Origin of the sequence: Spirosoma endophyticum (assembly GCF_900112365.1) — a bacterium.
GTDB classification, from domain to species: domain Bacteria; phylum Bacteroidota; class Bacteroidia; order Cytophagales; family Spirosomataceae; genus Spirosoma; species Spirosoma endophyticum.
Genome location: NZ_FOLQ01000004.1, coordinates 1 through 57,671 on the forward strand (window position 1 = coordinate 1; position 57,671 = coordinate 57,671).

General features: G+C 48.8%; 56 protein-coding genes and 3 pseudogenes (1 of these 59 running past the window's edge). 32 read left to right on the top strand and 27 right to left on the bottom strand.

Annotated features, from left to right (window positions below):
• Window positions 1–291 (bottom strand): helix-turn-helix domain-containing protein (locus tag BM202_RS12020; protein WP_143100681.1); only part of this gene is annotated, 291 nt, incomplete at its 3' end.
• 569 nt (window positions 292–860) lie between these two features.
• Here BM202_RS12020 and BM202_RS12025 point away from each other — a divergent pair.
• Together BM202_RS12025 and BM202_RS12030 are read left to right on the top strand one after the other, a co-directional pair.
• Entirely contained in the window at window positions 861–1,430 is a 570-nt protein-coding gene (locus BM202_RS12025; protein ID WP_093826317.1) for a Crp/Fnr family transcriptional regulator, read from the top strand.
• 69 nt (window positions 1,431–1,499) lie between these two features.
• A complete protein-coding gene (locus BM202_RS12030; RefSeq protein WP_093826319.1) occupies window positions 1,500–2,537 on the top strand; it encodes an alpha/beta hydrolase family protein in 1,038 nt (345 codons plus the stop codon).
• A 128-nt stretch (window positions 2,538–2,665) separates the two neighbouring features.
• Here the strand turns inward: BM202_RS12030 and BM202_RS12035 are convergent, their stop codons facing one another.
• Together BM202_RS12035 and BM202_RS39060 are read right to left on the bottom strand one after the other, a co-directional pair.
• Window positions 2,666–3,514: a hypothetical protein gene (locus tag BM202_RS12035; protein WP_093826321.1), complete on the bottom strand. Its 849-nt coding sequence runs from the start codon at window positions 3,512–3,514 to the stop codon at window positions 2,666–2,668.
• Between the two features lie 718 nt (window positions 3,515–4,232).
• On the bottom strand, window positions 4,233–4,592 hold the full coding sequence (locus BM202_RS39060; RefSeq protein WP_093826323.1) for a glycoside hydrolase family protein: 360 nt from the start codon (window positions 4,590–4,592) through the stop codon (window positions 4,233–4,235).
• A 259-nt stretch (window positions 4,593–4,851) separates the two neighbouring features.
• On the opposite strand from BM202_RS39060, the gene BM202_RS12045 reads away from it, so the two are divergent.
• From BM202_RS12045 to BM202_RS12055, 3 genes are all read left to right on the top strand, one after another.
• Window positions 4,852–5,514: a methyltransferase domain-containing protein gene (locus BM202_RS12045; protein WP_093826325.1), complete on the top strand. Its 663-nt coding sequence runs from the start codon at window positions 4,852–4,854 to the stop codon at window positions 5,512–5,514.
• An 893-nt stretch (window positions 5,515–6,407) separates the two neighbouring features.
• Window positions 6,408–6,833, top strand: coding sequence for a response regulator (locus BM202_RS12050; RefSeq protein WP_093826327.1), 426 nt, complete (start codon window positions 6,408–6,410; stop codon window positions 6,831–6,833).
• 302 nt (window positions 6,834–7,135) lie between these two features.
• Window positions 7,136–7,369: a hypothetical protein gene (locus BM202_RS12055; RefSeq protein WP_093826330.1), complete on the top strand. Its 234-nt coding sequence runs from the start codon at window positions 7,136–7,138 to the stop codon at window positions 7,367–7,369.
• A gap of 99 nt (window positions 7,370–7,468) precedes the next feature.
• Here the strand turns inward: BM202_RS12055 and BM202_RS12060 are convergent, their stop codons facing one another.
• Complete coding sequence (locus BM202_RS12060) at window positions 7,469–7,666, bottom strand: hypothetical protein (protein WP_093826332.1); 198 nt, start codon at window positions 7,664–7,666, stop codon at window positions 7,469–7,471.
• A 167-nt stretch (window positions 7,667–7,833) separates the two neighbouring features.
• On the opposite strand from BM202_RS12060, the gene BM202_RS12065 reads away from it, so the two are divergent.
• From BM202_RS12065 to BM202_RS12075, 4 genes are all read left to right on the top strand, one after another.
• Complete coding sequence (locus tag BM202_RS12065) at window positions 7,834–8,679, top strand: sugar phosphate isomerase/epimerase family protein (protein ID WP_093826335.1); 846 nt, start codon at window positions 7,834–7,836, stop codon at window positions 8,677–8,679.
• Between the two features lie 32 nt (window positions 8,680–8,711).
• On the top strand, window positions 8,712–9,125 hold the full coding sequence (locus tag BM202_RS38210) for an alpha/beta fold hydrolase (protein ID WP_245776645.1): 414 nt from the start codon (window positions 8,712–8,714) through the stop codon (window positions 9,123–9,125).
• Window positions 9,126–9,313: 188 nt separating this feature from the next.
• The gene (locus tag BM202_RS38215) at window positions 9,314–9,538 is read left to right on the top strand and encodes a hypothetical protein (RefSeq protein ID WP_245776646.1); all 225 of its coding nucleotides are present in this window, start codon (window positions 9,314–9,316) and stop codon (window positions 9,536–9,538) included.
• Between the two features lie 28 nt (window positions 9,539–9,566).
• Window positions 9,567–10,034 carry a hypothetical protein gene (locus BM202_RS12075; RefSeq protein ID WP_093826337.1) on the top strand — a complete coding sequence of 156 codons (468 nt, stop codon included), beginning with the start codon at window positions 9,567–9,569 and terminating at the stop codon, window positions 10,032–10,034.
• A gap of 639 nt (window positions 10,035–10,673) precedes the next feature.
• On the opposite strand, the gene BM202_RS12080 is transcribed toward BM202_RS12075, so the two are convergent.
• Window positions 10,674–12,038, bottom strand: coding sequence for an oligosaccharide flippase family protein (locus BM202_RS12080; RefSeq protein WP_093826339.1), 1,365 nt, complete (start codon window positions 12,036–12,038; stop codon window positions 10,674–10,676).
• 1,057 nt (window positions 12,039–13,095) lie between these two features.
• Here BM202_RS12080 and BM202_RS12085 point away from each other — a divergent pair.
• The 6 genes from BM202_RS12085 to BM202_RS12105 all read left to right on the top strand — a co-directional run bounded on the left by BM202_RS12085 (window position 13,096) and on the right by BM202_RS12105 (window position 18,739).
• Window positions 13,096–14,346: a glycosyltransferase family 4 protein gene (locus BM202_RS12085; protein ID WP_093826341.1), complete on the top strand. Its 1,251-nt coding sequence runs from the start codon at window positions 13,096–13,098 to the stop codon at window positions 14,344–14,346.
• 224 nt (window positions 14,347–14,570) lie between these two features.
• The gene (locus BM202_RS38730; protein ID WP_317039692.1) at window positions 14,571–14,750 is read left to right on the top strand and encodes a hypothetical protein; all 180 of its coding nucleotides are present in this window, start codon (window positions 14,571–14,573) and stop codon (window positions 14,748–14,750) included.
• Window positions 14,751–14,812: 62 nt separating this feature from the next.
• Window positions 14,813–15,226 (top strand): SDR family NAD(P)-dependent oxidoreductase, encoded by a 414-nt coding sequence (locus BM202_RS38735; protein WP_262507676.1) that lies wholly within the window; start codon window positions 14,813–14,815, stop codon window positions 15,224–15,226.
• A 348-nt stretch (window positions 15,227–15,574) separates the two neighbouring features.
• Complete coding sequence (locus tag BM202_RS12095; RefSeq protein WP_143100682.1) at window positions 15,575–16,024, top strand: hypothetical protein; 450 nt, start codon at window positions 15,575–15,577, stop codon at window positions 16,022–16,024.
• Window positions 16,025–16,208: 184 nt separating this feature from the next.
• The gene (locus BM202_RS12100) at window positions 16,209–17,717 is read left to right on the top strand and encodes a glycosyltransferase family 39 protein (RefSeq protein WP_093826343.1); all 1,509 of its coding nucleotides are present in this window, start codon (window positions 16,209–16,211) and stop codon (window positions 17,715–17,717) included.
• Window positions 17,718–17,830: 113 nt separating this feature from the next.
• Entirely contained in the window at window positions 17,831–18,739 is a 909-nt protein-coding gene (locus BM202_RS12105) for a phosphotransferase family protein (protein WP_093826344.1), read from the top strand.
• Between the two features lie 273 nt (window positions 18,740–19,012).
• Here BM202_RS12105 and BM202_RS12110 read toward each other — a convergent pair whose 3' ends face one another.
• The 3 genes from BM202_RS12110 to BM202_RS37220 all read right to left on the bottom strand — a co-directional run bounded on the left by BM202_RS12110 (window position 19,013) and on the right by BM202_RS37220 (window position 19,675).
• Window positions 19,013–19,306, bottom strand: a complete 294-nt coding sequence (locus tag BM202_RS12110; protein WP_177236569.1) for an IS110 family transposase — start codon at window positions 19,304–19,306, stop codon at window positions 19,013–19,015.
• A complete protein-coding gene (locus BM202_RS37215; protein WP_177236570.1) occupies window positions 19,296–19,463 on the bottom strand; it encodes a hypothetical protein in 168 nt (55 codons plus the stop codon). Before BM202_RS37215 ends, BM202_RS12110 begins: the two co-directional genes overlap by 11 nt.
• A 68-nt stretch (window positions 19,464–19,531) precedes the next feature.
• Complete coding sequence (locus BM202_RS37220) at window positions 19,532–19,675, bottom strand: hypothetical protein (protein ID WP_177236571.1); 144 nt, start codon at window positions 19,673–19,675, stop codon at window positions 19,532–19,534.
• Window positions 19,676–19,900: 225 nt separating this feature from the next.
• Between BM202_RS37220 and BM202_RS12115 the strand changes: the two genes are divergently transcribed.
• Window positions 19,901–20,347, top strand: a complete 447-nt coding sequence (locus tag BM202_RS12115) for a hypothetical protein (protein WP_093826348.1) — start codon at window positions 19,901–19,903, stop codon at window positions 20,345–20,347.
• Window positions 20,348–20,350: 3 nt separating this feature from the next.
• Window positions 20,351–21,307, top strand: a complete 957-nt coding sequence (locus BM202_RS12120) for a relaxase/mobilization nuclease domain-containing protein (RefSeq protein ID WP_093826349.1) — start codon at window positions 20,351–20,353, stop codon at window positions 21,305–21,307.
• Between the two features lie 198 nt (window positions 21,308–21,505).
• On the opposite strand, the gene BM202_RS12125 is transcribed toward BM202_RS12120, so the two are convergent.
• On the bottom strand, window positions 21,506–22,339 hold the full coding sequence (locus BM202_RS12125) for an SdiA-regulated domain-containing protein (protein WP_093826350.1): 834 nt from the start codon (window positions 22,337–22,339) through the stop codon (window positions 21,506–21,508).
• Between the two features lie 150 nt (window positions 22,340–22,489).
• Here BM202_RS12125 and BM202_RS12130 point away from each other — a divergent pair, with 150 nt between their 5' ends.
• The 4 genes from BM202_RS12130 to BM202_RS12145 all read left to right on the top strand — a co-directional run bounded on the left by BM202_RS12130 (window position 22,490) and on the right by BM202_RS12145 (window position 26,440).
• Window positions 22,490–23,374: an ROK family protein gene (locus BM202_RS12130; protein WP_093827226.1), complete on the top strand. Its 885-nt coding sequence runs from the start codon at window positions 22,490–22,492 to the stop codon at window positions 23,372–23,374.
• A 13-nt stretch (window positions 23,375–23,387) separates the two neighbouring features.
• On the top strand, window positions 23,388–24,203 hold the full coding sequence (locus BM202_RS12135) for a sugar isomerase domain-containing protein (protein WP_093826353.1): 816 nt from the start codon (window positions 23,388–23,390) through the stop codon (window positions 24,201–24,203).
• 213 nt (window positions 24,204–24,416) lie between these two features.
• Window positions 24,417–25,595 carry a sensor histidine kinase gene (locus BM202_RS12140; protein ID WP_093826355.1) on the top strand — a complete coding sequence of 393 codons (1,179 nt, stop codon included), beginning with the start codon at window positions 24,417–24,419 and terminating at the stop codon, window positions 25,593–25,595.
• Between the two features lie 38 nt (window positions 25,596–25,633).
• Window positions 25,634–26,440 (top strand): LytR/AlgR family response regulator transcription factor, encoded by an 807-nt coding sequence (locus tag BM202_RS12145; RefSeq protein ID WP_093826357.1) that lies wholly within the window; start codon window positions 25,634–25,636, stop codon window positions 26,438–26,440.
• Window positions 26,441–26,548: 108 nt separating this feature from the next.
• Here the strand turns inward: BM202_RS12145 and BM202_RS12150 are convergent.
• Window positions 26,549–26,728, bottom strand: a pseudogene (locus BM202_RS12150) (DUF433 domain-containing protein); the annotation flags it as partial.
• A 77-nt stretch (window positions 26,729–26,805) separates the two neighbouring features.
• On the opposite strand from BM202_RS12150, the gene BM202_RS12155 reads away from it, so the two are divergent.
• Both BM202_RS12155 and BM202_RS12160 read left to right on the top strand, forming a co-directional pair.
• Complete coding sequence (locus BM202_RS12155; protein WP_093826359.1) at window positions 26,806–27,021, top strand: hypothetical protein; 216 nt, start codon at window positions 26,806–26,808, stop codon at window positions 27,019–27,021.
• Window positions 27,021–27,941: an RluA family pseudouridine synthase gene (locus tag BM202_RS12160; RefSeq protein ID WP_093826362.1), complete on the top strand. Its 921-nt coding sequence runs from the start codon at window positions 27,021–27,023 to the stop codon at window positions 27,939–27,941. Before BM202_RS12155 ends, BM202_RS12160 begins: the two co-directional genes overlap by 1 nt.
• Window positions 27,942–28,040: 99 nt before the next feature.
• On the opposite strand, the gene BM202_RS12165 is transcribed toward BM202_RS12160, so the two are convergent.
• Both BM202_RS12165 and BM202_RS12170 read right to left on the bottom strand, forming a co-directional pair.
• Window positions 28,041–28,724 carry a glycosyltransferase family 2 protein gene (locus tag BM202_RS12165; protein ID WP_093827228.1) on the bottom strand — a complete coding sequence of 228 codons (684 nt, stop codon included), beginning with the start codon at window positions 28,722–28,724 and terminating at the stop codon, window positions 28,041–28,043.
• Between the two features lie 41 nt (window positions 28,725–28,765).
• Window positions 28,766–30,226, bottom strand: a complete 1,461-nt coding sequence (locus BM202_RS12170) for an ArnT family glycosyltransferase (RefSeq protein ID WP_093826365.1) — start codon at window positions 30,224–30,226, stop codon at window positions 28,766–28,768.
• 273 nt (window positions 30,227–30,499) lie between these two features.
• Between BM202_RS12170 and BM202_RS12175 the strand changes: the two genes are divergently transcribed.
• The 3 genes from BM202_RS12175 to BM202_RS12185 all read left to right on the top strand — a co-directional run bounded on the left by BM202_RS12175 (window position 30,500) and on the right by BM202_RS12185 (window position 35,074).
• Window positions 30,500–33,307: a TonB-dependent receptor gene (locus tag BM202_RS12175; RefSeq protein ID WP_093826366.1), complete on the top strand. Its 2,808-nt coding sequence runs from the start codon at window positions 30,500–30,502 to the stop codon at window positions 33,305–33,307.
• 266 nt (window positions 33,308–33,573) lie between these two features.
• A complete protein-coding gene (locus BM202_RS12180; protein WP_093826368.1) occupies window positions 33,574–34,290 on the top strand; it encodes a DUF4405 domain-containing protein in 717 nt (238 codons plus the stop codon).
• A 178-nt stretch (window positions 34,291–34,468) separates the two neighbouring features.
• Entirely contained in the window at window positions 34,469–35,074 is a 606-nt protein-coding gene (locus BM202_RS12185; RefSeq protein ID WP_093826370.1) for a DJ-1/PfpI family protein, read from the top strand.
• An 86-nt stretch (window positions 35,075–35,160) separates the two neighbouring features.
• On the opposite strand, the gene BM202_RS12190 is transcribed toward BM202_RS12185, so the two are convergent.
• On the bottom strand, window positions 35,161–35,913 hold the full coding sequence (locus tag BM202_RS12190; protein ID WP_093826372.1) for a LytR/AlgR family response regulator transcription factor: 753 nt from the start codon (window positions 35,911–35,913) through the stop codon (window positions 35,161–35,163).
• 161 nt (window positions 35,914–36,074) lie between these two features.
• Here BM202_RS12190 and BM202_RS12195 point away from each other — a divergent pair, with 161 nt between their 5' ends.
• Entirely contained in the window at window positions 36,075–36,725 is a 651-nt protein-coding gene (locus BM202_RS12195) for a hypothetical protein (RefSeq protein ID WP_093826374.1), read from the top strand.
• A gap of 111 nt (window positions 36,726–36,836) precedes the next feature.
• Window positions 36,837–38,531, top strand: a complete 1,695-nt coding sequence (gene ggt, locus BM202_RS12200; RefSeq protein WP_093826376.1) for a gamma-glutamyltransferase — start codon at window positions 36,837–36,839, stop codon at window positions 38,529–38,531.
• Between the two features lie 82 nt (window positions 38,532–38,613).
• Here the strand turns inward: ggt and BM202_RS12205 are convergent, their stop codons facing one another.
• Window positions 38,614–38,991 (bottom strand): YybH family protein, encoded by a 378-nt coding sequence (locus BM202_RS12205; RefSeq protein WP_093826378.1) that lies wholly within the window; start codon window positions 38,989–38,991, stop codon window positions 38,614–38,616.
• A gap of 303 nt (window positions 38,992–39,294) precedes the next feature.
• Here BM202_RS12205 and BM202_RS39310 point away from each other — a divergent pair.
• The 4 genes and pseudogenes from BM202_RS39310 to BM202_RS12225 all read left to right on the top strand — a co-directional run.
• A pseudogene (locus BM202_RS39310) lies at window positions 39,295–39,504 on the top strand (hypothetical protein); the annotation flags it as partial.
• Window positions 39,505–39,940: 436 nt separating this feature from the next.
• Complete coding sequence (locus BM202_RS12215) at window positions 39,941–40,492, top strand: RNA polymerase sigma factor (protein WP_093826380.1); 552 nt, start codon at window positions 39,941–39,943, stop codon at window positions 40,490–40,492.
• A 178-nt stretch (window positions 40,493–40,670) separates the two neighbouring features.
• Entirely contained in the window at window positions 40,671–41,222 is a 552-nt protein-coding gene (locus BM202_RS12220; protein WP_093826382.1) for a carboxymuconolactone decarboxylase family protein, read from the top strand.
• Window positions 41,215–42,018, top strand: coding sequence for a mycofactocin-coupled SDR family oxidoreductase (locus BM202_RS12225; protein WP_093826384.1), 804 nt, complete (start codon window positions 41,215–41,217; stop codon window positions 42,016–42,018). The genes BM202_RS12220 and BM202_RS12225 overlap by 8 nt, the downstream gene beginning before the upstream one ends.
• Window positions 42,019–42,118: 100 nt before the next feature.
• On the opposite strand, the gene BM202_RS12230 is transcribed toward BM202_RS12225, so the two are convergent.
• The 13 genes and pseudogenes from BM202_RS12230 to BM202_RS12290 all read right to left on the bottom strand — a co-directional run.
• Complete coding sequence (locus BM202_RS12230; RefSeq protein WP_093826386.1) at window positions 42,119–43,252, bottom strand: formylglycine-generating enzyme family protein; 1,134 nt, start codon at window positions 43,250–43,252, stop codon at window positions 42,119–42,121.
• 53 nt (window positions 43,253–43,305) lie between these two features.
• Window positions 43,306–44,547 carry a TlpA disulfide reductase family protein gene (locus BM202_RS12235; protein ID WP_093826387.1) on the bottom strand — a complete coding sequence of 414 codons (1,242 nt, stop codon included), beginning with the start codon at window positions 44,545–44,547 and terminating at the stop codon, window positions 43,306–43,308.
• A gap of 120 nt (window positions 44,548–44,667) precedes the next feature.
• Window positions 44,668–45,276: pseudogene (ribB, locus tag BM202_RS12240) on the bottom strand (3,4-dihydroxy-2-butanone-4-phosphate synthase); the annotation flags it as partial.
• Window positions 45,277–45,373: 97 nt separating this feature from the next.
• Window positions 45,374–46,885, bottom strand: coding sequence for a DUF1593 domain-containing protein (locus tag BM202_RS12245; RefSeq protein WP_093826391.1), 1,512 nt, complete (start codon window positions 46,883–46,885; stop codon window positions 45,374–45,376).
• Between the two features lie 120 nt (window positions 46,886–47,005).
• Window positions 47,006–48,508 (bottom strand): FGGY family carbohydrate kinase, encoded by a 1,503-nt coding sequence (locus BM202_RS12250; RefSeq protein WP_093826392.1) that lies wholly within the window; start codon window positions 48,506–48,508, stop codon window positions 47,006–47,008.
• A gap of 162 nt (window positions 48,509–48,670) precedes the next feature.
• A complete protein-coding gene (locus BM202_RS12255; protein WP_093826394.1) occupies window positions 48,671–49,651 on the bottom strand; it encodes an ABC transporter permease in 981 nt (326 codons plus the stop codon).
• Between the two features lie 112 nt (window positions 49,652–49,763).
• Window positions 49,764–51,269, bottom strand: coding sequence for a sugar ABC transporter ATP-binding protein (locus BM202_RS12260; RefSeq protein ID WP_093826396.1), 1,506 nt, complete (start codon window positions 51,267–51,269; stop codon window positions 49,764–49,766).
• The gene (locus BM202_RS12265; RefSeq protein ID WP_093826398.1) at window positions 51,263–51,988 is read right to left on the bottom strand and encodes a DUF2291 domain-containing protein; all 726 of its coding nucleotides are present in this window, start codon (window positions 51,986–51,988) and stop codon (window positions 51,263–51,265) included. Before BM202_RS12265 ends, BM202_RS12260 begins: the two co-directional genes overlap by 7 nt.
• 6 nt (window positions 51,989–51,994) lie before the next feature.
• A complete protein-coding gene (locus tag BM202_RS12270; protein ID WP_093826400.1) occupies window positions 51,995–52,948 on the bottom strand; it encodes a D-ribose ABC transporter substrate-binding protein in 954 nt (317 codons plus the stop codon).
• Between the two features lie 88 nt (window positions 52,949–53,036).
• A complete protein-coding gene (locus BM202_RS12275) occupies window positions 53,037–54,449 on the bottom strand; it encodes a DUF1593 domain-containing protein (RefSeq protein ID WP_093826402.1) in 1,413 nt (470 codons plus the stop codon).
• A 110-nt stretch (window positions 54,450–54,559) separates the two neighbouring features.
• Window positions 54,560–55,540 carry a transketolase family protein gene (locus BM202_RS12280; RefSeq protein WP_093826404.1) on the bottom strand — a complete coding sequence of 327 codons (981 nt, stop codon included), beginning with the start codon at window positions 55,538–55,540 and terminating at the stop codon, window positions 54,560–54,562.
• Window positions 55,541–55,558: 18 nt separating this feature from the next.
• Window positions 55,559–56,386, bottom strand: a complete 828-nt coding sequence (locus BM202_RS12285; protein ID WP_093826405.1) for a transketolase — start codon at window positions 56,384–56,386, stop codon at window positions 55,559–55,561.
• A gap of 122 nt (window positions 56,387–56,508) precedes the next feature.
• Window positions 56,509–57,671: the 3' portion of an L-fucose/L-arabinose isomerase family protein gene (locus BM202_RS12290; RefSeq protein ID WP_093826408.1), read on the bottom strand. It continues 256 nt past the right edge of the window; the window shows 1,163 of its 1,419 coding nt (coding positions 257–1,419); its start codon lies off the right edge, out of view; its stop codon occupies window positions 56,509–56,511.

A 57,671-nucleotide genomic window follows, 5' to 3' on the forward strand; every position in this document is an offset into this window, starting at 1 on the left:
GGCTAGCACCGCATCTTTGTCGGCTACTTTATCCAGCAAGGGTTTACGTCCCCGTCCTGGTTTGGTTTGTAGTCCTGCGAGTCCATCGGTTTTAAAGCGTTTCAGCCAGCTATTAACACTCACATGGCACATGCCCACAATCTGGGCAACATCTTTCGATTTACGGCCAGCCGCTTTGAGTAGGATGGCTTGGCAACGCATCCGAAAGCTATGGCTATCATTGGTTTTTAATTCACGTTCTAAATCGGCACGTTGGATATCGGTTAGAACCGGAGTATTTACTCGTCCCATGAGGGCAAGTTAGAAAATAATGCAAACTATTTCTCACGGACTACTTACTTAGTCTTGTTTTAATATAAATTCGTGTGACCATAAATAATGTAGAATCGGTGAACGTAGGCGACTGATTAAGTCAGACAGCTATTAAAAAATCAGTGTCTTAAAAAAACCCTCCTATTTGAGACGATAAAATCTTCATACATCTGCTTCAAGAAATGGGCGTTTCACGAGAAAGTAAATCAGCCAGAATGCGGCGAAAAAGTATCTAGTAAAATGCGAATCTTTAGCCCATCAGCAGCGAAGGGTGTAGCAGTGGTTCAATAAAAGACAACACAGATTCTCTCCAGTAAAATAAGACGTACCAATTTGTAGGACTGCTTCTGGCTTATCTCAAAAAAACGGGCGATTATGGAAACAGTGAATTACCCAAACTAAGTCTGTAAAAGTGTCGAGTTAAGTTGATACTAGCCTGGTTGAATAAAATTAATGCGTTACATTTCGCCACGATATAGTTTCTAGAATGTTAATTGCTAAATAACATTCTGGCGCCTGAACACTAGCTTGTCATCTACCATCTTACGATGCATCCTGCCCTACAAACTTATCTGGCCGGTAAGATTACCCTATCAGCTGAGGAGGCTTCAGTCGTTAGTAGCTACTTCAAAGTCAAATACACGAAGCGTAACGAAATCCTCGTCGCTAAAGGGAGTGTAGCTCGCTATGTTTATTTCGTCGTTAAAGGATGTCTGCGCGTATTTTTGACTGATGACCAGGGAAACGAGTCAACCCGTTTTTTGGTCTTAGAAGGCCGTTTTGGAACGACTTTCCCCAGCTTTATTCTTCGGCAGCCTTCGATCGCTTCCCTTCAAAGTCCCGAGTCATCGGAACTGCTTATGATCAGTTATGAGGATCGACAGGCTCTTTATACGCGTATACCAGGTTGGGAAACCATGGATCGAATTGGCCTCGAACTCGATTATATTGAGTCCATTCGACGCATTGAAAGCTTTATTTCGTTGGATGCCAGAGCTCGGTACGATACGCTCCAACAAACCAATCCGGAGATTATCCAACGATTACCCGCTAAAATCATCGCCGATTATCTGGGTATTTCCCAGGAAACATTGAGCCGCTTAAAGACAAAAAGATAGTTTATTGATTTTTGTCAATCTTTTTTCAGTACGCTGCTGCTTGCTTTGTACCAACAAGTCAAGACAATCATGCACAGATTAGGGATCATTGTTCTTTATTGCCTGCTGGTGCCACCAATTAGCTTTGCCCAGCATCCACCGAATACGCAGATCGGTCAACAAACCTTTTCGTTCATGGACGAAAGCCGTCATCGTCCGGTAGTGACGGAAGTATGGTATCCAACCGACGACACCTTGAAAGCGAATGATAAAGTATTCTCGCCCTTCACCCGTCAGTATACAGTGCGGAATGGGCAGTTGCCTATTCACAAAATGCCGCTGATTATGCTATCACACGGTACGGGAGGAGGGCGGCTGACTATGGAGTGGCTAGCGCAGGGACTGGCTCAAAACGGATTTATTGTGGCTGCTGTTGACCATTGGGGCAATACCTACGATAACAAAGTAGCCCTCGAATTTCTTAAACCTTGGGAGCGCCCGCTAGACATTAGTTTTGCCTTGACGGCTCTGCTAACGAATACCGCTTTTAGTACGGTGATTGATTCGCAACGCATTGGAGGAGCGGGTTTCTCGTTTGGAGGCTATACTGTCATTGCGCTGGCGGGTGCCGTGCTGGATTATAATACCTTGCTTACCTATTATAAAACGACGGGTCGTCGGGAGATCGATATTCCTGAACTGCCCGGTGTAGCCCAATACCTAAACGACCCCTCCCTTAAAGCTGCCATCAAGAAATTACCATCGCTAAAGGAGCATCGCCTTAGCGCATTTCTGGCTATATCACCTGCGCTTGGCCAGGGATTTCAACGGAAAGATCAAGTGAAAGCTATTCAAAGCCCGCTGTATATTATGGGCGCTCAAAGTGATAGCATAGCACCGGTAAAAACTAACGCCCGTCACTTCCATCGGCTCATATCGGGGTCTGACTACTATGAATTTGGGGGCAAAACTGGGCACTACGTTATGCTGAACGAAGCGATTAACGAAGTCAAAAAATCGGACCCGATTTACTTTAGTGATGTGGTTACTGTGAATCGCCACCAAGTTCACATGGAAGTTATTCGTTTAGCCACGCAGTTTTTCAGAAATAGGCTATCTGGCTATTGATCATGGAAGGAGTGCTAGTCACTACTTCATCTGATCAATAGCCCTCCTTTAATTGATTTTGAAGTCATCAATTGTTTATTCTCAAAAAAGGCTCCTACTTGAGACAAAAGCACGTCCCTAGTTGTACTTTAGCTAGACCTGTTCGGAATGGAGTTGGCTAGATTTAACAAATTAAGCGCCATCAGATAGGGCATGATGAAGGGAAAAGCAGGGATGGACACTAAATAAGTGGCAATTACCAGTGGTTCAAAAGAGAACGAGGGGAGCACACTCAGTAAAGCGCCGACTAGACTGAAAAACACATACAGCCGACAAACCTTGGGCTTGAACCACCTTGCTGATTGTAGGGCTAACCCAAAAGCAGCCGTAGCTAAATACAAAAGGGCTACCTCCGCTCCGCTAATCCAACTAAAAAGGGCACGCATAGCCAAGTACCAATCGGGCCTTTCCGCCATCGATGAGGCCGAAAAGTTAGTAAATGATTCACCTAAAAAGCTACCCCAATAGGCCATGTTGGCAATAAATAAAGGCTGAGCGATGCCCAACGCCAGTACACCCAGTAACCAATAGTGCTGCTCACCGCTCTGGCGGAGTTTGTTAGCCAGCAAGGCCAATCCAACTGTGATCAGAATCCCTCCCGCTATCAGCAGGGCATAGCGAATCTGTTGTTCGATAGCCGTGTTCACCCATTCGGGTATGGAAGTGGGCGGAGGTCCCATGCCCGCGAAAACGGTAAAACCGATCCAGGGAATGATCACCAACAGGGCAATGATGCCGAGTTGCCTTTGCCCAGGATCGGGATTGGTGAAGCAATTCTTTCCCATGCCCCAGACGGCGCTTGCCATCAGGGCCGCATGAGCCAGCCAGATGGGAAGATAGAGTTGGGGTTTATTGTGTCCAAGGCCAAGGGCTACTGCCGCGGCTAAAAAGGGAACAAGAGTAAGGTATAACCGGCTAAGCGCTGGTCGGTTGGTCATAACGAATAGGGTAGCAAATACCGCTAATTTAGGTAGCCAATCTATAAATTACTCGGTAAACCAATCTAAACAACGTTTTCTCATTAAATGCTTTTATCGTTCGATACTTATTGGATGCCCGAATGGCTTTTTGTTTATCTGGTTATGAACATACGTGAAAGTCTATCCACTTATATACAATGATGTTAACTACAAGCCAATAGTCAATATATCTCTTTCCTAAAATAGTATTTTACCGCTAAATCACAAATAACAATACCTTTCCCTACTTCTTTCATGATTTTGTACTTTTTGTAGTGTTCGTTCAGGAAAAGCAACCTTTTCGTGGACGTTTTCAGTCATCAGAGCTGAGAGTTAAGCTTTCACTATAAGCCATGAAAAGCGTTTAGTTGGCCAAGGGTTTTCGTGAACGATTTTTGTAAGCTGTCAAAATAAGAGCAAAAGTGTGATTTTCAAACGCTTACGTAGTTCATTAAATATAGCTGGCTAGCCTTTTAATGAACGATTTCAGTTTGATATATTCTGCATAGTGAGATAGTACTGTAGAAGAGTAAGTCAAGGATGGTCAGTCCCGGGTTAATGCTCTGACTGCTAACTCGCAGTGGCTCCCCACCCCCGATAATTCAGGGGCCCGCTCAGCTTCGGCGATACGACAGCGTACCGACCGGTGTGATCATTTGACACAGCTATTGGAATTAACCATCGCACTTTGGGAGCCTTATTTGAGAATTGATCCGATAAGTTGCCTAGGTATCCAGTCAGGGTAAACAGTTTGTGGGCACCTAGGTCCAGTGGTTGTATCGGCGGGTGGAAGTGGCCCTGAATGGGGACTAGTCGAGGGTGGGGTACTGCCCCGGCCAAAACCGCTGCTGTTCGTTTTATCAATGACACAGCTCCCCCAAAAGATCAGGGTGCTGTCTTCTCCGTTAAGGGTGGGCGGGCGCTCATGCCAGTAAGCCAGATGACGGCTTTTGGCGTGGCCCCAGATCATATGTCCCAAGCGCACACCGAAGGGGTTGTACGGGTAAAACTGGTGGTATTCACCGTCGAAATAGATCAAACCGTTGGGGTCGTTCATTCAATTGGCACGGAGTGAGAAGTGGTACTGCGGACCAAACACCGGCCAATAGGTGGTACCGACACTGTGACGCTGTGGCAGACCGATAAACGGTAACAAGTCAACAAACCGAACCCCCTATAAAACGCAGACCATTATAGCCAAAGCAGACTAAGCATGGTGGGTAAGTTCGCTCCTTTCTTGATCAGTTTTACGCCTGATCCAGCAAAACATCCCCAATAAACGATCGGTTAGGCTCTTGATCAGTTACATTCTTCTTATGACCGCTAATAATCCATTTCAACGGTACGACGAAACCGACGACCGGCAATTTTACGGGCAGCCCCGCCTGGTCAACCACATCGACGATGCTGCCGTCCGGGCTACCACCAACTTATATGCCGAATATCTGCCCGCTGGCGGTAATATTCTCGATCTGATGAGCAGTTGGGTAAGCCACCTGCCTACCAACATACAGTACGGACGCGTAGCCGGACTGGGCATGAACGAGGTCGAGTTGAAGGCCAACCCACAACTCACCGAGTACGTGGTACAGAACCTGAACCAAACACCCAGCCTCGCTTACCGCGACAATACCTTCGACGGTGGCATGGTAACGGTGTCGGTGCAGTACCTGACTCAGCCGGTGAGTGTTTACCGGGAGCTGGCGCGCGTGCTGCGGCCCGGCAGTCCGTTCCTGACCGTGTTCTCCAATCGCATGTTTCCGACCAAGGCCGTTGCCATCTGGCAATCGCTCAATGATCTAGGCCATCAGCAGTTGGTCCGTTCGTATTATGAGCAAACCGGCCTGTTCGACCAAATAGAGGTCCTTGATCGTAGCCCGGGTGGCTGGAGTGATCCGCTATTTGCGGTGGTAGGCCGGGTTAAAGATGAGATTGGCTCAACAGACGATTACTACGGTATTCATTCGATAAGCAACTAAGGGGGAGCGCCCCCATTCATACGAAATAGTCCATCAACCATAATTTGTACAGCTAGTCAATGTAGTACGAGGTCAAGTAAAAAAACGCTTGGCCAAATGGACGATACTGGCTGAGTTGCGGCCCAGCTTGCCCTTTGCCATTATCGTCTTAAATCGTACACGAAACCGGTCAATTTAATGGTTTTTCAGCCAGCGGAAACTATCCTGTTGACCCGAGCGAGAAGGCAAATTAACGCTCAAAAGTTTCTTTGTTAAAGACGCTCAGGTATGCATTGCACCCGAGGCCAACAAGTATATACTGGCTTATATGACACCCTATATAAGAGCGGATAAACGTTAAGCTTATTGTGAAGTAGCTCAATCCGGGGTTGACTCGGAACACCTTTACGACAGCTACAAGATTCCACACTACTTTTTAGTGGAAGTCAAATTCAAGTAAACGGCTACTTAAAGTATATCGTCAAAAAGGTACCGCAACGGCCGGTTCACCGGAGTGGGATCGTAAAATAATCAAAAGGGGTTAGCCGGTTCGACTCGCTTTAGCTACCTACTGGTCTGTAAACCCAATCGCGTTCGGCTATTTTGAGATGCCTGCTAAATCTCGACTTTGGAGCGTTTTAGGAGACGGTGATTTTACTATCTGTCAGGTAGTTCACAGTCGGTACACCGACCCGGGGCTGCCCGTTGCCACCGCAGTCCAGTTAGTAGGATAGGCACATTGTACAATTAGTTTGTCTCCAAGGATAGATAGCGTCTTACCTATTGCCAATAGCTGAGTCTAAAAACACGGGGGACACAGATGACGATACGGATGGGTTTGCAACGAATGGTCGGCGAGTGTCGTTACTCCAGCAACCGATGGCTACACGCAAATTTTATCTCCCTAACCGATTATGAATAAAAAGGGACCTATCATTGTCATTGAAGATGATGAGGACGACCAGCTTCTGTTAACGCAGATCATTAAAAAGCTGACAACGCCAAACGAAATTATCTTTTTCCAAGACCCTGAAGAAGCGCTTACCTACTTACTATCGACCGATATTGAGCCATTCATCGTTTTGTCGGACATCAATATGCCCAAGTTGAGCGGACTTGAACTCCGAGAGAAAGTGCATGCCAATGAGAGCCTGCGCTTAAAATGCATCCCCTATTTATTCTTTACCACCAGTGCCGAGCAGCAACACGTCATTGACGCCTACTCCAAGTCAGTCCAAGGCTTCTTTATCAAGCCCAGCAGCCTGGATAAACTTGAACAGATGATGCGAAAAATAATCGATTACTGGCAGGAATGTACCTCGCCTGACTTTGTGGGCTAATTTGTTGCCACCGTAGTTAAGCTCTTTAGCTGCTAAAGTCAGGCGATCTACTTGGCCATTCAGTACTTGCTGATACGCAGCAACACTTTATACCCCAAGGTAACTTGCCTATACGTTCAAAAGCTAACGCTTAGGAACCCACGTAAGCACCCTGGCCCGCGATAGCGAAGCTTTTATTGAGGGATAACCAGATAGACGACGCAAAGGCTAATGCGCCCGATTTTGGCCCTTTAAGAGTACGACAGGTATACGACCAGCAAAGCGATGGGTTAAACGGTCTTTAGTCTTTAAATCCAACCCTTATGAGAAAAGGACAGATATTAGTTTTAGGAAATGTGGCGTATGATCCAGACAAAATAGCTCACTTTGATTTTGGCAAGAATCAGTTTGGTCAGCGCCGGTGTAGGTGTGCATTCAACGAACCGGTCGATGAAGCGGGTGCCACCATTCGGTCGAAAGAAGAATATGGTATGTTACTCGAATTTGCTGAGACAAATGCCTTAATTCGAGAACGGGATCTGAAATTTCGCGAGTAGCGTTGTTTTAGGTATCGTTTACCCATAGGCTCGCTCTATGATTGAGTTGGACATCTATTAAAATTACCGCTCCGACAGCCCGGCGATGTACGTTTTCATTCACAAAAACGGAAACCCATTGGTAACGCTTATCAGTCTTAATTTTTCGATGAGTTCGCTCCAAAGAGACTGCTGAGCCGGTATGTGTTGATTATCCCTGAGAGCACCAATCAAGCCGGAGATTTTGTAGACTTCTTCCATGTCGGTCTGTGGGAACAGACTACCCAGTAGCGTGATGATGCCCAGGAAAAGTGCCAACGTGGATTACATGGCTAAAAGGTAAGCGGCATTTTGGTAAGTATCCAAACGAAACGCCAATTTGGGATGATTGCTACCGCAGCCACCTGGTTGCGTTTAAATCCGGGTAGGAATAGGTGTCTGACGGGCTTTATCTCATCAGCATCCTACTTCCGGTGCGTTACCGCATGCTTTCACGTCGAGATTTTCTCATGGCCGCCGGGGCGCTGGCCGCCGGGGCGCTGGCCGCCGGTCTTCCTACTGTCTCTGCTCAGGCCAAGGGCAACTACCCCATCGGCATTCAGCTCTACACCGTCCGGGAGTGGATGAATCAAGACCCCGTGGGAACCTTGAAACAATTGGCCGCTATTGGCTATACGCTGCTCGAATCCTATCAGGGGGATAAGGGCATCTATTTTGGGTTGAAACCGGCAGAGTTTACTAAAATTGCCCATGACCTGGGCATGACGCTGTTTGCTTCTCATTTCAATTTGGGCAAAACGGCGGAAAGCTCCATAACCGAAGCCGCTACCATGGGGCTCAAGTACATGATCGTCCCCTATAATGAGCTCACTAGTCTGGAAACCACTAAGCGGGCGGTGGAGGAGTATACCCGGTTAGGGGAGTTATGCCAAAAACACGGCATTCAATTCGGCTACCATAACCATGGGTATGATTTTGAGACCTTCGAAGGCGTGGTGCCCTATGAGTTGTTTCTGAAACAGATTGACCCTAAGCTGATGATCATGGAGATGGAACTGTACTGGTTTGCCCGCATGAAGGTAGATCCCCTGACGTTCATCCAGAAGTACCCGGGCCGTTTTCCCATCTGGCACGTCAAGGATATGGATAAACAGGATCGCACGGCCAATACGGAGGTTGGAAAGGGAAGTATTGACTACAAGCGGCTTTTTGCCCACGCTAACCAAGCGGGTTTACAGTATTCGGTCGTGGAGCAGGACGGTCATTTCCACCCCTCCGTTTGGCCTAGTCTAACCACCAGTTTGGGGGCAACAAAAATTCTGGGGCGATAGCTCGTCAGCCTAATTCAACGGCTACTAACGACATGGACAACAACCAGAATATTCAGCCCACCGAAAGCGGTTATGCCCCTGTAAATGGGCTTCAGCTATACTATGAGGTCTACGGAGAAGGCAAACCCCTTGTGCTGCTGCACGGCTCCTACCTGACTATCCCCCTGAATTGGTCAACCTTCATCCCGCTGCTGGCCAAAGACCGGAGAGTCATTGCCACCGAAATGCAGGGGCATGGCCGCACCAGGGATACAACCCGCGAGTTTAGTTACGAAGCAATGGCCGATGATGTGTCCGGTCTACTTAAGCACCTTAAACTCGATCAGGCCGATATAATGGGCTACAGTATGGGTGGCTGCTTAGCCTTTCAGGTAGCGGTGCGCCATCCCGAGCAGGTACGCAGGCTGGTGGTGTTGTCAGGTACCTACAAGCACGATGGCTGGTGACCCGATACGGAGGCCAGTTTTGCTAGGTTCACCCCAGACCTATTTGAGGGCACGCCCGTATGGGAACAATACGATAGCTTTGGCAATGATCCGGCCCGTTTTCCGGAATTTGTAAAAAAGGTGGTTAGTATAGATCTGAAGACCTACGATTGGTCAACGGATGTAAAAACCATACCCCCCCCGTCTTCATGGCCATTGGCGATGCCGATGGGGTGCGCTATGAGCATGCCCTTGAACTATTTCGGGCCAAAGGGGGTGGGAAACAAGGCGATATAGACGGGTTACCTAAATCTCGGTTGGCCATTCTACCCGGCACGACCCATATCGGTATGCTGCAGCGAACCAATTGGCTAAACCCGATGATCACGGAGTTCCTGGATTCCGATCTGTCTGCCGCCCCTCCTACCTTTTAAGGCGTGATTACCCTGCAAAACAAGAAACATGAAACGGCTTCAAGGCATTCACAAAGCACACATTCCGAATCCAGCCCTAAACGAACTGGGCAAGCTGGTTGGCCAATGGACAACAGCTAGCACCCATCCCGCCGTCCCCAATAAAGTGTTGGCCGGGAAATCATCCTTTGAATGGATCGAGGGCGGTGCTTTTCTGAAGTGGTATTTAGAGGTTGAGGAAGAAGGGTTCCCGGTTGGTATCGGCATCTTCGGCAGTGACGACGCTACCGGAGAGTTGTTTATGCTTTATTTTGACGAGCGGAAGATTTCGAGAAAGTATGAGGTTTCTGTTAACGGCAACGTGGTGAAATGGTGGCGCAATGTGTCTGGATTTTCGCAACGCTATAGCTGGACCATTAAGGGTGATGGGAATACGATCCTGGGAAAAGGTGAACTCTGTGAAGACGGCGAAACATGGGGTAAAGATTTAGACCAGACATTTACTCGTGTCAAGTAAAAGAGGGATTTGTGAGACCATATGCTACGGATAGTAGTTTACAGTTATTAAAATTTGTGCGCAAAATCCCGACCTAAATCGAACCTTTAAGTGAACTAATGTAAACTGCTTTATGAAATAAGCTATATCCGTTCACTTAATGTTCTAACAAAGCTCAGTATGCAGTACTAGTCATAGCTTGGTATAAGGGGGCCAATTTTAACGGAAAATAACAACTTAGGTTAGCCTAAAGCATAGGTCGAACGATCAGTTGAAAAAGGTTGGCAACTGCTCCTGCAGACGGTACATAGTTACATCGAAATAACCTTCCCTAGCTTTCATAGATTGGTTCCTCAGGCATCAGTGGCTCATCGCCGTCCCACGCCAATAGAAAAAACGGCTACATTGCTGAGCCGCTTTTTTCAGAATTCCATCATTCACTACACGTTATAGACAGGGGGTCTATAGGCCTAGTAACGGATTGTAGGTTATTTCGTTTTTATTTAACCGATCAACCGGATAAGGCCAGCAAAAAGATAGGATATGGGGTGGCACGGTACTCGGGCAACACGAACTGCCTTAACCGCCAGTGTGGTCAGCTCTACTCCTTTTAATGACTTGATTTCACTCAACCGTATTATGTAGGCCCTCAGCTACCTTTCATCGATTCCAAATCCCGCTGGCCGTCCCTTTAATTAATTTATGGGCCTGAATGGGGCCAAGAACCGCTCCGTATCCTAACGAGACGACCGAGGCCAGCACTACGCCTGAACTGCCCAAACCTAAGGTTTTGCTCAGCAGAAAAGCTAAGGGAATATTGGTCAGAATACAGGCCAGTGCGTACCATATCTGGAGCCGCATCTTGCCTGCACTATTGGTAACGGTACTCGAAATAAGATTCCAGCCCGTAATCACGACAAATAGCCCAAGGCTAAGATTCAAGCTAGAGGGAATGTGAATGCGCTGGCCAACCCAAACTGAGTAAACGGGTTGAGCTACCAACACCATCAAGATGACGACACCCACCAAGCCAGCCCAAAGCCTATACATCATCTGGTGGGTACGCTGCATCCAGGCGACATCTTGTTTGACAAAGGCCTCAGTGAAGGCTGACCAGTAGGGCACGATGACCAACCCAAAGAGCGTATTGGTAATGGTGAAATAGCGAAAGGCTATGTTATAAGACGCCACAGCTGCCGAGCCAAAAAATTGATTGATCAGCAAGTTATCGGTGTAAAAAACAACAATGAAAGCGAGCTGGATTAAAAAAAATGTGTATCCCAGTGAAAGAATCTGCCTGGCTTGTTTAAACCGGATTTGAGTGAACGTAGGCCGATAAGCGATCAATCGTTTCTGATACAGCACCCAGCTACTAATTCCTAAGACCACCAAAGGGCTTCCGGCCGCTACTAGAGCCAGGTAGACTACGTTCGAATTCGTAAACCGACTTACCCCGTACGTGCCGATCAAGACGAGTAAATTGATCAGAAAATTGATCAAATTGACCCGGCTTGACTCTTGCAATGCCAGCAACACGTAGGACAGCATATCCAGCACTAACTTAACAGCCATAGCGATCGCCACGATCAGCACAACTAAGCGCAATTGATGGGGATCCATGGATGAGTTGAGCACCCGTGACCAAGGTATGTAGTTGGCCAGAATCAGGAATAACAGAATAAACGCCCCTTGCAGCAAGCCAAACAAAGCGTAAGCCGTACTAACCAATAGCTGGGCTAGTTTAGGATTCTGATTGGAAGCCGCTTCGGCCAGCTTATTACGTAGTCCATTGCCAATACCCAGATCAACGAAGGCCAGCAAGGAACTCATCGAACTAATCGTCACCCAAGTCCCATAAGTGGTCTGGGTTAAGTAACTGATTGTTATTGGAACTAGTAAGAGAGAAACCAGCATACTACCCGCTTTACTGATTAGGCCCAAAACGGAATTAATGTGAAGGTTCCGCGTGCGGGGATGAATAGTGGCAATTCGTTTCTGGAGCTGTCCTAGGGCCGTCAAAATCATTCTGTGTCTGGATAAACGTGGTAGCAAGTGTGTAAATTATGGCAATGAAACGCTGTCAGCTACTGATGTCAAGTGTCATCGACAGCGTTCGGTCTTCCCGAGCGCGTGACAAAAATTAACTACCCAAGTTAAATTATATCTTATCGCTTGATCCGATCAGCACTATACTTTGACTCATTTCCTGGATCAAGAAGTAGCGATTTTCAAACGTGAAACTTTACCTAGATTTTGCTCCTGATAGCTGCCGGTCGTATGGCTAATGCCCGTAGCACGACACCTGTTTTAACCAGGTTGTCTACTTAATCGACCAACAGGGTTAAGAAAATAGGAAGCAAACTACGTTGTTGGTTAAGCACGGCATCTTTTATTCGTTTGCAATAAAACCATTTTAACAGGCCTTGGCATCATTTTACTTTTTAAAAGGTAATCCTTGAAATACTTCTATTTTAAAGGGTATATCTGCAACGTGGATATAACTACGCTAGATAGGTTAGAAACATACAATGCATTACGCAACTTATTGGGTCTAATAGGTATATAAAGAGTTTAAACTAATCAACATGTCGTTGATCACTACGGGACGGGGCTTACCAAACTTCTGGTCTAAATTTATAGTAGCTAGCCTAAACCCGTTGACCAACAAGGAGGCCATCGCGTAGATACGGGTGAAGGCTTAGTAATGACAACATCCATCGCCAAGGGATCATCTTAATGGGAGATCAACACTGTATGCATTTTAAACTAACCCTTGATAAGCTCCTTAGCGCTAGACACGGGATCTTGCTGGCTAAGAACGAACTTCAGGTAAGGTTGTCTAGAACTGCCGACAACCAAGCCAATCTAGTTACTACTCGTAAGTATGGAGTCGACACCAGTTTGGTGACTCACTCATGTTGATACCACTGTCGCCTACCAGTAACCTGAGCGGTTTGAACTATAGATTCACCTTCGCGATGATCAGTGCCTTATCCGATGTCAGTCCAACCAATAGAATACCCGCCTAAAGACGAACCACCGGGAGGAAATCTTTCTGATAACCCCATAACTGACCCTTCGAATGTACATTGGTGTATTAGGGCCTATTGCTACGAATGACTTATTGAATGAATCGGTTTTAGCCCAGCAGCCGTCCTGGCCAAAAGGTCGAGCCGGAGCCCCCTTAGTGAGTAACCTCATTAAAGAATATCTAGCCCTTGGGCATCGGGTGCTGGCGATTACAATTGATCCGGACATGGATGATAACGAGCCCCCTTTTGTTTATACCGATCAACAACTCACCTATGTGGTTGCCCCCAGCCGGCACCACACGTTCCGGCCCAATGGCAAGCGGCTGGGCCGGACGCTGGACTTGTTCCGATTTGAGCGTCATCAGATGCTCGCTTTATTACATCGCTATAAACCCGATGTGGTTCACGCCCATTGGACCTATGAATTCGCCATGGCTGCGTTGAGTTATAGCCCCAATGCCCTGATCACGGTTCATGATAACGCCTTGACTATCCTCACTTACATCCGGACATTGGAGCGGGTTTTCATGTTCTTTCTGGCTCGAATTGTTTTTAAGCGGGGTCGCTGGTTTACGGCCGTATCGCCTTATATGGCCCAGTCAATTGGCAAATGGGTTTCCTCAAAGGTATTTGTGATCGCCAATCCAGTGTCAGTACCTACAGTCCGCCGTAGTCCCGCTTTATCGGATCCCCCCACAATCGGCATGATTGTCAATGGATGGGAAAAACGCAAGAATAGTGAGAAGGGGTTACTGGCATTTAAAGTCTTACAACGTCAATATCCAACCGCCCTTTTATGGGCAATGGGTACGGCATTTGAGCCTGGAGGAGAGGCTGTTGATTTTTGTCGGCACCATAACATAACGAATGTGCATTTCTTGGGGTCAATGGCTCATGCCGATGTGCTGGGGAAACTGGCTGAATGTACTCTACTGTTGCACACCTCGCTGGAGGAATCTTTCGGGATGGTTTTAGCGGAAGCCATGAGTTTAGGCGTTCCAGTAGTGGCTGGCAAATTCAGCGGGGCTGTTCCCTGGGTAGTAGCCGAGGGTGGTTTATTAGTTGACGTAACCCAAGTTGATGAAATTGCAATCGCCCTGGAAACGCTACTCACTGAACCCGCAACCTACAGGCGCCTTTCGGGGAATGGTGTTCAACTCGTACAAAGCCGCTTTTCTATTCAATTTATTGCCAATCAATTCTTGATGCTCTATCAGTTATGTAATTCAAGTTTACCCGGTTCGGAGCCAACTTCAGCGTCGGGTGAAATAGGAATTAGCTCTACGGGTAAGTTTGGTTAACGGCCTGTTTACAACGGCCGCTAAACGTGGACAACTGCTCTATTTGATGAGTTGCCGAATGAGTTACGGTTCATAATAGATAAAAAATGGTTTTACAGCTTCGTGGCAAAACTGCCCTGGTAACCGGATCGAAGGCGGGCATTGGCCTGACAATTGCCAAAACGCTGGCCTAGGAAGGAGCCGACGTCATACTCAATGGCCGCAGCAACGAAGGGGTTGCAACACTGGCCCGTCAACTGACGGACGAATTACCTGGCACCCGCTTTCGGGGCATTGCGGCTGATTTTAGTCAGGTGACTCAAATGAACGCCTTGCTGGCGGAATTGCCCCAAGTGGATATAGTGATTAACAACGTCGGAATCTTTGAGCCGAAAGCGTTTGCCGACATTCCCAATGAGGACTGATTCAAGTTTTTTGAGGTAAACGTCATGAGCGGGGTTCGCCTGTCCCGTCATTATTTCCCCATATGCTGGCCAACGGGTGGGGACGTGTCCTTATCATCTCCAGCGAGTCAGCGCTGCAAATCCCGACGGAGATGATTCATTATAGCACAACCAAAACCGCTCAATTGGCTGTTTCACGCGGTCTGGCTGAATTGACCACCGGGACGGACGTGACGGTCAATACGGCGCTGCCCGGTCCGACGTTCTCCGAAGGTATGGGCGATTTTATTACCAGTATGGCGGCTAGAAGTAACGTGTCGGTAGCGGAAATGGAGAAGGATTTCTTCAAAAATGCCTGCCCGACCTCTATCATCAAACGATTAGCTACCACCCAGGAGGTGGCTAATCTGGTCGCTTATCTGGCCAGCCCGCTGGCATTGGCCACCAATGGAGCCGCCATCCGGGTAGATGGGGGTGTATCCAAGACCATTGCCTGATAGCAGCTCAACCCTGAAAAAGCTACAGGGTCAACCGGCCTCTTCATGGGTGATAACACGGTAGATCGTTGCAACCGGGCGCTTGACGGTTCACGACATATACCGGGTCTATCAGGAGGTTCCGGCCTACCAGTATCCTGTTACTTACGTTTAACATTTTTTTTCAGAACGGGAGCAGGCTATTGATTGGATAAGCCAGTAAAAACGTATAATTGAATCGGTACAGAGCAGCAGAGGAAGGTCATTACGCTTTTACAATAATTCGTTGCGTAGGGTATAGACTAATTCATTACTAGCAGCCTGGCTTGTCTTCAATACATAAATACGTCAATGATTATGCGCCCTATTATGCTCAGCTGCACTCTTTTAGCCCTGTTCCTATGGCTGACACTCAATACGGTAGCGGCCCAAACGTCTCTTTCCCAGCTACCAGACAATCAGCCCCATTTTGAAGTCTTAATCTTGATTGGTGGTAAGCCCGCCAATCTCTATAAAGGCATTCCCCTGACAACGCAAATCCTGCAGCTGGAAGGTTACCTGACCCGCCAAAGCCAGTTGGAATATGCTCAGTTAAAGCCAGAGGTGACTATTCATCGAGCGATCATCACGTTAGTGCGAAAAGATACCCGACTGGGTTCGATTGTCTGGACGGGGAGCGAGTCGCTAGGTAACTTACCCCAACAAGCCAAAAAAGGGGATCAGTACGAGATCCGTTTGGACGATGTGCGTGTGCAGACTAAAGATGACAAATCCGAGCAATTGACGGCCAGTCAGCAACTGACGGTCAGGCTCTTCTAACAAATGGTTCCTTACGTAGTAGAACGGTCTAGACGTTTGTTATCTTAGGTCGTACTGAAATGGGAACTCGTGACAAGAGTCAGTTAACCTGATTTAACTAGTATATGGGCTTTTTAGTCAACTCATCCGTAGTTGTCGTTTCACCTATGGATCACGTTTTTCGCAACTTTTTTCACCCTTTATTATGACAAAAAGGTCAATCTTATTGGTGGGGTTTATTGCCTTGAAGTTTCTGCTACAATATGTCTTAATTCATCCCGAGTATGATTTACATAGGGATGAATATCTGCACCTGGATCAGGCAAATCATCCTGCCTGGGGGTACTTATCGGTACCGCCCTTCACCTCCTGGATTGCCCTGATTATTAGCTGGCTTGGGCATCCGGTTTGGGCAGTGCGATTTTTCCCGGCCTTCTTTGGGGCGTTGACCATCCTGATCGTTTGGAAAACGGTAGAGGAGTTGAACGGAAATTTATTTGCCTGTGTGCTAGCGGCCACGTGTCTAATCTTGTCCGTCTTATTACGATTGAACCAGCTTTTTCAGCCTAACTCCTTCGACGTCTTGTGTTGGACAAGCTTATATTTCGTATTAATTAAATACATCAATTCCAAAAACAAGCAATGGCTCTACGTTTTTGCCGCTGTCTTTGCGCTCGGGTTTCTAAATAAGTATAATGTAGTTTTTCTGTTAATCGGACTGTTTCCCGCCCTACTACTGACCCCGCAGCGTCGATTGTTGCTGGGTCGGCACGTTTATCTAGCAGTAGGGGTAAGCCTTTTGTTAATCATGCCCAATCTGATCTGGCAATACCAACATACGTTTCCAGTCATTCACCACATGAGGCTACTGGCCCGGACTCAACTGGTCAAGGTAAACCGGGCCGATTTTCTAAAAGAACAACTCCTATACTTTGTGGGCTCCTGGATTGTTATCATCGCTGGATTATATGGACTGCTCGTTTATAAACCTTTTTTAGCTTACCGATCTTTCTTTTTTGCCCTCCTATTCACCTTAGCAACGTTCACTTTTTTACGGGCCAAAGGGTATTACGCTATCGGGATATATCCGGTTTATCTAGCGTTTGGCGCTGTGTTTATTTCGGTTAAGTTACAATCGGTCTGGTTACGAGCCGCCTTGATGGTCGTCCCAATTCTGTTGTTTATCCCGGTATACCAGGTAGCTTTCCCCAATAAAACACCGCAGGAAATCACCCAGCATCCTGAGCAGTATCAAAAGCTGGGGCTCTTACGCTGGGAAGATGGAAAAGATCATGCATTACCGCAGGATTTTGCGGATATGCTTGGCTGGCGGGAATTGGCCGCCAAGGTAGATTCGGTCTACGCCCGTTCGCCCGATCGGGATAAAACCCTGGTTTTATGTGACAATTATGGCCAAGCCGGGGCGATTAACTATTACACGCATCAGGGTATCAAGGCTGTCACCTTTAATGCGGATTATATAAACTGGTTTGAACTTGACAAAAAATATAACCATCTCATTCGAATCAAAGAAGCCGGGGCTGAAGCAAATGAACTGATAGAGAGTGGCTCTTTATTCAAGACGGCTTATGTCTCTGATTCGATTCGGAGTCCCTTTGCTCGGGAGCAGGGGACAACCATCTTTGTCTTTGCGTTTGCCAAAGTAAATATTAATCGTCGGCTGGCTAAAGAGATTGAGGAGGAGCGCTGGTAGCCCTGTTGTTGTCTTGTTGGGAAAACATACCAAGGTTTTTCTGTAAGCAGACAAAAAAAGAGGTTGATAAAATGACTAGTTGACACACACCAGCAACCTACCACGTATCGAGTATGCTAGAGCTATTCCGAACAGTGATCGTTTCTCGTTTTCCCGAACTGGGTAACGCTTCGTTTACCCTGCTGACCTTGGGCTGGGATTCAATAGCCGTGGATGTGGATGACGAGCTAATGTTTAAATTTCCTCGTGACCAAGAGGGAATCGACGCGTTACGTCGAGAAGCCGCCATGCTGGCTGTTGTTTGCCCAAAGCTGACACTAGCCGTCCCTGATCTCGTTTTTTTCGACACACCTCAGCCCTTTTCCAGACACATTAAGCTTAAAGGGGACCATTTAACCACAGCTCAATATGAACTACTGGATAACAGCGTAAAACAAAGAGTAGCCGAAGAACTAGCCCGATTTTATGCCCAGCTTCACGCCATCGATCCTACCTTACTGCAAGCAGTAGGGGCACGGCCACTTGATCCATGGCCAACGTCGGAGGGTATTCTAACGGGTGTTCAACCACATTTATCCAAGGCTTATCTGATAAAGGCAATAAAAACACTTGATCAATGGGCGCATCTGGCTGACGATCCGTATGGGATCATCTATGGCTATTTTGACGGTCACGGCTGGAACATGGCGTTCGATTATGAACGTCAACAGCTAGCTGGGGTGTATGATTTTGGGGATGCTGGCTTTGGAGAGTTGCATCAAGAGTTCATCTACACCAACTTCATTTCGCCCGACCTTACCGAACGGGTTATGACGGAATATGAACTCATTACGGGCTATCGACTTGACCGAGGGCGCGTGTCGATCCTAACTGGCGTGTTGCGGTTGGTTGAACTGGCCGAGATGGGTACTGATCCCGACTACGCCACCCTGGTGTTAGCCAATGCCTTGGGCTGGCCGAAAACTAAAGTTGTTGTGGTATGTCTTGTCCTGATTTTAATCGGAGGTTTTTCTGAACGGTGACAGGGTTGAAAGGAATGGTTGAAAACAGGCATTTTCGCGTTCAATAAACTCGTTCACTTTAGTTGTTCAGCGTTTTTGGGTGAACTGAGGTTTTATTGAACGACAGAGCTTTTTAAAGTGTAAGCTACCTACCATTTATTATTACTCGACAAGTTTAAATCCTCCTAGGTTAGTCAACTTAGGAGAGATGTCCTTTGCCTTGGTTATACTGATTACAAAAACCTTAGACTTTTAAGGTAACAATTCTACCCCTCACAATCTCATTTTAGGGGATTAGTCGATCTGAATCGTAGCAGGCCGGAATATAGAAGGGCTAATCCAGTATTGACCCCGCTTCTTTTTGCTGACCATGCCACGATCTGCCAATTCCAACACAAACAGTCGATAACATCCGTTTTTGGGCTGCACGGGCTGCCCCATTTGCACATTCTTAGTTTGGCTACCACCAATTAGAAGTACTTCAAACCCAGCTTCCTGTAAGGCGTTGAAAAGTGTTTGCCAATAACTACCGGTGCTTTCCATGGCTGTCGTCGTAACCCCATGCTGCCGCAAATGGTCAATGAGCAATTGGTGATCTTGGGTATACACCCCAAAGGATCGTACGTTTTCGGCATCGGCCGTCCGACTTGTTCTGATCGATGGCTACCCAATGTTTGCAGGAGCCAATATCGATGGCAGCCGCTTGTGAATTAATAACCAGAAGAGTTGCCGTTTGCTTTCCCATACGAATTGACGATTACAGGGGTGAAATGGCCTCAGGGAATGCTTGGATGTGTAAGAGACCCTCTAAAATTAGAATCTTCGAATCATTATTCGGACCATTGACCGTTGAATCAGGGCTTCTAAAACCTTCACCGAGCTGTAGAGAGCATCCCGCCGTTTGGTGTTATCGCCCCGGAAGGAATAGATAAGCTCTTCTTTGGTTAGTGTTTTCATTGGGCCTCGTTTGGTTACTGATAGGGAGTAAAAACAGCCCATTTGAGATAATTATTGATATATTAACATTAGTTTTATGATAATATTTTCATTTTTGGAATATTCTCAACTAATTATTAGAAGATTCTCTTTTTTGGACACATAAAAACCTAAGGGCAAGTTGTCTTATTGCCCGGTAAAAAAAGAAATCACCCCGCTTGGACCCCTTACTTAACTAAACTCTATATGCAGAAATCAACGGCATCCCTGATTCGAAAAGGACGCCCCCCTAAAACCCTTCAGGACCAGCGTATTCACAAAGTCACCGTCAGTTTCACCCCCAGCGAGTATGAGCACCTGCGCCGGCTGGCTGGTCACCAGCCTGTGGTCAAGCCCACGGGCACGAGCACGAAAACAACAGCACGGCCTAAGCGGGACCATGGCTCGATGGCGGGCCACATCCGGGCTATGATCACTAACGGCCGTCAGGGGCTGACGGGGGAACAGTTTGGAATTCTTAACCAGTTGGTAGCCGCCTGTAATACGCTGGATGAGCTGGCGCGACGGGCTGAGACGGCGGGTCTACTGGCCTTGTCGGTTTCGCTGACCAGCTTGCAGCAACGGATCAGTGGGGTGCTGGATGAGGTGGATCGTCGGCAAACAGGACCGGGCAAAACCGCTAAACCTATTTGAGCCATGGTGGCAAAAGTGCGCTTGGGAGGAAGCTTTGGCAATTCAGTCCGCTACCTGATGGAAGGGCGGAAAACGGAAGACCAGCAAATGGTGGAGAAGCACGCAGAAGTGCTAGCCGCAAATGGGATTCGGCTCGGCAGCTTGACACATATGAGTGCTGACTTTACTCGCCAACATGCGCTCAACCCTGATCTAAAACGGGCTGTCTGGCACGTGGCTCTGTCATTTTCCCGCGACGATGAATCCCAATTGACTAACACCCGTATGGCTGAGTTGGCTAAACTGTATATGAGACGCCTGGGCGTTGATCCCACACAAGCCCAGTGGCTTCTAGTACGACATAGTGACCGGGAACATCCACACATGCATCTACTATTAAATCGGGTCAAACAGAATGGCGGTACGATTGATGCAGGGTTTTGCCAAAGTCGCAGTCGATCTGTAGCCATTGCTATTGCCCACGAACAGGGATTAACCCTATCAGTAAGCCGCCCAACGGCTAAAAAAGTGTCTCATCAGCAAAACGAGTCCGCATGGCGAACGGCAAAACGGATCATCTATAAGGCCCTGGCGCAGGAGCTGTCTCACTCAGCATCGCTAATAGGTCTAGCTAACCGATTAGAGCAGTACGAAATTCAGGTTCATCGTTATCCGGCCAAGGCGGAGTCTGATGAATCCACGACGGGGGTAGTTTTTGAGCACAATGGTCAGTTTGTCAAGGCTAGCCAGGCTGATCGGGGCTTTAGCTGGCCCAAAATGAAAAACAAATTAACCCAGCAGCGACAACTGGGTATACAAGACCTTCCAAAACTGGGTCTGTCTTTAACAACCTCTCCAAAACCAGTTAAACAGCCAACCATAAACCAACCCTTGGCAAACAAATCAGAAACCGATGCTATCCTTCCTACTAAGGCCACTCAGCTAAATAAGTCCAGATTTAAGATTAATAGAGGGCGATAAACCACTAATTCTAAATAGTTCGTATGCTACTGATTGAGTTGGACAGATATTAAAATCAGCGAAATAAGCCCTCATATTGTACATTTCCGTACCTGACTTTTTTATAAGGGTACCAGCGAAGTTTTGGTTTTCGCTTACGTTGATGCATCTGATGGGGCGTATGCTTATTAGATTCAGCTAAATCCAATACAGTTTAGCTTATTTTTTATACCCAAACTTCAAAATATATCCCTTTTTGCCATCGCCTTCGCTGGCGATAAACAAGTCGCCGTTGGGGGCAAAACAAATGCCTTCGGGCTGACGGAACTGCTTGGGATCGAGTGGTTCAGAATAGATTATTTTAGCCTCGTGGTTCGTAATCAGCAAGCGTTTTCCCGCCGACGTCAGCATATACCATTCCCCCGTTATGGGATGCACGGCAATGCCCGACGGCTTCCATGTTTTCGGGTCGATGCCCGCTCCTTCGAGTTGCTCATCGTTCAGGCTCATGTCTTTGAACACAGCTTTGTTCAGCAGATCGAATGAATAGACGGCTTTATCGCTCGATCCTTTCCCCTCCTTTACGGCAATGAGCAGGCGCTTGGTTTTAGGATTATAGCCCAATCCCTCTACTTCCGTTTTTTTAGGTAAATCGGTTTTAGTACGTCCGATTTGCGTAGATTCTGGCTTGAAACGAAACAAATTCCCATTGCTTTCGAGCACATACACGTCATCATTTACGTACTCAATTCCTTCAAAATCACCGTAACCGCCGAATCCAAAGTCTTTTACAACTTCCTTTTTCTTTGTATCAAAAACGTACACGACAGCCTCTTCATCCTGAACACAAAGCAACTGATTGTTCTTATAATACGTCAGACCCGATATTTCCTTTAGCTCATTGGGCATTGTATAATTTTCATCGGGAGCCGTGAGCTGGTAAGGCAGTTTAAAGGGGGCGGCAATGGTTTCGGCCTTGGGTTTTTCATTTTTTGTCGACGAGCCACCGCAAGCCGTCAGTAGCCAGGCTACTCCTAAAAGAAGACGATTCATACGTTCAATGTTTGTCGTAAAAGTAGGGGTTTGATGGGCAAATAGGGCAGCTATTTTTAGTCGAATTGATAGTATTACCTTCATCTCCTTCGCTTTTGTTAGCAGGGACGCATAAACAATTCCTAACCCGTGAGTAACACAATTAACGTAGTGAATCTGGCAATTGGCATCGATCTCGGAGGCACGCGCATTAAAGGCGTTTTGCTTGATACCCAAACGGGCAACGTACTGGAGAAACGAATTACCCCAACTGACGACGGAGAAGATAGCAACTGGAAAGCCGTGGTGGCCCAAACCGTACAGCAATTAAAAGCCACAACTACTGAACCAATACTGGGCGTCGGTGTAGCCGCACCGGGTTTACCAACCGTTGATAACGAAGCCATTGCCTGCATGCCCGGCCGTTTACAGGGACTGGAAGGATTTATTTGGTCGGAGTTTCTGGGTGAATCCGTGCGGGTGCTCAATGACGCTCACGCGGCTCTGCTGGCCGAAGCCCGATTTGGGGCAGCCAAGTCTGTCAAGAATGCGGTCATGCTCACGCTTGGTACGGGTGTTGGAGGTGGTTTATTGCTCAACGGACAGTTGTATCAGGGCTTTTATCAGATGGCGGGTCATTTGGGCCATATTTCCGTCGATGCTGATAGTGAACAGATTGGGGTAACCGGCACGCCCGGTAGTCTGGAAGATGCCATCGGCAATAGCACAGTTAGTCGGCGGTCGTACGGTCGTTACAAAACCACCTACGAACTGGTCGATGGTTACCGACGGGGCGAACCGCTGGCAACGCTGGTCTGGCTAACGTCTATCCGCCGACTGGCTGCTGGCCTGGCGTCTTTCGCCAATGCATTTTCACCCGAGTTGATCATATTGGGTGGCGGAATCACCCAGGCCGACGACGCCTTATTTACACCGCTTCAAACCTTTATCGACTTATTCGAGTGGCGACCCGCTGGCAAAAAAACGACCATTTGCAAAGCCCATTACGAAGATTGGGCTGGAGCCATCGGAGCAGCGGGCTGTTTTAACGACTAATTTTCAACTCATAATGAGCTTAACAACCCAATACATTCAAAAAACGCAGGCCATATTAGCAACGATTGAACAACAGGCAGACATCATTCAACAGGCTGCCAGTTGGTTTAGCCAGACGATTCTGGCCGGGCGGATGGTTCATCTCTTCGGTAGCGGTCACAGCCGCATTATGGTCGAGGAGATGTGGCCGCGGTATGGATCGTTTCCCGGCTTCAACCCCATTGTCGAGTTGTCGATCTCGTTTCATAACCTGGTGGTGGGTGCGAACGGACAGCGTCAGGCTATGTTTCTGGAAAATGTGCCGGGCTTGGCCCAGCGAATCCTTCGAAACTATGACCTGTCGAAACTGGATTCTGCTCTGGTCATCTCCTCCAGCGGATGCAACGTAGTGCCTATCGAAATGGCCGAAATCTTTCAGCAACAGGGTGTGAAGGTAGTGGCACTTATTACGAAACAACATGCAGAGAAAAGCACCAGCAAACGCATGGACGGTAAAAAACTAAGCGATTTTGCGAATCTGACACTGGACACGGGTGCCCCCGTTGGTGATGCCATGTTAACTATTCCGGGTTTAGATACGCCGGTTGCACCAGGTTCAACGGTTGGTGGAGCCGTTATCGTAAACTGTATCAAAGCCGAAGTCGCGCGCTTGTTGACAGAAGCAGGCCATCCACCCAACGTTCTATCGGCCGCTAACGTAGTGGGGCCGGAGCGAGCCGTGACCTTATTCGAAAGTGCTTACGATGAACACGCCCACCGGCTGGCCAAGCTCTACGAACGCGTTGGGATACCGTCATCGGTCAGTGGACCGGGGCCTAACAGAACGTAGCAGACTCACGATCTGTTACGTTCTGTCATAGCTTGGTTTGATACCAATGTGATTGTGCAGCCATTTGTAACCGAAGCGCAGCCTGCATAAAATAAGTAGCGTTCCGCTCGAAAACTGAATCTTGGCATTCACGCTCCCGAAACCGGCATTCCGCCGGTTTCTTTTTTGCAAATTAGTATGAGTAAGTAGCTTTGTTAGTAAACCTATCGTATCATGTCCTACCGTCTAACGAATTCGCAAAAGTGGCAGCTCGCCCTGAGTGTGTTCGTTATTTACTGGCCCATTCGGCTGTACGTTAACATATCTAACCTCGACTGGTTGCTTTCACCACGTAACATACCGTTCTGGATTTTCGAAATTATCCTGAGTGTTCTATTTTTTTTCGCCTGGATTACCGTATCCGAGCGATTGCAGCAATGGCTTTTTAAACGATTCGGTGGAGATTTCCTGATCGAGTTCAAAATACCGGCTCAATTAGCCACTCTAATCATAGCCAGTGCGCTGGCGGTCGTATTTAATTTTGCTTTCTACTCCCTCTGGCATACGCTGGACGATACGCTGGAAAAAAGCTTTGGTGTCCACCGGGACCAGGAAGTTCGGCCACCTCAGCCAGCTACCCCACAACCCGTATCCGAAGAACGGCGCAAACGAAGTGATCAGCGTAGGCGTGTCAATCATGGCTTGACAGTAATGGCCATGTTATCCGCTTTTTATCTGGCGGCCAATCGACGGACGTATCGTCAACTGGAAGATGTTCAGTTCCGTGCCGAACGGCTGGAAAAAGAGAATGTCCGGGCGCAGTTCGCGGCATTGAAAAGCCAGGTCAACCCTCATTTCCTGTTCAATAGCCTTAGTATTCTATCGTCGCTGGTTCATGCAGACGCTGAATTATCCGAAAAGTTCATCGATCAATTGTCGAGGGCGTACCGCTACATTCTGGAGCAGAAAGACAACGAGCGGGTGCTGCTTAAAACCGAACTGGAGTTTATTCAGGCCTATCGGTTTTTACTGAATATTCGCTTCGAGAACAAATTCGACGTAATTGTCAACGTACCACAAACGGATCAGATGCGCTATAGCATTGCTCCGCTAACCCTACAGTTGTTGGTTGAAAATGCCGTAAAACATAACCGCATGTCTGCTAAGGAACCGTTGCGGGTGCAAATTCACCTCGACGGCGACTGCCTGGTCGTGCAGAATAACCTGCAACCCCGGCCGCAGGCCGAAAACTCTACCGGCGTAGGCTTGCAAAACATCATTACCCGATACGCGCTCCTTACTGATCAACCTGTTTGGGTGGGCGAAAGTGAGGGCAATTTTGTGGTAAAAATCCCCCTATTACTCAATGAGCGAATGAGTGAACTAGTCTCAGAACGCCAACCCGTTCGCTAATTCACACGTTTAGTCGCTCACAAATTTGACCCGTAACAATGAACGTAGTCATCATCGAAGACGAGAATCTGACCGCCAAACGGCTTGAAAGCTTACTTCACAAATACGATCCGGCTATTCGTGTACTGGCCCGGATTCCGTCGGTGGCCGAAGCCGTAGCCTGGTTTGGTGCACAAAATCTCAACGCTACGTCCCCTGATGTCGATCTGGTGTTTATGGATATTCACCTCGAAGACGATCTGGGTTTTCGGATTTTCGAGCAGGCTCACCTCACCACACCCGTCATTTTCACCACGGCCTACGATGAATACATGATTCAGGCGTTTAAGGTCAATAGCATCGACTATCTGCTCAAACCCATCAATTACGATGAACTGGTAGCGGCCATTGAGAAATTCAAGTCTCTGAAAAACCAGTTTGCCCTCGCCGGTTCACATGAGTACACGACGTCTCAACCCGATCTGGAAACGCTCTTAAACCTGCTCGGCAAATCGAAGCAAACGGATTATAAAGAGCGGTTTATGATTACGGTTGGCACTAAAATACGTAGCATCGAAACAAGTGAAATCGCCTATTTTTATCTGGAAGAAAAAGTTGTTTTTCTGGTCACCAAAGACGGACTGACTCTCCCCGTCGACTACAGTTTAGACAAGCTGACACAAATCCTCAACCCGCGCCAGTTTTTCCGGATCAGCCGCCAGTTCCTGGTCTCGCTACCCGCCATCCAGACCATCCATGCCTTCTCGGCAGGCAAACTCAAGCTGGACATGACGCCCAGATCACGCCAGGACGTATTCGTCAGTGGCGACCGCATGACCGAGTTTAAGGAGTGGCTGGGGAAGTAATGTGAGTTACCGCAACATATAATCTGTAGTCTAGCGATAGCAAAAAAGTTCGTACGTCGCCAACATGGGTGGTAGCTGCGTGTCAACAACAAATTTTATCACGATAGGTCAGGAGGCCAACGCCAGAGCAATAATGGTTTGGGCATTGGCAATGTGAGCCGCATACAGTAAAGATGCCTGGATATCAGCCTCTTCTAAATAAGGATAGTCAGCCAAAATCTCTTGGTTAGTCATGCCAGGAGCTAACAGTTCCAGAAGTTGCGCTACAGTGAACCGCATATTACGAAGCGTTGGTTTACCTTAACTGACAGCAGGCTTCAGGGTTACACGAGCAAGAAGATTTTCCATGACAAATAGACATTTCAATGAAGCTACGACTTTTTACTTTCCGTTCGGTATTGCTGATTCTCTATTGGGTATTAGTCAATAGAAAGTTTTCGCGAGTGGTAAACAAACGCCCGAGTTTGAAAAATGACGAAGGCAGTGGTTCTTTTTTAATTAGCTTGTTTGGTCTATCCGTTGCACCGGCTTTTAACGTAGCGATTCAGAAACTTCAGCCCATAAGCCGTACCTTTGCCTGATGGACACACCCGAGCAGCCCCGCCGTCAACGCGGCCAACGTACCAGTACCAAGCTTACCGTTGCGGAACCCGCCGAATTGATGGCGTTTTTGATCGCCAACCTGCCGCATAAGAATCGGAACAACATAAAATCCCTGCTCAGCAATAAGCAGATCCTGATTGACGGCAAGGTCTATACGCAGTTTAATCACCCCTTGCGGCCGGGGCAGGAGGTGACGGTAGCCGCCAATCGAGCGCCCGAAATAACTCAGTATCGGGGACTTACAATTCTTCACGAAGATCAGAACCTTATCGTTATCAATAAGCAATCCGGGCTGCTCTCCATGGCTACCAACAAGGAGCGGGACCATACAGCGTATGGCATTCTGAGCGACTACGTTAAGAAAGAGAATCCCAAAAACAAAATATTCATCATTCACCGACTCGACCGCGAGACGTCGGGGGTTATGATGTTCGCCAGGAGTGAGAAGGTACAGCGGCTGATGCAGGAATCCTGGAACGATACGATAAAAGAACGGACCTACGTAGCACTGGTCGAAGGCGTCCCACAGCCGCCAAAAGGGACCGTTACATCCTATCTAAAGGAAAGCAAAGCCCTGATTGTCTATTCGAGTCAGAATCCTGACAATGGGCAACTCTCCATCACCAATTATACCGTACTGAAATCCACAGCCGATTACGCGTTGCTGGAACTTGAGCTGGAAACGGGTCGCAAAAATCAGATTCGCGTTCATATGCAGGACATCGGCCACCCGATTGCGGGTGATTCCAAGTATGGAGCCGCAACAAACCCCATCGGACGGTTAGGCCTCCACGCCGAAGTACTGGCGTTCGAGCATCCCATCACGGGCGAGGCCATGAAATTCGATGCACCCGTGCCGAAAACGTTTCTGGCGATGGTAAAGGAACGGACTGAATAAAAGTATAATACAGAGATTCATGGAGATTAAAAGACAGGCACGGAGTATTCGGTGTATCTCTTTTAACCTCCGTGAATCTCTGTGTTACAACTATCCTGACTACTTTACGAATCGATATTTGATTAATACCCAGATCGCTTCGATACCATCAAACCACGAAATTTTCTTGCCTTCAGCAATGGATCGTGGATAATAATTAATAGGCAGTTCCTTGATACGTACACCGCGCTTGGCCACCTTAGCGGTCACTTCCGGGCAAAATTCAAAGCGTGTGCATTCGAGCGGAATAGATCGTAAAAAGGTAGATTCAAAGACTTTATAACAAGTAGGCTCGTCGGTGAGTCGTTGGTTATACAGGATGTTTGTCAGCAACGTAACGACCTGGCCACCGATATAGAAAGTCATATAGGAATGGTGGTTTTCACGATTCAGAAACCTCGACCCATAGACGACTTTCTCTTTCCCGTCGATAATCGGTTGCACCAGGGCCAGATAATCCTGCGGCTCGTATTCTAAATCGGCATCCTGAACAATGGCAATATCGCCCGTCATGTGTTGAATGGCCGTGCGAATGGCCGCTCCTTTCCCCTGATTATGCTCATGGTAATACACCCGGATGTTTGGCACAGACTGATACGTTGCCAGTAACTCACGAGTACCATCTTTGGAGCCATCATCAACAATAATTATTTCTTTCGTTAGGGGAACCGCCTGGACTTTCTCAATTAATGTATGAATAGACTTAATCTCGTTGTAAGCCGGGATCAAAACGGATAGTAGCATAAAAACAAAGATAAACGAAAAAGAAACCAACAGCGACGAGTTTACCTGCGCACCCAGTATGTCAGCGGGAACCGGGGATCTTTTACCTGCACAAAGTGCGTCTGCAATCCGGCCCGTAGTTGCCCAATTGCCTGCTTGTTGGGCGGCTTATTCAGGGTGGTACTATCGTCGATAACATTCGAACGATTCCCAAAGATGACTAGTTTCAGACTGGTGTCGGCAAGCGCCTGTTTATACGTATCAGGATGATTTTCAAGGTAGTGCGTCGTCTGCATTTCGGTATGAATAAACGGCACGTTGGGCTCCCGATCCGACAGGTAGTATAAACTCATAGCATTGTCGATGAGCAACACCTTGCCTTTCGGACCAGCTAACTGACGAATGTACTCGCCAACCTGCTCTTCCCCGTTATAATCGGCAACACTAATGAGCCGCTTTGCCGCATTGGGTCGATACAGAAGAAGACTAATCACGACCAGCACACAGCCTACGGCACCACCTATAAATAATCGGCGTTGTGCGCCCTGCCGCTGCGAATTTTGCTGCGTTAACCACTGATCACCAAGAAAACCCAAGTGCAAAGACAGGAAAACCGCAGCCGGAAAGAAATAATGACTGGCCTGCGTTTTTAACATGGCAATACTGGCAAAAGCCGCTAGCAGCAACGCCAGCCACAGAGCCGGTGTCTGCCGATAAAGGTCGCGGTATGGGCGTTGCCACACCAGCACAAATGAGATCAGCAACAGCAACAGCAGCCAACTCAATTTGAGAAAAAACTTGGTCAGGAAGAGCGTGTGTGACGGGTACCCGCCGAATGGATAAATGTAGGTCCACTCCAGGTGTTCATCCAGCCGATCGGTTGCGTAAAAATACAGCGCTGACAAGACCAGCGGGACGGCAAAACCCAGCAACACCAATAGCCCCCGACCGACCATTGGCCAGAATGTCAATCGGCCAGCCAGCCATAATAAGCCAATAAATGCGCCAAAACCTGCTACGTAGAAGGCTGCTACGCTCTTGAAGCACATAGCAAAACCTAACAATACTCCAGCAGCCAGCCAGCGCCAGTATTGTCGGCTATCCGTACCAGCGACCAGCGCGTAGGCATTCAATCCAAAGATGGCGATCCAGCTTTCGGGCTCCAGGAAATTAATCTCCATGAAAAAGCAGCAAAGGCCCGACAGCACGACGGCAAACAGGGCGGCCCGTTCGCCAAACAATCGGGCAGCACGCCATGTTGACACCAGAACACCAGCGGCCAATATGGTAATTAAGGCTGAAACGCTGGCATGATTATAACCACCCAGGAGGTTGAGCAATACGTTCGTTGACGAGTATAAGAGGTATGATTTAGTCGGGATAAAATCATATAATTGATGGCCTCTATCGAGCGAACGCGCCAGGATCAAATATTCATAGGCATCGTAACCATAGCCAGAATTGTAGGCGAACAGAAAAAAAACAGGGCAGAATAACCCCAAAAAGACGAGAAATCGTGTCATAAAACTCTAATACGGCACAGCATATAGTACGCTCTTACCGGACAAAGGTACTTGTTTAGACACAAGGCTCTAGGCGAAATACTGGCTTTTTATCGACCGTAAGATCATTACCCGCCAGACTATATAAAAATAATCCAACATGACAGTCAATAAACCCGCCAATTCTTCACCAGCTAATTTTCTGTATTCAGCACCCGAAAACGGGCATTCGACCAGATTGGTTTTCCCGTATAAGGATACTGACTCACCTTTGACGCGTTAATAAGAAATCCCATGAAAGCCCTGTTACTATCTGTACTCATCGTTAGTTCGACTGCTACGTTTGCCCAAAATCCGGCTACGCCTTCGGTGCCTACCAGCACAACGACAGCGACTGCGCCGAGTGCTGTTACGCCCCCTACACCAGCCTCACCCGATCCGTTCGGTGCTGCACCGAAAGATACAGCGCCAACGAATTTCACCGCTCCAGGTGGCCCAAGCCTCATTAACGAGCCCGCTACGGGTGGACGTACCCGGCCAGCAAATGCTCCGCTAACTACACCTTCGGAAGCGGACCCAATTGCCCGGGGAAATGGCAAAATAAGTGGTATGTTGATTGACTCGGCAAGTAACAAACCCGTTGAGTTTGCCACCATTGCCCTGCTTAACATAGCAACCAACAAACCTATTGATGGGACAACGGCCGATGCCAAAGGGAAATTTGTACTGGGTAAAGTGGCTCCCGGCAAATACCGGCTTCAGTACTCATTTATTGGTTATAAAGATAAACGTAGCAGCCTGCTCACGGTCGATAAAGGCAGCGACATAAACATGGGCACCGTTAAGTTAGGGTCTGATACTCGGACGCTCAACGAAGTGAACGTAGTGGGTCAGGCCGCTATTATCGAAGAAAAAGTAGACAGGCTGGTCTATAACGCTGACAAAGACATTGCTGCCAAAGGGGGCGATGCCGGTGATATTTTGCGTAAAGTACCTATGTTATCCGTTGACCTGGACGGCAACGTTAGTCTGCGGGGTAGCAGCAACGTAACGGTTCTGATCAACAACAAACCCAGTACGATCGTCGCCAGCAGCGTGGCGGATGCGCTTAAGCAGATTCCGGCCGACATGATCAAGACGGTGGAAGTAATTACCAGTCCGTCGGCCAAATATGATGCGGAAGGATCGGCGGGGATTATCAACATTGTCACTAAGAAAACGACCTTGCAGGGCGCTACGCTCGATGCAAACGGGGGCGTAGGAAACCGGGGGAGTAACCTGGGCCTGAACGGCAACTACCGGGTCGGTAAAATGGGCTTTTCGCTCGGTGGTTTCGGACGGGCGGAGTACAATGTCAAGGGTTCTTTTATGAACGATCAGTCGACCCGCTCCTACGACGCAACGACCAATACCTACTCGGCATACACCCGGACCGTTCAGTCAGCGAACACGCTGAGTTCCCGTTTATTTGGTAACTTCCAACTAGGCTGGGACTACGACATTGACAAAAGAACCTCATTGACCGCCAGTCTGCGTTACGGGGCCCGGAATAACATTGCCAATCAAACAAACCTACTCACGCAGACGACATCGCCAACCAGTTACTTCCCGAATATCAGCGACCGGAATGTAAAAACCACCGATTTATCGGGAACGGTAGATGCGAACGTAACGTATACTAAAACCTACAAGCCGCAGCAGGAATTGAGCATCCTGGCGCTTTTCAGCCGGAATAACCGCACGAACAACTTCGTATCCGACATTCTGGGAGGCACCGATTTCCAGACCATTACGTCCCGTATTAAAAACGATAACCTGAGTTATAACCAGGAATCTACGTTGCAGATCGACTATCAGACGCCGATCAAAACGAACCAGTTACTGGAATTTGGAGCAAAAGGAATTTTCCGGAAAGCCAACAGTGCCTATCAGTACTTCCTGGCCACCGGCGATACGGGTGAGTATCAGCTTGATAGAAGCCGTCCGGATAATACGCTGATATACGACCAGAACATTGCTGCGTCTTATTTGTCATACACCCTGACGACGAAGAATAAATACACGATCAAGGCCGGAGCACGCTACGAATACACCTTTATTGATGCCCAGTTCAGCAAAGAAACGAGTACGCCAGCGGAATCGATTCCTGATTATGGTACGCTTGTTCCCAGCATCAATATTTCAAAAAGCCTGAAGGGTGGCAAGATTATTAAACTGGCTTATAACCGACGGATTCAGCGGCCAGGTATTCAGTTCCTGAATCCGAACGTAAATACCTCTAACCCAACCAATATTACGCGTGGCAACCCATATCTGTCGCCAGAATTGACGGATAATATTGAGTTTGGTACCAGCGCCAGCATCAAGGGTCTGTACCTGAATGCTACGTTGTTTGCCCGACGTACGAATAACGAAATTACAGCCGTTCGCGACGTAACGACGCAGGAAATCAATGGCGTAAATCAACTGGCGATTCAAACCAATTACCTGAACGTTGGTCATCAGGACGCCTACGGCTTGAACCTGTTTGGTAATGGAATGCTGTTTGGTAAACTCCAACTGGGTGGTGGCATTGACCTCTACCATGTTAATCTGACGAACAACAATGCTAATCCGATTTATTCGGCCTCGAATTCGGGCTGGGTTCTTGGCGGACGTATCCAGAGTAGCATGTCGATCAGCAATGGCTGGGGATTCCAGATCTTCGGTGGTGGACGTGGTAATCAGGTTCAGCTTCAGGGGTACCAGAGCGCTATGTACTTCTACAGCTTCGGCGTTCGGAAAGAATTCAACGACAAAAAAGCAAGTCTGGGTCTAGCGGCCGAGAACGTTTTCAACCACCCATTTGTGCAACGGTCTGAGCTGTCTTCACCGATTCTGATCCAGAACTCCCAAACGAACTATTACAATGCAGGGGTTCGCCTGACCTTCAGTTACAAGCTCGGCAAGATGAGTTTCGATGCTCCTCAGAAACGAAAAAGATCTATCAATAACGATGATGTAAAAGGCGAAGGTGGCGAAGGCAATGATCAACCACAGCAGCAGGCGGCTCCAGCGGGCGGCACGGGTGGAGGTGGCAGAGGAGGTCGGCCACGGTCGTAATATACATATGCTTTTAGATTAAGATTAGGTTGGTTAAAAGCTCCTGACACTGTCGGGAGTTTTTTTTATGGCCGCGATTAATCAACTGGTTATTCTGAACGTACTGTTTCACTTCTTCTGGCCGCCAATTCCACTACGTTATACTTGTAGTAAATCAAATTGTAACTTACTTTACCCAACGGCAGTAATACATGCACCATTTCCCGCCTGAATGCCGCTGACTGAAAGCTAAAGACCGAAAAAATACGCCATCATCACGTTCACTTATGAAATCAAAAAACTTAGTTAGTCTCTTTGTTGCCGCCATATTTTTTGTTCTGGCGATTACGGGTCTGTTAATTTATTTCGGACAAGGTTCCCATATCGTTGATCATACCCACGCCTGGTTCGGCATTCTGTTCGTAACGGCAGCCGTCTTTCATATCGTTAATAACTGGTCGTCATTAAAAGGATACACCAAAAACCGTCGAACGGGTGGCATCCAGAAAGAAGTTATCATACCAACGGTGGTAGCCGCCGTTTTTGCCGCAGGTATTGGCTTTGACATACCCGTTTTCGACAAATTAGCCAATGCGGGCAAGAACCTTGTGCGGGGTGAAAAACCGAAAGATGGGCCCCTGTCACAAGCCAGGGTCGACTCGATTGCTAACGTCATTGAGGCAGCGTATGCCACTGCCTATAGCAAAGGCGACACAGCAGCCCTGGCAGCCATTTTACCTGCTAAAACAACGATTTTGACCGAAGCAGGAACGCTGCTTCACGGTTCGGATATACAGCAAAATCTGATTAAGCAAGTGACGAAGGAAACCATAAAAACCAAAGTTGACAATGCCGAAGCGCTTGACGATCACCTGATCGTGGTCCGTGGCACATCTACTACCGTCGGCACAACAACCCCATCTGTTTACACCCACCTGTTAAAAGAACAGGACAAAAAGTGGCAAATTATAGCGGCACAACGCGCTTATCCATCCGTTCAGTAAGTTTTCTGCGACACGATCACCCGCGTGTTTCCAGTACTCTATTCGCCATCAAATTATCCGGCCAGGTGACATTTTGACGTCTTACATACCTGCTTTCAGTTCGCTGAATTTGGGCCATTAGCGAAGTGTGTGGCGTTTTGCATTCTGGAAACCTACAACTTAACTCCTTCTTTTGCTTATGCGTACCGTTGCCATTCTCCTGTTCAATGAAATCGAAGTACTCGACTTTGCCGGGCCATTTGAAGTTTTTGGAGTGGCTGGACGGCACGATGATCCCAAGCCTTTCCGGGTATTTACGGTTGCCGAACAGGGACCCGTATACGCTCGCAATGGATTAAGCCTTAATCCAACTTATTTGCTCAACGATCATCCGATGGCCGATATCATCATTGTGCCGGGCGGGGGTGGTCGGCATGAGGATGGCACACCCTACGGCTCCCGGCGCGAAATGGATAACCTGGCCGTGTTGAACTGGGTCCGCCGGACAGCGAAAAGTGCGGAACTGGTTCTGTCCGTTTGCACTGGTTCCTACATTCTGGGCAAATCGGGTCTTTTGGATGGCTTAGCGGCTACAACGCACTTCTTAGCCGTTGAGGGCATGAAACAGGCCGCACCAACAACTGAGATACGCCATACCGAACGGTACGTCGACACCGGTAAAATCATTACATCGGCGGGTATATCGGCCGGCATCGATATGTCGCTGTACGTCGTCGGGCGGCTACTCGGCAAAGACATCGCTGACGAAACAGCCCGGTATATGCAATATGACTATTGGCAGTAAATGAATTCTGTTTTATTTTCCTTCTACAACCGCCCACTGGCGCAACTTCATCGCATCAACTTGTTTGTGAGCGGCTTATGTAGTTATCACTCATCAGCGAATTGCTCGGCTACGTAGCGCTTGTAGACTTTACCAATGCGCAACTCGTCTGTGCCAATCCAGACACTATCCGGTCCCCTACTCGTTATGTGCATCACATTTACAATGCAGGACCGGCTAATGCGGACAAACTGCCGTTTTGGCAATCGTTCTTCAGCCTCTTTCATGGTCAGGCGCGTAACGAAGACTTTCGGCTTAGCAATAATCTTCAGGTAGTTCTCCAGGCTTTCAATATACTGAATATCAGCGTACAAAATAGTTTTTCGCTCCCCATCAACGATACAGGTGAAAGACCCTGAATCATTGGCCAGAACCGGCGGCTTCGGTGGAGAAGGGCTTTCCGTCTGTTGATGCGTATGCAAATATCGGTAGGCAATGTAAACACCCAATCCTGTGACGGTGTATACCCAAAAATTGACCAGGTAAGGCAGTGAGTGCGCAATATTGAACTCCGTGTGAAGGATGAAATTCATGTTGAAAGACCCCAATACCATCAGCAGAAGAAGCCATCCAAAATAAACGCCTTTTCTACCCTGCAGGAATAGCCGCTCAAACAGAATGCGGTTATGAAAAATCAGCCAGCCATATAGCAACAGCAGGTATAAATAGGGAGATACTTTCGAAAATCCCGATCGCTGATCCATAGCATACTGGTCAGCGAGATAGTGAACGCCTAGCAAGGCCAGTAGGCCAAGCAGGTTGCGCACGACGAAATTATCCAACAGCCGATTGCGTTTCATTGGGTCAAATTACGACGTAGAATCAGGATAGCCATTAAGAACGTGACGAAAGGCATTCGTCACAGATAACGTCACTTGGTCACGTAAGTCTGGCCGTATAGCTGTCGCCTGCTCAATTTTGACAGCGCTCCGGCTCAAACAAACCCCGGGGTTCTTTCCAAATGCAAACGCTTCATACGATCAATATCATCGTACACGTCCTGTTCGGAACGCTTGGGTTGATCATCGGTTTAGTGACCTTACTATTCCAGAACCAGCCCCAACGGCATATTCGTTACGGGCGTTATTTTATGTTTGTCCTGATAGTTGTCGTCGCAACGGCGTTCATCGGTATTCTCTTTTTCCGGTCAAATCCATTTTTACTTATTCTCACGTTGCTGGCTGGCTATGTAGGTTACTCCGGTTACCGAACCGTTCGTCTGCGTGAACAGAAATCTTCCACCGTCGATAGGCTGCTTGCGGGCAGTGTACTCATCGCGGGTGTACTGTACGTAAGATCAATGCAACTGGCGGGTGGAAACTGGTCGCCAGCGGTAGTTTATCCAACGCTGTCGGCATTACTTCTTGTCGTAGGATACGACCTGATAAAACATGCCTGGCTTTTTCAGCGGCTCAAAACCTGGTGGCTCTACGAACACATTTACAAAATGATGTCGGCTTACAGCGCCCTTGCCTCAGCCTTTGCGGGTACCGTATTTTCCCACTATAAACCATATAGCCAGATTTTACCATCAACTTTCGGTGTGCTCCTAATTGCTTTTTTTATCTGGAAGCGAACACAAAAGCGGAAGAAAATTCTTCTATATCGCTGAATGAGCAAACGATTGACGCCATAGGGTCGATGTGTATTGGTCATTTACCTATCTTGTGCCGTGGTTTCATGCCGTATCGCTACTCTTTCAGGAAACCACTCCTATCAGCTCATGAAAAAAGTTGTCCTCTTCGCCTGTTTTTTATTCAGCCTCTCCCCTGCGTTTGCCCAAGACCGGCTCATGGGCAAAGCCTTTGCCACCCGTTCCGTCGTGATGGCGCAACATGGGATGGCCTGCACCTCGCACCCGTTATCAACCCAGGCCGCTATTGACGTATTGCGGTCGGGTGGTAACGCTATTGATGCCGCTATTGCGGCAAATGCGATGGAAGGGCTTGTCGAACCACACGTTAATGGCATCGGTGGGGATTTGTTCGCCATTGTCTGGGACGCAAAAACCAGAAAACTGTATGGCTTGAATGCGTCAGGACGTTCACCCTACTCCCTGACGCTGGCCGAACTTCAGAAACGGGGCCTGACACATATTCCATCGGATGGTCCGTTGCCGGTTTCGACGCCGGGTTGTGTCGATGGCTGGTTTGAGTTGCACAAGCGTTTCGGCAAGACACCCATGCCCAAAATACTGTCGCATGCCATTCGCTACGCTCGCGAAGGGTACCCCGTTCATGACGAAGCCTCCATTTCCTGGGCGACCATGATCGGCCGATTCAGTAAATATCCGAACGTAAAGGAAACCTATGCCCCGAACGGAGCCGCGCCCAAACGGGGTGAAATCTTCAAAAATCCAGCGTTAGCCAATACGTTGGAGAAAATTGCCAAGGGCGGTCGGGATGCGTTTTACAAAGGTGAGATTGCCCAGACGATTGATGCTTTCATGAAAAAAGTAGGTGGCTACCTCACGGCCAAAGACTTAGCGGACCATACCTCCGAATGGGTTGAACCTGTTTCGACCAACTACCGGGGCTACGACGTGTGGGAGTTACCCCCCAATAGCCAGGGCATTGCTACGTTGCAAATGCTGAATCTGCTGGAACCCTACGATTTTTCGAAGATTCCCTGGGGCAGTCCTGAGCATATTCACCGGTTTGTGGAAGCGAAGAAACTGGCGTTTGAAGATCGCGCCAAATATTACGCCGATCCGGCTTTCGCTAAAATCCCGGTTAAAGAACTGATTAGCAAAGAATATGCGGCCGAACGTATCAAACTTATTGATCCCAACCGGGCCGCCAGCCGGGTAGACGCCGGTAACCCTGCCCTCCGACAGGGCGATACCATTTACCTGACGGTGGCCGACGAAGAAGGAAACATGGTGTCGCTGATCCAAAGTAATTATCGGGGATTCGGCTCCGGCATGGTGGCTGATGGGCTAGGGTTTATGTTTCAGGACCGGGGTGAATTGTATAGTCTCATCGATGGACAAAACAATACGTTTGCTCCACACAAACGCCCTTTTCAGACCATTATTCCGGCTTTTGTGACAAAGGATGGACAACCATTTATGAGTTTTGGCGTAATGGGCGGAAGTTTTCAACCGCTCGGTCACGTTCAGATTATCATGAATATGATCGACTACGGCATGAATCCGCAGGAAGCGGGCGACGCACCCCGAATCGACCACCAGGGGTCATCGGAACCAACGGGCGAAAAAATGGTCGATGTTGGCCAGATCACGCTGGAATCGGGCTATCCCTACGAAACCATCCGCGATCTGATGCGTAAAGGGCATAAAATAGGGTATGGACTCGGCGGGTACGGTGGGTACCAGGCGATTATGTACGATACCAAAAACAAAGTCTACCACGGTGCTACCGAGTCTCGAAAAGACGGCCAGGCAGCTGGTTATTAGCAGGCTATCGGTTGAGCTTTGACAAAGTTTTTACTTTGTCAAAGCTTCAGATCTGTTCAATGATACGTTAAAGACCGCTTTTTTATTCGGCTGGTGTGCTGGCCGGCATACTGGTATTCCAGATGTCGCGGTGCAGTTTCCAACTGCCCTTTTCCTGTTTCCAGACAACCATGTATTTGCCCTTGTCCAGCACAGCCTCCCCACCATAAAGCGTGTAATTACCCGTTTCTATGATTTGATCGCCCGCTGGTTCAGCTTCAGCCGTTTCCAGATTGGCCTTTGTGATACCCATTCCGTAGGCTCCTTTCCAGAAGGCTCCGATAGCGGTAACGCCGGAGATAGCGTCACCACCGGGTGGATAGATTATGGCGTCAGTTGTATATAGGTCACCCATTGTCTCGGCTCCCTTGGAGAAGGTGTCCATAAATGTTTGATTGGCGGCAAGGATTACGTCATGCATACGTATAAGGATTTGATTGTGACGGGGAAAGGTGTTTTTCACTAAGCAACTACTACGTCGTTTGCCGTTTCAATCAGCCATTTTAGTAAACGGTATATATGTCTATGCCTGTTAATTCAGCTTTCTGAACATTATCCATTCATGACCAACAATCTGTTTACTCAGCAGGGTGGTATAAGCCATATTTTGTTGTTTAATATGAACACGGGATTGATTTTACGTAATAGGGGCGTTATAGCTAATTTTTGGTATCCCAGCCACGATCAAACCTCAAACCCTGTACTCCTTTGCGATTGCAAATTTCTGAAGAAAATTGGACCACCGACGCAGCTAATTGACGTCTTCATCACTATTGATGATTTTGTTACTCTGTTCGATCAATGGTTGTCCAGTCGAATTTTAGCTCTGACTTGCCAACCAACTCGCCCGCCGGAGTTAAGTAGTATCCAAATCATGACGATTTTGGTCTATTATCATCACTCGGGTTACAAAAATTTTCAATTGTATTACCGGTCTAATAGACAGCCCTGTTTTGTTTCGGGAATCGGTCAATCGAACACACTCAGAAGCATTGAAAGCAAAAATTCAGCCGGTTGTTATAAACGACCGGCTGAATAGCCTTATCCAACAAGTGACCCACCTTGCGTCGGAGTCGCTTACAGAACGTACATACGAATAGGCGGTTAGATTGGATTGGCTGGTCGTTTTTTATGAGTAATATAGAAGGCATTTCTACCGGGAATATATTACCATATAGGCAATCATTTAAACTAGTAATGAACGAAAAACAAATATCAATAGCAAGATAACGAATTGGTTGTACCGTTCAGTATATTTTTGATGTATTTACAATCATTCCCAGAAGATTATCCTCATCAATACCTAGATTTATAGAATATATGTATACCTATATGTAGTTAGTGTGCTTAACCTATAACTATAAACCTGCATGAATCTCGCATTGAGTGACGAAGAGACCATACGAAACCTTCTGCCTAACCAGCCGAATCAATGTTTCGAGACGCTCTATAATCGCTACGTTAATAAAGTCTATCAACGGTGTCTCTATATGACCAAAGACTCCGAAAAAGCGCAGGACTTTACCCACGATATCTTTATGAAAGCGTTTGATAAATTAGACGCTTTCCAGGAGCGATCCAATTTTTCGACCTGGCTTAATACCATTGCCCACAATTATTGTTCCGATCAACTACGGCTGGCAAAACGAATTAACACGATGCCCCTGGATGAAAATCATGAGCGTAGTTTGTCAGATTCCAGAGAGGCCAATTTGCAGGAGGAAACCCTTCAAATATTTCAACGGGCCTTGGCTGAACTCTCATTGAAGGAGCAGACGCTGCTACGGTTGAAATACGAGCAGGGAATGAGTATCGACGAAATAGCCAACATTTATAAGCTCAAAACCAGTGCGGTCAAGATGCGGCTGAAACGAAGTCGGGAGAAATTACAACAATTGTGTAAAGCCGAATATATGAATTAAATCTATTTTTTATTTTATCTAACAATCCTATTTCCGTTCTATCGTCTACTGATATCTTAATCTATAAATCATACTGATTTCATAGCCCATCTATCCAGTTAGTGGGCTTTTTTCATGCAGATCAGTTTCCCTCTCTATCGGGACAAGATCTATTCCAATAGTCTTAATTGAATTAACCATGCCCCGAATTACGCCCCTGCCCTCCCATAAAGCTACAGCCGATATACAGGCTGCCTTTGACGCTCATGTGGCCGACTATCCCGGTAGCCGCATCACCAATATGAAAGCTACGCTGGGGCGATCGCTCCTGTCGTTTCAGGTGTATATGCAGTGGTATCCGTTGTATGAAGAGGTCAAGAAAATTGTTGGAAACCGGCTGGCCTATTTATACGCTCATGCCATTTCGGAAAGCGCAAACTGCCCGCTTTGTACTACGTTCTTTCGGCGGATTATTATTGATAATGGAGAACGTCCCGAAGATCTAGTCTTGACCAGCCACGAACAGGCTGTTATTGATTTTGGCAGTGCCATTGCCCAGAATAAGGGCGAGATTCCAGATGAACTTTACCTGCCCATTAGCGAACGCTATGCAGATGAACAGATCGTTGTACTGGTGGCTTTTGCCGGGCAGATGATTGCGACCAATGTGTTCAATAACGTACTGAACGTAACCATTGACGAGTATCTCTTTCCGTACCTTCCCTTAACACAAGAAAACCATAATGGCTGATTTTCAGGATAAAGTAGCCTTTATTACGGGAGCCGCCCACGGTCAGGGGCGAGCTGTTGCCTTGGCGCTGGCACAGGAAGGAGCTTCTATAGTAGCTTTTGATCTGGCAAAACCGTTGGCCTATCCTGGTTATGCTTTGGGTTCTGAAAGTGAACTGGATTCCCTAAAACGCGAGATCGAAGCTCTCGGTAGTCGGTGCCTGACGGCGACTGGCGATGTTCGGCGCGATGACAATATAAGTCAGGCAGTCGATGCAGCCCTTGCTACGTTTGGACGTATTGATATTCTGTTCAACAATGCGGGAATCTGCGCCTACGGACTGGTTCACGAATTGCCTGAGGAAGAATGGGACGCTATGATCGATATCAATCTCAAGGGTGCGTGGCTCGTTGCCCGACGCATAATTCCGGTAATGATGAGGCAGAAATCGGGCGTTATCATTAACAATTCTTCCATCGCCGGACTTCGGGGCATGAATCGGCTGAGTCATTACGCGGCTTCGAAATGGGGATTGGTTGGCCTGACAAAATCGTGGGCCATTGAGCTGGCTCCGTATACCATTCGCGTCAACTCCATTCACCCAACGGGCGTCAATACGCCCATGAACGACGGACTAGCCGAATTGGAAGGCACAACGACCCAGGAAATTGCCGAACGGTCGGCAGGGAATCTGCTCCCGGTACCGTGGGTCGAACCGGAAGATGTTTCAGGAATGGTGCTGTATCTGGCCTCAGACAAAGCTCGCTACGTTACTGGCGCACAATTTGTTCTCGATGCAGGCTTGCTGACGCGGTAAATTCAGATCAATTCTTTCAAAAAAGACGGTGCCACCGCACGGGCGGTCCCGCGCAACGGCGGACTGTGCGGTGGCACCGTGGCACCGCTGTAGCTACAACTTATTTCTCCCGAACGCACCGAAAGCCCAGATTACTGCTGCCGCTGCTCACTTCGCCTTTGCCCCTACTCCCAGCTTTGTAGCGGATGCAGTATTGGTCACTGCATAAAAACGAACCGCCCCGCTGTACATATTTCACGGCACCCGGCTCTTCAGGGTCATAACTGTCTTTCGGTCCTTTTGGATTAGAAACTGGGCTACTTTGGTAGTAATCAGGCCGATACAGATCCTGACACCATTCCCATACGTTCCCGTCCATATCAAACAAACCATATGAATTGGCGGGAAACGATTGGACTGGCGCTACCCCGGCAAAGCCATCTTCCGACGTGTTTTTGTTGGGGAAATCACCCTGATAAATATTAGCGATCCACTTACCACCCGGCTTTAATTCATTGCCCCAGTAATAGGTTCGCGCGCCTTTACCGCCCTGCGCAGCAAACTCCCATTCGGCTTCAGTCGGCAGGCGTTTCCCAGCCCATTTGGCATAAGCGGCCGCATCTTCCTGACAGACATGAACAACCGGCAAGTTCTCCCGTCCCTTGAGCGAACTCTTCGGCCCTTCGGGCTGCTTCCAGTTGGCTCCAGGAACGTACTGCCACCAACGTAGCGGATCAGATAAGGAAACCTTCTCAGCAGGTGGCGTAAACACGGCCGAACCCGGCACGAGTTTATCAGCCGGAACGCCGGGATAATCACTTGGATTTAAGGGACGTTCGGCCACTGTCACGTAGTGAGTAGCTGCGACAAAACGAGCAAATTCAGCGTTGGTTACTTCATGCCTGTCCATCCAGAACCCATTGACCGTTACATTATGCACGGGGCGGGCATCAGGAAACTCGTCGGCGCCCATCTGGAACGTACCGCCGGGAATCCAGGCCATGCTGTCGGTGCTGGTTTCACCTGACCCAGTTACCGAAGCCGCCTGACGAACAGCCGCCGAACGGGATGGAATGCCTTTTGCTACACAATTAGCCCCGCTGTCGGTCTCAGTAACAGCCGCCTGATCGGTCTTACTTGATGAATTACAGCCTGAAAAAGCAAAGACAACACTACTTATCAAGGCTGCTACGTAGCAACGTAGCGGCAGTTTCAACCGACCTGTACTAAAAAAAAATACCTGATTATCAATCATTACGTAGTAACTCACCAAAACATCAACAGGAATAAGTCTGGCTGATTGTTTGTTTACTTATCCGTCTTACCAGGCTGTACCCCCAATGCTTTGCCGGGTGTTTCGGTAAGCAGTTCATTAATGTCGGCATTGAATTCCTTCACAAACTCTGCATAATATTGGCCCGTAGCTGGACCGCTATAACCGGTGTGAACCTTCGCAATTTCGCCCTGACGATTTACGAAAATAGTAGTCGGGAAGGCCATCACGTTCTCCAGTGCAGGCAACACCGAGGATGCATACTTTACATCAGCCGTTCCGGCGAATAATACGTCATATTCGACGCCAAAGCGCTTTTTAAAGACTTCCAGGCGAGTTTTGGCATAGGCCGGATCATTCTTTCGTTCGAACGCCAGCCCGATTATTTCAACACCGCGCTGTTTGTTAGCCTGATACCAGGGAACCAGAAACGAAGCTTCGTCCAGGCAGTTTGGGCACCAGCTACCCAGAATCGTTACCACAACCACTTTACCCTTGAACTTCGGATCACTGAGGGATACGGGTTTTCCAGTAAACGCGTTGGGGAAAGTAAACGCAAACGGGGTACCGGCCTTAACTTTTGTCAACGTATAGGCATCGGGCAAAGCAGCTTCAGCATTACGAGTACCTTTAATAGTCTGCGATGCTCTTGGATTGGTCAGCTCAGCCGTAAATTCATTATCCCTGATTTTACCTTTGAGCAGTTGTGGACTGGAGCCGCTAAAGGCTGATAAAGAGAACTCATCGCCCTGCACCGTACCTTCAAAAAAGCGATAGTCGCCCGTAGTGCTCAAAAACGTACCGGTCACTTTGTTCCCCGATTGATTGAACACGCCCACGGTCTTCGTCCCGCTGCCCATCGTTACGTCCCATTTGCCATGAAGACTCACCGTAGCGGCAGCCGGTTTCTCTACAAATCGATACCGCTTTCCGAACTCTGCTTTGAACGGAATTGGTGCAACGGAAGGCCGTTTGAAAACGCCCGAAATCGTTTTATCGGTCTCAAGTTTAGCGGCCAGCACCGCATCATAAATCTCAACGGGGATGAAAAGCGAATCACCCTTCTGGCTGACACCTTTCAACTCAAAACGTTCCGAACCATTTAGTAACCAGGCATTTGTGCCTTTCAGTTCAAAATTAAACGGTGACTCCTGATTGCTGGACAACGTGAATGTGCCGCGCCAGAAACCATCCTGTGGTTTGGTTTGGGCCAGACTAATTGAACTGGTTAGCAACAGACCTGCTGCTGCAGCTAGAGCGGTACGTTTCAGAATCATGGTTGTATCGGTTTGAATGAGACGGTATTTACGGATGCTACGCGCCGTATCATAAGGGATCGGTGTCACATAAATCGACAACGGCAACAAGACGCGCTGGGTTCAAACCAGCACCTCTTTCCGATAGCGGATAAGTTCTTCGATACTAACGAGTTTCATCCCAAACCGATCTGCCAGTTGCCGAAGTTCAGGGAGTCGGGCCATGGTGCCGTCGGCGCTCAGAACTTCAACCAGCACACCCGACGGTTTGAAGCCTGCCAACACAGCTAAATCCATCGCTGCTTCGGTATGACCCGTACGACTCAGAACGCCACCCGTTTGCGCAATCAGGGGAAAAATATGGCCGGGTCGGCCAAAATCGTCGGGCTTGATTTGCGGATCAACGAGCGCCTGAATCGTTTTCGCCCGATCGTGAACCGAAATGCCCGTTCCACAGCCAAAGCCTTTTAAATCAACCGAAACGGTGAAGGCCGTTCTATGTGTTGCGGTATTTTCCGTCACCATGAGGGGCAAATCCAATTCCTGGCAACGTTCTTCGGTAAGAGCAACGCAGATAAGGCCCCGCCCTTCTTTCGCCATAAAATTGACCAGTTCCGGCGTGATGCACTCCGATGCACCGATCATATCGCCCTCATTTTCCCGGTCTTCATCATCAACGACGATAACGAGCTTACCCTTTTTGATGTCTGCAATTGCCTCTTCAATACTATCTAACAAGCGGTCTTCCATTTTGCAAATCTGTACCTTTTTTCGTTCCTAAAACGCTCGATACAACTACGTATCATCCGGCTTTAGAGAAAGGGAAGGCAAAGATAGGCTCATATCCTCAGTCTACAACCCTGGCGATAACCCGTTGGTAGCGGGTTAAAGAGGGCGTTTTCGCATCGGTTACCTCTAAGATGACGTGAATGGTTTTACCCGCCGATGCATCGTTGGGGACTGTAAACGAAGCTTTCGGCTTGTCTGCATGCTGAATAGCTACCTTTCCGGCATACGTACCGACCTCTTCGTACTGCCACCACCGATACGTTAGCGCGTCGCCATCGGGGTCACTGGCCAAACCGCTGAGCGTCACCTGCTGGCCGGGTTTAATCTGAATATTGGCCGAATGAGCTAATTTCACAACCGGCGGGTGATTGGCTTCTTTGTAGCTTTTGACACACCAGTCGGCGCGAACGGCGAAGTCGTTTTGCAGAGCCGGAATCCAGCGGGTTTGCGGGTAAGCGGCATCCTGCTTTTTCGTGTAAGGGTCATAGTCGGTGACGGTCTTCCCGTCTTCCCAGCGATACGGATTTGCTGCCGATTGAATCATGCGACCACCCCAGCCTCCATACGACACGTCTTCCCTGCTGCGTAATCCGACGTCAATCAGGTAGAAAAACGCGGGCGAATCGCCCTCCGAGATGAAGTCATACTGGCTACGATCGTATTTTTTGGCTTCCTGCATATCCCCGTGCGTATGCTCAGGATCACCGGGGAGTTTTGCTCCATCACCCCACAAATAATAGGCTTCCAGCAATGGTCCGTGCCCGAACTTTATGTTTTCGGCAAACCATTTACCGCTCAAATACGGCTGAAGTTCGGTGGGTACGACACGCGGCCACAGGTAAGCGAAACTCCAGAACTGGTCCGAATTATAGAGTACTTTGATCTTTGGCCAGTTGGGAGCGACGTACTTTTGATACGTAGCATCCTGATCGAGAACGGCGTAGATGATCGCCTTATCGGACACTTTTTTCTCAATAGCCGCCCATTCCGGTTTTCCTTTATACTGATCCTGAATGGATTTCAGAGCGCGGGCTACCGTGTTGGTGCCGCCCCAGATCTGCAGATAGACCGGACTCGGGTTCGCATCGAGCAGAATCTTTTTGATGAAATCTGAGCCTTCAGTGTCCCGGTTCATTTCGCCTTCAAAGTCGATATTTCCAACCCGAACGAGACTTTTCAAATGCGCTGGCGAGGGGAAACCACTGGCGTGTTTTATCAGATTCGGGTAGACCTTCGCATACTTGTCGATGTAGGTCTCCATCCAGGTCGTGCCTGGCCAGCGCAATTCAGTACGTTCGCCATAGCGCTTGGCCGTGCTGGCCATCTCCGACGTCATCTTCGTGCCTTTCCCATCGCCTTTGTAATGCCACTGCGAACTGCTGTAGACCAGTCCCACAATATCAAACTCATTGGCATACAGCAACAACCGGATGAACGTATCGACGTCGTCCACTTCACCATCCGTCGTCACAATCGTGCGGGCTTTGCCGGAAATCGCGTCTTTCGGTTGGGCAAAAAGTGGCATAATAAACACCATTTGCAAGGCAAAGAATAAGGTGACCGCTTTCATTTTGAAAAGAAAATAGGTTAGGTAGGTAAATGAATAATCGGCAATGAACCGGTGGTCCTACCTTTAACAAGCTGGGCCGCCCGTGCGGTTTTGAACTTTGTCAAAGGTGGTCTTACCATTTCAACTCGCCTGGATAGCCGACTGCCAACCGGCATATGCCTCGTTTACAGCCGAACTATCAGTAGTCGGATTGATGGCAGATTTACAGTCGTTTAATTGCTGTAAATGAGCCAGATCTTTATACATCCCGGTTTTTAATCCAGCCAGATAAGCCGCTCCCAGTGCCGATACGTCTGGCATGTCCCGATTGATGACCGCTTTACCCAGTAAATCAGCCAGAAATTGCAGGACGAAGCCATTCGAGGTGAGGCCACCGTTTACCATGAGTTCTTCCAGCGGAATGCCCGTGTCCTGTTCCATCGCCAGAATCACGTCCTTAATCTGATACGGAATGGATTCCAAAGCCGCCCGAACGATGTGGTTTCGGTTCGATCCGAACGTAAGGCCGGAAATAGACGCCTTGCGGGACATTTCCCAGTGAGGAGCGCCCAGGCCACTGAACGCAGGCACAACATACACGCCACCATTGTCGGGGACAGCCGTCGCCATCGCTTCGGTTTCGCGGCTCTCAGCAAACAGTCCCAGGTTATTTTTCAGCCACTCGATGGTGGCCCCACACGTAACGATAACCCCTTCCAGCGCATAATCCACCGAACGTCGGCCCGGTCGCTCCTCAGTACTCCAGCAAATCGTAGTGATCATCCCATGCTGCGACGTAGTGGGCTTTTCGCCAATGTTCATGATGATGGAACAACCGGTGCCCAAAGTCGCTTTGGCGGTGCCAGGCGTAAAGCAACCCTCACCAAACGCAGCCGCCTGCGAATCGCCAATCAAGCTCGCAATGGGCAGAACATGGTCGAATAATCCGTTAAAATTAGACTCGCCGAACAACGCCGACGACGGTTTTGGCTCCGGCAAATTCAGATTTGATAACCCGAACGTAGCGAGCAACTCCTGATCCCAGCTCAACGTATTGAGATTAAAAAATAGCGTTCGGGATGCGTTCGTATAATCGGTCAGATAGCGTTGCCCATTCGTTAATTTATAGAGCAGCCACGTATCAATCGTGCCGAAATAGGCTTTTCCGGCATCGATAGCCTGCTTTACGCTGGCGTTGTTTTCATAGAGCCAGATCAGCTTGCTGCCCGAAAAATACGGGTCGATAAACAGGCCGGTTTTCGACTGAATCGTCTCCGCCAGCCCCTCCGCTTTCAGTCGCTCGCAAACCCCGATGGATCGTTTGCACTGCCAGACGATTGCGTTATGCAGCGGTACGCCAGTTTCGTCCCAGACAACAAATGTTTCGCGCTGATTGGAAATGCCACAAGCCGACACCTCCCGCAAATCGCCACCCTGAGCCGCAAACGTACCGATGCATTTTCCAACGGACGTCAGTACATTCCGAAAGATTTCTTCGGGGTCCTGCTCGACGTAACCATCCCCGAAGTAGTTGGTTTTCAGCGGCTCCGACGCACGGGCTGCCACTTGTCCGGCTCCGTCAAACAAGAGCGTTTTCGTGCTGCTGGTGCCCTGGTCGATGGCTAGGATGTAGGAATTGGTCATATGGTTTTGTCTGAAATGTTTACCCCAGCCCCTCTCCTTGAAATAAAGGGAGGGAGCTAACTCTCGCTGATTTCTACCGCTCGCCAAAAAGCACACTATTAATTTTTCAGAGGTTCACCCCTGCCCTTGTTTTCAGGGGAGGGGCCGGGGGTGGGGTCACTTTTAGTCTGCTTTTGAATTCGATTTATCAATAATGACGGCGAGCAGAATAACGAAGCCTTTCACGACCTGCTGCCAGAACGGCGATACGTTGAGAAGAACCAGCCCGTTGTTCAACACGCCGATGATGATGGCCCCCTGCACTGTGCCTAAAATACTACCCCGGCCACCCGACAGCGACGTACCGCCAATGACTACAGCCGCAATAGAGTCGAGTTCGTAGCTCGTGCCCGCATTGGGTTGGGCCGAATCCAGCCGGGACGTAACGAGCAACCCGCCAACGGCCGCCAATGCCCCGGCAATGGTGTAGACTGCGATTTTAATTTTGTTAATGTTTACGCCCGACAGTCGGGCCGCACTCTCACTGCCGCCAATGGCGTAGATGTAACGCCCTAATCGGGTTTTATTCGTGACCAGCACGGCGATGGCGACGATAATCCCCGACAGCCAAACGGGTAGTGGAATCCCTAAAAACCAGCCCGTTCCCAGAAAGGTAAATGAATCGCCAAGACCCGTAATCGGAAAGCCTTCTGTCCAGAGCATAGTCAGTCCGCGGGCGATGGTCAGCATGGCGAGTGTTGCCACAAAGGGCGGTAGTTTGAAACGCGTAATAGCCCAGCCGTTGAACCAGCCCAGCCCGGAGCCGGTCAGCAATCCGGCCAACGTAGCGCCTAGCAACGTAAAGCCAATGTACAAATTCGACGAGGGCAATTGAATCCCGTTACGTAGCAAACCGGCGGTGATCGCTCCCGAAAGTGCCAGTACCGAACCAACGGACAGGTCGATTCCGGCCGTGAGCACCACAAGCGTCATGCCCGTTGAAATGCACACGTTGACCGAAATCTGCCGCAGTACGTTCCAGAAATTGGCAACGGTCATAAATTTGTCGGACATGAGACTTATGCCCAGACAAAGAATAAACAGTGCAATGAGCGACTGAAACTTTGTGATAAATGGCCGGTAGGAATTTAAGGTTAGTTGCATAGAAACGTAAGAAACGGTCAGAAAACCCCTAAATCCCCTGAAGGGGACTTTGTTTGAGTACGAGCCAAGTCCCCTTCAGGGGATTTAGGGGTTTTCTGACCTGTTGTAATATCTAACTAGTTTTCGGAATAGCGGCTTTGAGAATTGAGTCTTCCGACGCATCCTGCACAGCCATTTCAGCGGTTAAATTGCCTTCGCACAAGACCAGAATCCGGTCGGAAATGGCCAGAATTTCGGGTAGTTCGGAGGAGACGACAATGATGCCCATGCCTGCATCCGCCAATTGCAGAATGAGTTTGTAAATTTCATTCTTGGCGTTGACATCGATGCCGCGCGTGGGTTCATCGAGCATCAGCAGCTTCGGATTCGTAGCAAGCCATTTCGACAGTACAATTTTCTGCTGATTACCGCCACTCAGGTTCCGGGCTGTCTGCTTTTCCGAAGGCGTTTTAATACGTAGATCAGCGATGTATTTCTTTGCCAGCGTTGTCTCCTTTTTCTGACTCAGAAAACCCGTTTGTTCAATGTTTTCCAATGCCGTCAGGCTGATGTTGGTCTGGACATCCATTCCCAGAACCAGGCCGTCTTTCTTGCGATCTTCCGGGACAAGCGCCATGCCCGATGTGATCGAATGAATAGGACTTCTAAACTGAACGTACTGTCCGTCAAGGCTAACTGTCCCGCTGGATCGCTTTGGATGGAGGCCAAACAAGGTTTCCAATAATTCCGTCCGACCCGCGCCCATAAGCCCGAAAATGCCGACAATTTCACCCCGCCCCACCGTGAACGAGAGATTTTTCAGCTGATTATCCTGCACACGAATGGGATGCTTGAGACACAGATTTTTGACCGAAAGCAACGTATCATGCACCCGACCATTCGCCTGACGTCGGATGCTGGTAATATCCCGGCCCACCATCTTACGAATTAATGTATCGTGGTCGATGCCCTGCATACTACCCGATTCGATGGATTTTCCGTCCCGCAAAACAACATAGCGGTCGGCAATGGTGAACAGTTCATCCAGCTTATGAGAGATGTACACAATGGCCTTATTTTCGCGTCGCAGATCGGTGATGATGTCGAACAAAACTGCCACTTCGCTTTCGCTAATGGCCGACGTAGGCTCATCCATGATGATGACTTCCGACTCAACGAGCAGAGCTTTCGCAATCTCAACGACCTGCTGCTGACCAACTTTCAGCTCCGCGACCAACGTATCGGGCGAGATATCCAGCTTGAGTTTATCCAGTAATTTCTGGCTCGTTTGCCGCATGGCTTTCTTGTCGAGCGTACCCCAGCGCGTGGTGATTTCGCGTCCCAGAAAAATGTTTTCCGTAATGCTCAGGTACGGAATCAGGTTGAGTTCCTGGTGGATAATGGCAATGCCACAGGCCTGCGCGTCGCGGATGGAGTTGAAACGAACCGGCTCACCCTTGAAACGAATCTGCCCTTCGTAATCATCGTACACACCCGACAGAATTTTCATCAGCGTGGATTTTCCCGCGCCGTTTTCCCCAATCACCGCCGTTACGTTGCCCGCCAGAAATTCCAGGCAAACCGTATCCAGCGCCGTTACGCCCGAAAATCGCTTCGTGATGTTTTCTGCTACTAGCATAGGATGTAGGGCCTGGTGCCTGGTGCGTAGTGCTTGGATTGAATTCTACTTGTTAGGGACTTCTCTCCTTGCCCCTTGCTCCCCGCGCCAAGCTCTACTGAAATTAGAATGACTTCCAGATTCTCAAGGCGCAAATGCGCTTTATTCAACTCGATGACACCGACAAATTTGACCGTGCTTCCAGTTTTCGTGCTGGCTTTGAATAACGGTATTACCTTGTTTCGGATGATCGTGTTGAGTTCGGTCGATACGTTGTTCAGGTCCATCGTGTTGTCAAATTCCGTGATCTTGATCAAGCCTGACGCATCACGTGCGGCATTCCCGAAAATGTATTCGGTGGCAAGATTTACCGATTCACCATCGGGCAGTGCAACTGTTACGTCGTTGTCGCCGATGGCGGTTATTTGGCCTTCTCCTTTTACCAGAAAATAGCGAATGTTGCCGATGCCCAGCGCATGCGAGTACGTATCAAACGCTTTCTCTCTGTCGGTTTTCAGCGACGAAATGAGCGTACTCAACTCCGTTGCTGAACTCGCTCCCGCCGGAAGCAGCTTCGTTGTCCAGAACGTATTGGCGTAAGCGGCCGCATCGAATTTCGATCCCGCGTTGGCACCTGACGTAGCATTTACCTCATCCAGCTTCTTGAAATAGACCGAGTTATAGGCAACGACGCCGAGCAGAACGAGCAGAATAGCGTATTTTAAGGTGTTTTTAGGCATGGTTTCTCAAGGCTTTTTGATGGCGACGTAATCCTTGATATTCCCCTGCTCGACCAGTTCGACGGCCACGGGCACCTTCTTCGCAAAGTCCCGCTTTCCTTTGAAGTACTCGTCGGCGTATTGAGCGGCTGTTTTGGCCATCGTTTGGGGCGATTGTAAACCCGTCGCTTTTATTTTGCCATCGCGGATGGAATTCATTACGTCGTCGGCACCGTCGAAACCAAACACGCCCACGTCTTTCGCTTTCCCGGCGGCCACCAGTGCCTGATACGCACCCATCGCCATTGCATCATTTCCGCAGAAAACCGCGTTGATGTCGGGTTGCGCCTGCAAGATGGATTCGAGGACTTCCATCGCCTTATTCCGATCGAAATCAGCGCTTTGCTGGGCAACCATTTTAAAATTCGGGTAGCGATCAACGACGCTATGAAAGCCTTTCGAGCGGTTCCAGGTGTTGTTATCGCCCACCAGCCCCAGAATTTCGACGTACTTGATGGGTGCATCTTTGGCTTTGCTACGTAGTGTTTGCACAAAATATTTGCCGATGGCCACGCAACCCGAATAATTGTCGGACAGGATCTGGCATGTAGCGGCCTGTGGCGAGTTGACTTCCCGGTCCATACAGAACACCGGAATACCGGCGTCTTTGGCTTTCATCGCGTTCACAATCGACCCATCCGAATCCGTCGGATTAAGCAGAATGGCGTTAAAACCTGAGACGATGGCGTTCTCAAAATGGTCGTTTTCCAGCGCCGTATTATTCTGGGAATCAAAGATTTTCGTCTCGTACCCCAGCGCTTTTGCCTGAGCCGCAGCCGTTTCGGCCAGCACCACAAACCACGGATTGTTGAGCGTCGAGACAATCACCGCCACCTTTTTTGGCTGGCTCGTATCAGACTTGTTCGTGCAACTGCCAGCCAGGAAAACTAGACACAGCAATCCAACAGTGTAACTTTTCATATTTGATCAAGCTTAAACACCCCCAACCCCCTAAAGGGGGCTTAATCCCATAGTGAATAAAGCCCCCTTTAGGGGGTTGGGGGCGTGGTCACGGAAACACAGTCACGATAACCCGCTGGTAACGAGTAAGGGGCAGGTTGCCGGTATCCGTCACCGCCAGAATGACGTGAAATGTTTCGGGTTTCGTAACCTTCGGCGCTACGACAAAGGCATTCTTTTTCCGTTTATCCTGTACCTCAAGCGGTCGATTACTGTCAAACGTGCCCGGCTCACGGTAATAGATCCACTCGTAGGTCAACGGATTACCATCGGGATCGGTCGATCCCTCGGCGCTCAACATGACCTTTTCGCCACTCTTCGCCCGCAACTCATTCGGGTGATTGAGCACAGCAACGGGCGGGTGGTTAGCTTCTTTGTACGCTTTCGTCGTCCAGTCGATACGGGCAGCAAAATCGTTCTGATACGCCCGGCGCCAACGCCAGATCGTGGCTTTGTTGCTGGTATGCCAGGCACTATCGGCCCCCATCACTTCATCTTCCGCATCCGACCAGAAGGGGCGCGTTTCGGGTTCGTAAAACCACTTGCGGGTGCGGGGGGTATAAAATTCGTAACGCCCACCCCAGCTGCCGTAATTAGGATGCTCGGGATCGCTTAAGCCGTTGTTGATCAGGAATAAAAAGGTGGGCGTGTCACCTTCCATCAGGAATTTCGTGAACGGATGTTCGGCTCCCAGCGGACCGTGATTTTTGCGAATATGTTCGTCTAGCCAAGGATTATCGACGATACTGAAATCGCCCCCCCGAAACCGCCCGTGAAAATTATCCCCGCTGATACCGCTCCACGTAGCATGATGATACGCGCCACCCGCATGCATACCAGGACTGGCAATAAAAAACAGATTCGGGAAGGTCTTGCGAAGCCACGGCCCCGAATCGTCCTGATCCGAAATGGTATAGACCCGAAGCTTGGCCACGAATTTCTCGACGTCATCGGGTGTGCGGGTCTGACGTACTTTCCAGAGTGCCTGCGCGAGACAGTTGGCCCCGCCCCAAACCGGAACCCAGACCGGGCGATTGTCTTTCTTATCGACTACCGAAATAATCCACTCCGAGCCTTCGGAGTCTTTACCAGCTCCAACGGCCTCCATGCCGTAGTTTGGATAACTCGCCTTAATGAGGCTGGTTAGATACGTCGTTTCGGGATAACCTTTCTCATGCAGCAACAGGTTCGTTCTAACTTTTCCGTACGCCGTTACGATCTGTTTTATCTTGTCAGGCGCTACCCGATTCGGTTGGTGAATGGATGTCGTCGCAATCAGGCCCTCCACGTCCCATTGGTTCGAATACGTCAGGAAACGTACCATCGACTGCGCGTCATCCGGCTCATTCTCAATATCCGTCAGCACCAGCACCCGCAGCTTTTGGGGCGATTGCTGAGCGTGACATACGAGAGATGCCAGCGCTAATAGAAATATTACAGTATGTGAATGGAAGGGTTTCATTAAGTTTTTAGGAATAGTCTTATTGGCAAGCTGTTTTACCCCCAGCCCCCTTAAGGAGGCTTTCCCTATACTCAACTAAAGTCCCCTTCAGGGGATTTAGGGGTAATTCATCATCTATTTATCAACGTCACCGCTTCTTTCGCGATACCGTCTTCCGACAGGCCGTAGTGATTGAAAATCTCTACCTGTGATCCGGTAACAGTGTATTCGTCGGGGATACCCATGATTTTGAATCGATTACGAAAGCCGTTCATCATTAGGAACGAGGCACAGGCTTCGCCCAAACCGCCAAATACGCTGTGTTCTTCGACCGTCAGGATCGGGCAGCCTTTGGCCGCTACGTTCGCCAGCAGATCGTAATCCAGTGGCTTGATCGTGTGCATACTAATCACCGTCGAACGGATGCCTTGCGTAGCTTCCAGTTGGCGGGCGGCCTGAAGCGCGGGATAGACCGTTTCGCCGGTCCCGATCAGCACCAGATCGTCGCCTTCGCAGATAACCCGGCCTTTCCCAAAGTCAAATTCCTGATTCTCCTCCGACAACAGCGGCATTGCCTTTTTGCCGAATCGGATATAAATCGGATGCTCCGCTTGGGCGGCTAATCGGATGGCCTGCTCCGTCTCGAAATTATCGGCGGGCGCTACCACGATCAGGTTATGAACAGCCCGTAGCGCGGCAAAATCGTGCAGGCTGTGGTGCGTAGACCCTAACGCCCCATAGCTGACACCCGCGCTGATGCCGATGAGTTTCACTGGATTGTTAGAATACGCTACGTCGGTTTTGATCTGTTCAAACGACCGCGCCGTCAGGAAACAGGCGGGCGATACGGCAAATACTTTCTTACCCGTCGACGCCAGACCAGCCGCCACACCCACCAGATTTTGCTCCGCAATACCGATTTCAATGAGCTGAGCCGGGTATTTCTGGCCAAAAGGCACCAGCTTCCCCGACCCCCGCGAATCACTGGTGACGGCCAGAATCTGACGATCAGTGCTGGCTAACTCCTGCAACGTACTGGAAAATATATCCAGATTCGCTTGGGCCACATTAGGCTGGGCTTTTTTATCAACTACTGTAATTACTTCTCCCATAAGATTTATTGATTCAGCTTACTGCAACGCCATTTCTGCCTCTGCCAACTCGTCCTGCGCCAGTACGTATTGCTCCGGATTTGGTACGCCGTGGTGCCATTTCAACTGGTTTTCCATATAGCTGATGCCCTTGCCTTTGATGGTGTGCGCAATGATGAGGCTCGGTTTTCCCGGCTCAAAAGGTAGCGAATCGAAAGCGTCGGTAAGGGCTTGAAAATCGTGACCGTCTACATGACGTACCGCCCAGCCGAATGCTTCAAATTTCCTGTCGAGGGGATCGGTACTGCACACATCCGCCGTTGGCCCGGATATTTGCAAGCCGTTCTTATCGACAATGGCGCAAAGGTTATCAAGCTTATACTGAGCCGCTAACAGAGCCGCTTCCCAGTTGGAGCCTTCGGGTAATTCGCCATCGCCCAGCAGCGTAAACACACGATAGGCAAGGTCGTCCAGCTTTGCCGATATAGCCGTACCGACGCTCAGAGACATGCCGTGTCCCAGAGAACCTGTATTCTGCTCAACACCAGCAACCTTTTTCGTGGGGTGACCAATGTAGTGGGACTTGTACTGACACAAGGTTTCCAGATCCGATTCGGGGAAAAAACCTTTGTCAGCCAGCACGACGTAGAGCGCTTCGACGGTGTGGCCTTTGCTCTGTATATAGCGGTCGCGCGTGGGTGATTTGGCCGTTTCGGGACTGACATTCAGTACGTAATTATAGAGCACGTTCAGAATGTCGATGCACGACAAACTCCCACCCGTATGCCCGGCTTTGGCCCCTACGATGTATTTGAGAATATTTTTTCGATAAAGAACCGACTTGCGGGCTAACTCCTGTTGCGTCATGATTTTCGTGTTGAACAATTCAGAGATGGATAGACCGATGATTTTTATGATTTGTTGGTCGGAATGGCTCTGTTAATCATAACTCATCATATAGATCATAAAAATCTGCGTGCTAGTGAGACTTAGTGGTTGTACACTTCCCAACCCATGTAATTTTCCATAGCCTCGGTCAGGATGCCGGCGGTTTTGGAGGCATTCATGACCACATGGTGCTCAAAGCCATTTCGGCAAATGTATTTCATCAGGCTCTGGAGGTTATCGATCTGCGCGACGGCCCGGTTTCCGAACGTATTCAGCGCATCGTCGGTCAGAGCACCTTCGCCAACGTAAGCTTTGATAACGCCTTTCGTGTCGTCTGTGCTGATTCGTCCGAAGGTAAGCGGAGACGCCGGTGTTCGGCCATCCAACGCACCATATGTATTTTCTTCGCCAATGGTCGTTCCCAGAATTGGTGCTGTACTCATTTGAATATCAGGCAAAAACGATTTTGCCCAGTTGCCGCAATGGAACAGCACGCATTTGTTTTCGTCGTCGGCGTAGTTGTTATTCCAATCGACCAGCGCACTCGGCGAACCGGAGGCCAGTTGCATCGCATACATGCTCAACGTACCCGTTACGTCCACTTCGCAGGCGCTCGGCAGCATATTCTCGCTCATGATGCTCATGCTCGTGCAGACGTTACAGCCGTAGTTTTGCTGAAGCGACGTCCAGCATTGAATGGCCGTCGCATCCAGCGAATGTTCAGCCATGAAATTATTCAGTACGACGTCTAATTTGGCAATCTGAACGAGTTTATCGTCGGGTGTGCGACCCGTAGGTGTATAGGCTTTGATAGCGTCGAGCCGTTCTTTTACCGGTTGATCGGCGGCAGTCAGTTTATTGGCATGGCCCAGAATCTGCGACAGGTCGACAGTCACGACCGAAATGCCGTTTCGCTGGAGAATCTTTTCGCTGTAACGAACCGTATTAAAGCCACCCGGCCGAGCGCCGATCGCACCAATCCGAACGTTACGGAGTCCCTTCACTACCCGACAGGTCGCCACAAAATTCAGCAGATCGCTGTGGAAACTAGGGTCCGACGGATGTACGACGTGCTTGGTTGTCAGCGAATATTTGATACCGAATTGATAGAGGTTATTGCAGACCGAGATTTTGCCGCACCACGCATCCCGCCGACGCGCTACGTCCAGTCGGTTCAGATCATCGGGATACGCCTGAATTAGCACCGGTACGTCCAATCGAGCCCATTTCAACGTTTCAGCGACACCCTTTTCGTCACCGAAAT

Excerpts from the sequence above, each read along its gene's own strand:
- BM202_RS38735 (WP_262507676.1), top strand. The coding sequence starts at position 14,813 with ATGCTGGCCAACGGGTGGGGACGTGTCCTTATCATCTCCAGCGAGTCA.
- BM202_RS37215 (WP_177236570.1), bottom strand. The coding sequence starts at position 19,463 with ATGGGAAAGCAAACGGCAACTCTTCTGGTTATTAATTCACAAGCGGCT.
- BM202_RS12220 (WP_093826382.1), top strand. The coding sequence starts at position 40,671 with ATGCCCCGAATTACGCCCCTGCCCTCCCATAAAGCTACAGCCGATATA.
- BM202_RS12250 (WP_093826392.1), bottom strand. The coding sequence starts at position 48,508 with ATGACCAATTCCTACATCCTAGCCATCGACCAGGGCACCAGCAGCACG.
- BM202_RS12175 (WP_093826366.1), top strand. The coding sequence starts at position 30,500 with ATGAAAGCCCTGTTACTATCTGTACTCATCGTTAGTTCGACTGCTACG.
- BM202_RS12050 (WP_093826327.1), top strand. The coding sequence starts at position 6,408 with ATGAATAAAAAGGGACCTATCATTGTCATTGAAGATGATGAGGACGAC.
- BM202_RS12165 (WP_093827228.1), bottom strand. The coding sequence starts at position 28,724 with ATGCTACTATCCGTTTTGATCCCGGCTTACAACGAGATTAAGTCTATT.
- BM202_RS12180 (WP_093826368.1), top strand. The coding sequence starts at position 33,574 with ATGAAATCAAAAAACTTAGTTAGTCTCTTTGTTGCCGCCATATTTTTT.
- BM202_RS12275 (WP_093826402.1), bottom strand. The coding sequence starts at position 54,449 with ATGAAACCCTTCCATTCACATACTGTAATATTTCTATTAGCGCTGGCA.
- BM202_RS12140 (WP_093826355.1), top strand. The coding sequence starts at position 24,417 with ATGTCCTACCGTCTAACGAATTCGCAAAAGTGGCAGCTCGCCCTGAGT.
- BM202_RS12225 (WP_093826384.1), top strand. The coding sequence starts at position 41,215 with ATGGCTGATTTTCAGGATAAAGTAGCCTTTATTACGGGAGCCGCCCAC.
- BM202_RS12035 (WP_093826321.1), bottom strand. The coding sequence starts at position 3,514 with ATGACCAACCGACCAGCGCTTAGCCGGTTATACCTTACTCTTGTTCCC.
- BM202_RS12155 (WP_093826359.1), top strand. The coding sequence starts at position 26,806 with ATGAAGCTACGACTTTTTACTTTCCGTTCGGTATTGCTGATTCTCTAT.
- BM202_RS12285 (WP_093826405.1), bottom strand. The coding sequence starts at position 56,386 with ATGACGCAACAGGAGTTAGCCCGCAAGTCGGTTCTTTATCGAAAAAAT.
- BM202_RS12265 (WP_093826398.1), bottom strand. The coding sequence starts at position 51,988 with ATGCCTAAAAACACCTTAAAATACGCTATTCTGCTCGTTCTGCTCGGC.
- BM202_RS12075 (WP_093826337.1), top strand. The coding sequence starts at position 9,567 with ATGAAACGGCTTCAAGGCATTCACAAAGCACACATTCCGAATCCAGCC.
- BM202_RS12135 (WP_093826353.1), top strand. The coding sequence starts at position 23,388 with ATGAGCTTAACAACCCAATACATTCAAAAAACGCAGGCCATATTAGCA.
- BM202_RS12080 (WP_093826339.1), bottom strand. The coding sequence starts at position 12,038 with ATGATTTTGACGGCCCTAGGACAGCTCCAGAAACGAATTGCCACTATT.
- BM202_RS12160 (WP_093826362.1), top strand. The coding sequence starts at position 27,021 with ATGGACACACCCGAGCAGCCCCGCCGTCAACGCGGCCAACGTACCAGT.
- BM202_RS12230 (WP_093826386.1), bottom strand. The coding sequence starts at position 43,252 with ATGATTGATAATCAGGTATTTTTTTTTAGTACAGGTCGGTTGAAACTG.
- BM202_RS12095 (WP_143100682.1), top strand. The coding sequence starts at position 15,575 with ATGCTCAGCTGCACTCTTTTAGCCCTGTTCCTATGGCTGACACTCAAT.
- BM202_RS12045 (WP_093826325.1), top strand. The coding sequence starts at position 4,852 with ATGACCGCTAATAATCCATTTCAACGGTACGACGAAACCGACGACCGG.
- BM202_RS12190 (WP_093826372.1), bottom strand. The coding sequence starts at position 35,913 with ATGAAACGCAATCGGCTGTTGGATAATTTCGTCGTGCGCAACCTGCTT.
- BM202_RS12245 (WP_093826391.1), bottom strand. The coding sequence starts at position 46,885 with ATGAAAGCGGTCACCTTATTCTTTGCCTTGCAAATGGTGTTTATTATG.
- BM202_RS12065 (WP_093826335.1), top strand. The coding sequence starts at position 7,834 with ATGCTTTCACGTCGAGATTTTCTCATGGCCGCCGGGGCGCTGGCCGCC.
- BM202_RS38215 (WP_245776646.1), top strand. The coding sequence starts at position 9,314 with ATGGCCATTGGCGATGCCGATGGGGTGCGCTATGAGCATGCCCTTGAA.
- BM202_RS12280 (WP_093826404.1), bottom strand. The coding sequence starts at position 55,540 with ATGGGAGAAGTAATTACAGTAGTTGATAAAAAAGCCCAGCCTAATGTG.
- BM202_RS12145 (WP_093826357.1), top strand. The coding sequence starts at position 25,634 with ATGAACGTAGTCATCATCGAAGACGAGAATCTGACCGCCAAACGGCTT.
- BM202_RS12170 (WP_093826365.1), bottom strand. The coding sequence starts at position 30,226 with ATGACACGATTTCTCGTCTTTTTGGGGTTATTCTGCCCTGTTTTTTTT.
- BM202_RS12195 (WP_093826374.1), top strand. The coding sequence starts at position 36,075 with ATGCAAACGCTTCATACGATCAATATCATCGTACACGTCCTGTTCGGA.
- BM202_RS12105 (WP_093826344.1), top strand. The coding sequence starts at position 17,831 with ATGCTAGAGCTATTCCGAACAGTGATCGTTTCTCGTTTTCCCGAACTG.
- ggt (WP_093826376.1), top strand. The coding sequence starts at position 36,837 with ATGAAAAAAGTTGTCCTCTTCGCCTGTTTTTTATTCAGCCTCTCCCCT.
- BM202_RS12100 (WP_093826343.1), top strand. The coding sequence starts at position 16,209 with ATGACAAAAAGGTCAATCTTATTGGTGGGGTTTATTGCCTTGAAGTTT.
- BM202_RS12205 (WP_093826378.1), bottom strand. The coding sequence starts at position 38,991 with ATGCATGACGTAATCCTTGCCGCCAATCAAACATTTATGGACACCTTC.
- BM202_RS12260 (WP_093826396.1), bottom strand. The coding sequence starts at position 51,269 with ATGCTAGTAGCAGAAAACATCACGAAGCGATTTTCGGGCGTAACGGCG.
- BM202_RS38210 (WP_245776645.1), top strand. The coding sequence starts at position 8,712 with ATGGACAACAACCAGAATATTCAGCCCACCGAAAGCGGTTATGCCCCT.
- BM202_RS12055 (WP_093826330.1), top strand. The coding sequence starts at position 7,136 with ATGAGAAAAGGACAGATATTAGTTTTAGGAAATGTGGCGTATGATCCA.
- BM202_RS12030 (WP_093826319.1), top strand. The coding sequence starts at position 1,500 with ATGCACAGATTAGGGATCATTGTTCTTTATTGCCTGCTGGTGCCACCA.
- BM202_RS12270 (WP_093826400.1), bottom strand. The coding sequence starts at position 52,948 with ATGAAAAGTTACACTGTTGGATTGCTGTGTCTAGTTTTCCTGGCTGGC.
- BM202_RS12255 (WP_093826394.1), bottom strand. The coding sequence starts at position 49,651 with ATGCAACTAACCTTAAATTCCTACCGGCCATTTATCACAAAGTTTCAG.
- BM202_RS12215 (WP_093826380.1), top strand. The coding sequence starts at position 39,941 with ATGAATCTCGCATTGAGTGACGAAGAGACCATACGAAACCTTCTGCCT.
- BM202_RS12120 (WP_093826349.1), top strand. The coding sequence starts at position 20,351 with ATGGTGGCAAAAGTGCGCTTGGGAGGAAGCTTTGGCAATTCAGTCCGC.
- BM202_RS37220 (WP_177236571.1), bottom strand. The coding sequence starts at position 19,675 with ATGAAAACACTAACCAAAGAAGAGCTTATCTATTCCTTCCGGGGCGAT.
- BM202_RS12025 (WP_093826317.1), top strand. The coding sequence starts at position 861 with ATGCATCCTGCCCTACAAACTTATCTGGCCGGTAAGATTACCCTATCA.
- BM202_RS39060 (WP_093826323.1), bottom strand. The coding sequence starts at position 4,592 with ATGAACGACCCCAACGGTTTGATCTATTTCGACGGTGAATACCACCAG.
- BM202_RS12125 (WP_093826350.1), bottom strand. The coding sequence starts at position 22,339 with ATGAATCGTCTTCTTTTAGGAGTAGCCTGGCTACTGACGGCTTGCGGT.
- BM202_RS12085 (WP_093826341.1), top strand. The coding sequence starts at position 13,096 with ATGTACATTGGTGTATTAGGGCCTATTGCTACGAATGACTTATTGAAT.
- BM202_RS12235 (WP_093826387.1), bottom strand. The coding sequence starts at position 44,547 with ATGATTCTGAAACGTACCGCTCTAGCTGCAGCAGCAGGTCTGTTGCTA.
- BM202_RS12185 (WP_093826370.1), top strand. The coding sequence starts at position 34,469 with ATGCGTACCGTTGCCATTCTCCTGTTCAATGAAATCGAAGTACTCGAC.
- BM202_RS12115 (WP_093826348.1), top strand. The coding sequence starts at position 19,901 with ATGCAGAAATCAACGGCATCCCTGATTCGAAAAGGACGCCCCCCTAAA.